At 69.5% G+C, this 56,074-nt stretch carries 52 protein-coding genes and 9 pseudogenes (1 of these 61 only partly in view); 21 read left to right on the top strand and 40 right to left on the bottom strand.

Going from position 1 to position 56,074, the window contains the following annotated elements; translation table 11 throughout:
* Positions 1–186: the beginning of a (2Fe-2S)-binding protein gene (locus tag FHS37_RS33500; RefSeq protein ID WP_184828206.1), read on the bottom strand. Its footprint begins 426 nt before the window's first position; 186 of the gene's 612 nt are visible here — the first part of the coding sequence; it begins with the start codon at positions 184–186; its stop codon lies beyond the left edge, outside the window.
* Positions 187–601: 415 nt separating this feature from the next.
* On the opposite strand from FHS37_RS33500, the gene FHS37_RS33495 reads away from it, so the two are divergent.
* A complete protein-coding gene (locus FHS37_RS33495) occupies positions 602–1,171 on the top strand; it encodes a TetR/AcrR family transcriptional regulator (protein WP_184828204.1) in 570 nt (189 codons plus the stop codon).
* An 828-nt stretch (positions 1,172–1,999) separates the two neighbouring features.
* Here FHS37_RS33495 and FHS37_RS40215 read toward each other — a convergent pair.
* The 3 genes from FHS37_RS40215 to FHS37_RS33480 all read right to left on the bottom strand — a co-directional run bounded on the left by FHS37_RS40215 (position 2,000) and on the right by FHS37_RS33480 (position 5,034).
* Complete coding sequence (locus FHS37_RS40215) at positions 2,000–2,359, bottom strand: helix-turn-helix domain-containing protein (RefSeq protein WP_311136974.1); 360 nt, start codon at positions 2,357–2,359, stop codon at positions 2,000–2,002.
* A gap of 135 nt (positions 2,360–2,494) precedes the next feature.
* A complete protein-coding gene (locus FHS37_RS40210) occupies positions 2,495–4,177 on the bottom strand; it encodes an SsgA family sporulation/cell division regulator (RefSeq protein ID WP_229890234.1) in 1,683 nt (560 codons plus the stop codon).
* Entirely contained in the window at positions 4,174–5,034 is an 861-nt protein-coding gene (locus FHS37_RS33480; RefSeq protein WP_229890235.1) for an RNA polymerase sigma factor, read from the bottom strand. The genes FHS37_RS40210 and FHS37_RS33480 overlap by 4 nt, the downstream gene beginning before the upstream one ends.
* A gap of 222 nt (positions 5,035–5,256) precedes the next feature.
* Here FHS37_RS33480 and FHS37_RS33475 point away from each other — a divergent pair, with 222 nt between their 5' ends.
* Complete coding sequence (locus tag FHS37_RS33475) at positions 5,257–5,445, top strand: hypothetical protein (RefSeq protein ID WP_229890236.1); 189 nt, start codon at positions 5,257–5,259, stop codon at positions 5,443–5,445.
* 494 nt (positions 5,446–5,939) lie between these two features.
* Positions 5,940–6,746, top strand: a complete 807-nt coding sequence (locus FHS37_RS33470; protein WP_184828202.1) for an IS5 family transposase — start codon at positions 5,940–5,942, stop codon at positions 6,744–6,746.
* Here FHS37_RS33470 and FHS37_RS33465 read toward each other — a convergent pair.
* The 3 genes from FHS37_RS33465 to FHS37_RS33455 all read right to left on the bottom strand — a co-directional run bounded on the left by FHS37_RS33465 (position 6,688) and on the right by FHS37_RS33455 (position 8,884).
* Entirely contained in the window at positions 6,688–7,188 is a 501-nt protein-coding gene (locus tag FHS37_RS33465; protein WP_184828200.1) for a hypothetical protein, read from the bottom strand. The genes FHS37_RS33470 and FHS37_RS33465 overlap by 59 nt on opposite strands.
* Before the next feature lie 386 nt (positions 7,189–7,574).
* A complete protein-coding gene (locus tag FHS37_RS33460; RefSeq protein ID WP_184828198.1) occupies positions 7,575–8,294 on the bottom strand; it encodes a cysteine hydrolase family protein in 720 nt (239 codons plus the stop codon).
* On the bottom strand, positions 8,294–8,884 hold the full coding sequence (locus FHS37_RS33455) for a cysteine hydrolase family protein (RefSeq protein ID WP_184828196.1): 591 nt from the start codon (positions 8,882–8,884) through the stop codon (positions 8,294–8,296). Before FHS37_RS33455 ends, FHS37_RS33460 begins: the two co-directional genes overlap by 1 nt.
* Before the next feature lie 158 nt (positions 8,885–9,042).
* On the opposite strand from FHS37_RS33455, the gene FHS37_RS33450 reads away from it, so the two are divergent.
* Positions 9,043–10,050 (top strand): GlxA family transcriptional regulator, encoded by a 1,008-nt coding sequence (locus FHS37_RS33450; RefSeq protein ID WP_184828194.1) that lies wholly within the window; start codon positions 9,043–9,045, stop codon positions 10,048–10,050.
* 142 nt (positions 10,051–10,192) lie between these two features.
* On the opposite strand, the gene FHS37_RS33445 is transcribed toward FHS37_RS33450, so the two are convergent.
* From FHS37_RS33445 to FHS37_RS33435, 3 genes are all read right to left on the bottom strand, one after another.
* Positions 10,193–10,339 carry a hypothetical protein gene (locus FHS37_RS33445; RefSeq protein WP_184828302.1) on the bottom strand — a complete coding sequence of 49 codons (147 nt, stop codon included), beginning with the start codon at positions 10,337–10,339 and terminating at the stop codon, positions 10,193–10,195.
* 232 nt (positions 10,340–10,571) lie between these two features.
* Entirely contained in the window at positions 10,572–11,183 is a 612-nt protein-coding gene (locus FHS37_RS33440; RefSeq protein ID WP_184828192.1) for a hypothetical protein, read from the bottom strand.
* A gap of 72 nt (positions 11,184–11,255) precedes the next feature.
* A complete protein-coding gene (locus tag FHS37_RS33435) occupies positions 11,256–12,176 on the bottom strand; it encodes a hypothetical protein (protein ID WP_184828190.1) in 921 nt (306 codons plus the stop codon).
* A 414-nt stretch (positions 12,177–12,590) separates the two neighbouring features.
* On the opposite strand from FHS37_RS33435, the pseudogene FHS37_RS33430 reads away from it, so the two are divergent.
* Positions 12,591–13,184: pseudogene (locus FHS37_RS33430) on the top strand (IS701 family transposase); the annotation flags it as partial.
* 201 nt (positions 13,185–13,385) lie between these two features.
* Here the strand turns inward: FHS37_RS33430 and FHS37_RS33425 are convergent.
* On the bottom strand, positions 13,386–13,727 hold the full coding sequence (locus tag FHS37_RS33425; protein WP_184828186.1) for a hypothetical protein: 342 nt from the start codon (positions 13,725–13,727) through the stop codon (positions 13,386–13,388).
* 743 nt (positions 13,728–14,470) lie between these two features.
* On the opposite strand from FHS37_RS33425, the gene FHS37_RS33420 reads away from it, so the two are divergent.
* A complete protein-coding gene (locus tag FHS37_RS33420; RefSeq protein ID WP_184828184.1) occupies positions 14,471–14,815 on the top strand; it encodes an ANTAR domain-containing protein in 345 nt (114 codons plus the stop codon).
* Between the two features lie 274 nt (positions 14,816–15,089).
* Here the strand turns inward: FHS37_RS33420 and FHS37_RS33415 are convergent, their stop codons facing one another.
* The 4 genes from FHS37_RS33415 to FHS37_RS33400 all read right to left on the bottom strand — a co-directional run bounded on the left by FHS37_RS33415 (position 15,090) and on the right by FHS37_RS33400 (position 19,523).
* Positions 15,090–15,293 (bottom strand): cold-shock protein, encoded by a 204-nt coding sequence (locus tag FHS37_RS33415; RefSeq protein WP_046583865.1) that lies wholly within the window; start codon positions 15,291–15,293, stop codon positions 15,090–15,092.
* Positions 15,294–16,498: 1,205 nt separating this feature from the next.
* Complete coding sequence (locus FHS37_RS41215; RefSeq protein WP_184828182.1) at positions 16,499–16,825, bottom strand: SPW repeat domain-containing protein; 327 nt, start codon at positions 16,823–16,825, stop codon at positions 16,499–16,501.
* A 308-nt stretch (positions 16,826–17,133) separates the two neighbouring features.
* On the bottom strand, positions 17,134–18,177 hold the full coding sequence (locus tag FHS37_RS33405; protein WP_184828180.1) for a cytochrome d ubiquinol oxidase subunit II: 1,044 nt from the start codon (positions 18,175–18,177) through the stop codon (positions 17,134–17,136).
* Positions 18,174–19,523 (bottom strand): cytochrome ubiquinol oxidase subunit I, encoded by a 1,350-nt coding sequence (locus FHS37_RS33400; RefSeq protein WP_230534912.1) that lies wholly within the window; start codon positions 19,521–19,523, stop codon positions 18,174–18,176. Before FHS37_RS33400 ends, FHS37_RS33405 begins: the two co-directional genes overlap by 4 nt.
* A 398-nt stretch (positions 19,524–19,921) precedes the next feature.
* Between FHS37_RS33400 and FHS37_RS33395 the strand changes: the two genes are divergently transcribed.
* Positions 19,922–20,317: an ANTAR domain-containing protein gene (locus FHS37_RS33395; protein ID WP_184828177.1), complete on the top strand. Its 396-nt coding sequence runs from the start codon at positions 19,922–19,924 to the stop codon at positions 20,315–20,317.
* On the opposite strand, the gene FHS37_RS33390 is transcribed toward FHS37_RS33395, so the two are convergent.
* Entirely contained in the window at positions 20,295–20,723 is a 429-nt protein-coding gene (locus FHS37_RS33390; protein ID WP_184828175.1) for an ATP-binding protein, read from the bottom strand. The two genes, FHS37_RS33395 and FHS37_RS33390, sit on opposite strands and share 23 nt — an antisense overlap.
* Positions 20,724–21,068: 345 nt before the next feature.
* Here FHS37_RS33390 and FHS37_RS40915 point away from each other — a divergent pair, with 345 nt between their 5' ends.
* Together FHS37_RS40915 and FHS37_RS33380 are read left to right on the top strand one after the other, a co-directional pair.
* A complete protein-coding gene (locus tag FHS37_RS40915) occupies positions 21,069–21,722 on the top strand; it encodes an STAS domain-containing protein (protein WP_311136975.1) in 654 nt (217 codons plus the stop codon).
* A gap of 115 nt (positions 21,723–21,837) precedes the next feature.
* On the top strand, positions 21,838–22,392 hold the full coding sequence (locus FHS37_RS33380; RefSeq protein ID WP_184828300.1) for a hypothetical protein: 555 nt from the start codon (positions 21,838–21,840) through the stop codon (positions 22,390–22,392).
* On the opposite strand, the gene FHS37_RS33375 is transcribed toward FHS37_RS33380, so the two are convergent.
* Positions 22,379–23,713, bottom strand: coding sequence for a TerD family protein (locus FHS37_RS33375; protein WP_184828173.1), 1,335 nt, complete (start codon positions 23,711–23,713; stop codon positions 22,379–22,381). The genes FHS37_RS33380 and FHS37_RS33375 overlap by 14 nt on opposite strands.
* A 369-nt stretch (positions 23,714–24,082) precedes the next feature.
* Positions 24,083–24,685, bottom strand: a complete 603-nt coding sequence (locus tag FHS37_RS33370; protein ID WP_184828171.1) for a DDE-type integrase/transposase/recombinase — start codon at positions 24,683–24,685, stop codon at positions 24,083–24,085.
* A gap of 287 nt (positions 24,686–24,972) precedes the next feature.
* On the opposite strand from FHS37_RS33370, the pseudogene FHS37_RS33365 reads away from it, so the two are divergent.
* Positions 24,973–25,696: pseudogene (locus FHS37_RS33365) on the top strand (transposase).
* A gap of 569 nt (positions 25,697–26,265) precedes the next feature.
* On the top strand, positions 26,266–27,150 hold the full coding sequence (locus tag FHS37_RS33360) for a glycosyl hydrolase (protein ID WP_245005736.1): 885 nt from the start codon (positions 26,266–26,268) through the stop codon (positions 27,148–27,150).
* 45 nt (positions 27,151–27,195) lie between these two features.
* On the opposite strand, the gene FHS37_RS33355 is transcribed toward FHS37_RS33360, so the two are convergent.
* The 8 genes from FHS37_RS33355 to FHS37_RS33320 form a co-directional block, all read right to left on the bottom strand.
* Positions 27,196–27,873, bottom strand: a complete 678-nt coding sequence (locus tag FHS37_RS33355; RefSeq protein ID WP_184828167.1) for an alpha/beta fold hydrolase — start codon at positions 27,871–27,873, stop codon at positions 27,196–27,198.
* Positions 27,870–29,066 (bottom strand): mannose-6-phosphate isomerase, class I, encoded by a 1,197-nt coding sequence (gene manA / locus FHS37_RS33350; RefSeq protein WP_184828165.1) that lies wholly within the window; start codon positions 29,064–29,066, stop codon positions 27,870–27,872. The genes FHS37_RS33355 and manA overlap by 4 nt, the downstream gene beginning before the upstream one ends.
* A 104-nt stretch (positions 29,067–29,170) precedes the next feature.
* Positions 29,171–31,672: a carbohydrate binding domain-containing protein gene (locus FHS37_RS33345; RefSeq protein WP_184828163.1), complete on the bottom strand. Its 2,502-nt coding sequence runs from the start codon at positions 31,670–31,672 to the stop codon at positions 29,171–29,173.
* A gap of 150 nt (positions 31,673–31,822) precedes the next feature.
* A complete protein-coding gene (locus FHS37_RS33340; protein WP_229890240.1) occupies positions 31,823–32,833 on the bottom strand; it encodes a LacI family DNA-binding transcriptional regulator in 1,011 nt (336 codons plus the stop codon).
* A 40-nt stretch (positions 32,834–32,873) separates the two neighbouring features.
* Positions 32,874–35,387, bottom strand: coding sequence for a glycoside hydrolase family 2 protein (locus tag FHS37_RS33335; RefSeq protein ID WP_184828159.1), 2,514 nt, complete (start codon positions 35,385–35,387; stop codon positions 32,874–32,876).
* A 44-nt stretch (positions 35,388–35,431) separates the two neighbouring features.
* On the bottom strand, positions 35,432–36,274 hold the full coding sequence (locus FHS37_RS33330; protein WP_221500627.1) for a carbohydrate ABC transporter permease: 843 nt from the start codon (positions 36,272–36,274) through the stop codon (positions 35,432–35,434).
* Positions 36,275–36,306: 32 nt separating this feature from the next.
* Positions 36,307–37,272, bottom strand: a complete 966-nt coding sequence (locus FHS37_RS33325) for a carbohydrate ABC transporter permease (RefSeq protein ID WP_184828155.1) — start codon at positions 37,270–37,272, stop codon at positions 36,307–36,309.
* Between the two features lie 133 nt (positions 37,273–37,405).
* On the bottom strand, positions 37,406–38,719 hold the full coding sequence (locus FHS37_RS33320) for an extracellular solute-binding protein (protein WP_184828153.1): 1,314 nt from the start codon (positions 38,717–38,719) through the stop codon (positions 37,406–37,408).
* Positions 38,720–39,075: 356 nt separating this feature from the next.
* Here FHS37_RS33320 and FHS37_RS33315 point away from each other — a divergent pair, with 356 nt between their 5' ends.
* The 3 genes and pseudogenes from FHS37_RS33315 to FHS37_RS33305 all read left to right on the top strand — a co-directional run.
* Complete coding sequence (locus tag FHS37_RS33315) at positions 39,076–40,029, top strand: ROK family protein (RefSeq protein ID WP_184828283.1); 954 nt, start codon at positions 39,076–39,078, stop codon at positions 40,027–40,029.
* A 197-nt stretch (positions 40,030–40,226) separates the two neighbouring features.
* A pseudogene (locus tag FHS37_RS33310) lies at positions 40,227–40,989 on the top strand (transposase family protein).
* A gap of 20 nt (positions 40,990–41,009) precedes the next feature.
* A pseudogene (locus FHS37_RS33305) lies at positions 41,010–41,594 on the top strand (helix-turn-helix domain-containing protein); the annotation flags it as partial.
* Between the two features lie 71 nt (positions 41,595–41,665).
* On the opposite strand, the gene FHS37_RS33300 reads toward FHS37_RS33305, so the two are convergent.
* The gene (locus FHS37_RS33300) at positions 41,666–42,517 is read right to left on the bottom strand and encodes a DUF1963 domain-containing protein (RefSeq protein WP_184828151.1); all 852 of its coding nucleotides are present in this window, start codon (positions 42,515–42,517) and stop codon (positions 41,666–41,668) included.
* 71 nt (positions 42,518–42,588) lie between these two features.
* Positions 42,589–44,127 (bottom strand): leucine-rich repeat domain-containing protein, encoded by a 1,539-nt coding sequence (locus FHS37_RS33295; protein ID WP_229890241.1) that lies wholly within the window; start codon positions 44,125–44,127, stop codon positions 42,589–42,591.
* A 177-nt stretch (positions 44,128–44,304) separates the two neighbouring features.
* Between FHS37_RS33295 and FHS37_RS33290 the strand changes: the two genes are divergently transcribed.
* Positions 44,305–44,556: a transposase gene (locus tag FHS37_RS33290; protein ID WP_184828149.1), complete on the top strand. Its 252-nt coding sequence runs from the start codon at positions 44,305–44,307 to the stop codon at positions 44,554–44,556.
* A gap of 387 nt (positions 44,557–44,943) precedes the next feature.
* Here FHS37_RS33290 and FHS37_RS33285 read toward each other — a convergent pair.
* A pseudogene (locus FHS37_RS33285) lies at positions 44,944–45,201 on the bottom strand (hypothetical protein); the annotation flags it as partial.
* Between the two features lie 91 nt (positions 45,202–45,292).
* Positions 45,293–45,823: a hypothetical protein gene (locus FHS37_RS33280; RefSeq protein ID WP_184828147.1), complete on the bottom strand. Its 531-nt coding sequence runs from the start codon at positions 45,821–45,823 to the stop codon at positions 45,293–45,295.
* A 197-nt stretch (positions 45,824–46,020) separates the two neighbouring features.
* Between FHS37_RS33280 and FHS37_RS38975 the strand changes: the two are divergent.
* The 3 genes and pseudogenes from FHS37_RS38975 to FHS37_RS41370 form a co-directional block, all read left to right on the top strand.
* Positions 46,021–46,357, top strand: a pseudogene (locus FHS37_RS38975) (response regulator transcription factor); the annotation flags it as partial.
* Between the two features lie 245 nt (positions 46,358–46,602).
* Positions 46,603–48,210 carry an alpha/beta hydrolase gene (locus tag FHS37_RS33270; protein ID WP_184828145.1) on the top strand — a complete coding sequence of 536 codons (1,608 nt, stop codon included), beginning with the start codon at positions 46,603–46,605 and terminating at the stop codon, positions 48,208–48,210.
* Positions 48,211–48,275: 65 nt separating this feature from the next.
* A pseudogene (locus tag FHS37_RS41370) lies at positions 48,276–48,434 on the top strand (transposase); the annotation flags it as partial.
* 14 nt (positions 48,435–48,448) lie between these two features.
* Here the strand turns inward: FHS37_RS41370 and FHS37_RS33265 are convergent.
* Positions 48,449–48,669 (bottom strand): annotated as a pseudogene (locus FHS37_RS33265) (IS5/IS1182 family transposase); the annotation flags it as partial.
* Between FHS37_RS33265 and FHS37_RS33260 the strand changes: the two are divergent.
* Positions 48,637–48,840 carry a hypothetical protein gene (locus tag FHS37_RS33260; protein ID WP_221500635.1) on the top strand — a complete coding sequence of 68 codons (204 nt, stop codon included), beginning with the start codon at positions 48,637–48,639 and terminating at the stop codon, positions 48,838–48,840. The pseudogene FHS37_RS33265 and the gene FHS37_RS33260 sit on opposite strands and share 33 nt — an antisense overlap.
* A gap of 175 nt (positions 48,841–49,015) precedes the next feature.
* On the opposite strand, the gene FHS37_RS33255 is transcribed toward FHS37_RS33260, so the two are convergent.
* The gene (locus FHS37_RS33255) at positions 49,016–49,330 is read right to left on the bottom strand and encodes a hypothetical protein (protein WP_184828143.1); all 315 of its coding nucleotides are present in this window, start codon (positions 49,328–49,330) and stop codon (positions 49,016–49,018) included.
* A gap of 638 nt (positions 49,331–49,968) precedes the next feature.
* Positions 49,969–50,526, bottom strand: coding sequence for a dihydrofolate reductase family protein (locus FHS37_RS33250; RefSeq protein WP_184828141.1), 558 nt, complete (start codon positions 50,524–50,526; stop codon positions 49,969–49,971).
* Between the two features lie 534 nt (positions 50,527–51,060).
* Here FHS37_RS33250 and FHS37_RS33245 point away from each other — a divergent pair.
* Positions 51,061–51,786, top strand: a complete 726-nt coding sequence (locus FHS37_RS33245; protein ID WP_311136973.1) for a transposase family protein — start codon at positions 51,061–51,063, stop codon at positions 51,784–51,786.
* Between the two features lie 55 nt (positions 51,787–51,841).
* Here the strand turns inward: FHS37_RS33245 and FHS37_RS33240 are convergent, their stop codons facing one another.
* The 6 genes from FHS37_RS33240 to FHS37_RS33215 all read right to left on the bottom strand — a co-directional run bounded on the left by FHS37_RS33240 (position 51,842) and on the right by FHS37_RS33215 (position 54,228).
* Entirely contained in the window at positions 51,842–52,027 is a 186-nt protein-coding gene (locus tag FHS37_RS33240) for a hypothetical protein (RefSeq protein WP_184828139.1), read from the bottom strand.
* 86 nt (positions 52,028–52,113) lie between these two features.
* The gene (locus FHS37_RS33235; protein ID WP_184828137.1) at positions 52,114–52,278 is read right to left on the bottom strand and encodes a hypothetical protein; all 165 of its coding nucleotides are present in this window, start codon (positions 52,276–52,278) and stop codon (positions 52,114–52,116) included.
* A gap of 10 nt (positions 52,279–52,288) precedes the next feature.
* On the bottom strand, positions 52,289–52,744 hold the full coding sequence (locus FHS37_RS33230) for a hypothetical protein (RefSeq protein ID WP_184828136.1): 456 nt from the start codon (positions 52,742–52,744) through the stop codon (positions 52,289–52,291).
* Between the two features lie 27 nt (positions 52,745–52,771).
* Complete coding sequence (locus FHS37_RS33225) at positions 52,772–53,005, bottom strand: hypothetical protein (protein WP_184828134.1); 234 nt, start codon at positions 53,003–53,005, stop codon at positions 52,772–52,774.
* The gene (locus FHS37_RS38970; protein WP_229890353.1) at positions 52,902–53,477 is read right to left on the bottom strand and encodes a DUF6420 family protein; all 576 of its coding nucleotides are present in this window, start codon (positions 53,475–53,477) and stop codon (positions 52,902–52,904) included. Before FHS37_RS38970 ends, FHS37_RS33225 begins: the two co-directional genes overlap by 104 nt.
* Positions 53,478–54,024: 547 nt before the next feature.
* Positions 54,025–54,228, bottom strand: a complete 204-nt coding sequence (locus tag FHS37_RS33215) for a cold-shock protein (RefSeq protein WP_184828130.1) — start codon at positions 54,226–54,228, stop codon at positions 54,025–54,027.
* A 549-nt stretch (positions 54,229–54,777) separates the two neighbouring features.
* Here FHS37_RS33215 and FHS37_RS33210 point away from each other — a divergent pair.
* Positions 54,778–55,053: pseudogene (locus FHS37_RS33210) on the top strand (helicase associated domain-containing protein); the annotation flags it as partial.
* Positions 55,054–55,675: 622 nt separating this feature from the next.
* Here the strand turns inward: FHS37_RS33210 and FHS37_RS33205 are convergent.
* Positions 55,676–56,074: SEL1-like repeat protein (locus FHS37_RS33205; protein ID WP_511256445.1), on the bottom strand; the 399-nt coding region annotated here is incomplete at its 5' end.

The following is a 56,074-nucleotide window of genomic DNA, read 5'->3' as shown; positions in this document are numbered from 1 at the left end:
ATGAGTTCTGCCGTTGACGTCGAGTGTCACCTCAGTGGCCGGGGCGGGCGGTGCAGCGCCCGCGCCCTCGCCGACGGCGGTGCCCAGCACACCGCCGGTGGCGACCAGCGTGGCGGCGAACCCACCCGTTTTGAGTACAGCCCGGCGGCTGTGCCCGCCTATGGGCGCTTCGTCGTTGTCGGACATCCTGCTGCATCTCCTCGGCTGATCGCGGATGGGTCGGGTCGTGCCGTGGCTGAGAGGGCCGGAAGAGGACTGCGTGACACAGGCCGCTGCGACACCAGCGTGAGAAACGGCCGGGCGCGTCACCTGGGTTACGGCATCACGACGTACAGGACACGACGGCTCTAAAGGGATCGGCCGCTCGCAGCCCGCACGGGAGCGCAACGCCGCAAACACTTCGGGAACGACCGGGGTCGGTCCCGCTCGGACAATAACGAGGCTTGCTGCTTCGAAACCCTAGCAGATTCGATGCACGGTGTCTCGATATGAAGGGGTGCCGGACCCATAGGACCGGGGACCTCACGTGCGTTGCACGCCGCACTCGCCCCGGGCTGCGGCCGGCGGGTAGCGGTATGCCATGTCCCGATACTCTGTCAGCATGACCGGCCCTGCCGCCCCCGGGCGCCCACGCAGTGAGGTCGCCCGCGTCGCCGTCCTGCGCGCCGTCGACGACCTGCTCGTCGAGATCGGCTACTCCGCGATGACCATGAAAGGCATCGCGGAGCGCGCCGGAGTGGGGCGGATGACCGTGTACCGGTGGTGGCCGACCAAGGCGCACATCCTGATCGAAGCCTGCGATGAGGACGCGCGCAGCGAGCTGGCCGTCACCGCACACGCCGACCCGGTCCGCACGATGACCGATTTCCTGGTCAGGCTGGCCACCTTCCTCACGACCTCACCCGCGGGAGCCGCCTACCGAGCGCTGCTCGGCGAAGCCCAGCACGACTCCGAGGTCGGCCGCCTCGTCGCCGACGCCGACCTGCTGGCCGCACCGGCCCGCGCTGTACTGGATCACGTCCGGACTAGGCTCGGCGCGGTACCGGAAGACCAATCAGCCGTCGCCGAACTGTGCGGACCGCTCACTCTGATGGTGATGACCGGCGCGCCCGCACCCTCGCGCCCGACCCTGCACGCGATGGCCCATCGGCTCGCCGCAGCCTGGGCCTGACCGGGCAAGATCCCTGCGCACCAGCCGAAGGCGGCGATGGGGGCGCCTGGTGCCGGGCTCCTCGAAGGGTGTACACATACCGGCGGCGTAAGCGCCTGGTGGGGGGTGCAGGTCTGCCCCGTATCCAGGGCTGAGCTCGGGCGTTGAGCCGGGATGTCGCGAGGCGGGTGGCCTGTTCGATCTCGGGTGGTCCGGCGAAGGACCGGCCGGCGAGGGCGGCCTTGCGGAAGATGCGCCACCAGCCTTCCTGGAGGCTGAGCCGGCAGGCGCCGACGGGGATGAAGACATGCCGGATTCCGGGTGGTCCTGAAGCCAGGTGCGGGTGGACAGGCTGCTGTGCGAGGACAGGTTGTCGGTGGCGACCACGATCTCGCCGGCCGGGTTGTCCTCCTCCGGACGCTGCAGGAACTGCTGGCGGTAGATGCTGTTGCGCCAGGACGCGGTCATGGTGACCTCGTGTCCGTCGCGGATCCGCGGTGCTCCGTAGCCCCAGGCCCTCTCCGGTCCGCGGCCGTGGTCGACCTCGGATCCGATCCGGTGCCCGCTCGGCGACCAGCCCGGCGCCGGCGGGAACGTACGCGGGATCACCGGTCCGAGCCCGTCGGCGCAGACGACCGTCGCGCCTTCGGGCGGGCAGGTGCAGAGCCCGATGACCCCGGTCCTTCTCCCTCGAAGTCCGCGTCCTTCGAGCGGGTCCAGGACCGGGTGCGGCGCCGGCGCACGCCCTCGGCGAGCAGGATCCGGCGGACCTGGCTGCGGCCGATGGCGATACCCAGCCCCCTGGCCTCGGCAGTCAGTGAGTCAAGGGCCCACTTTGGCGGCCCCGATTCATCCGCCGCGGCCAGCCCTCCCATCGGCCCGCACGGTCAGCCGGCCCGGCGGAGCCTGTCTGACCAGGCCGATGATCCTTGAACGTTCCGCCTCGGCGATCCGCCGCTCGCGGCCCTGACCGCCCAGGTCCTCCAGCCCGTCCAGGCCCGAGCGGTTGAAGCGGTGCAGCCGGCGGCGGACCGTCCTGGGACTGCACCTGAGCTCATCCGCAATGGCCGGCACCCTCTGCCCGGACCAGCTCGGCTCGACCGTCCGAGCCCGCACCACCAGATCACGCGGCGCCTTGCGCGCCCGCGACAGCCGACGTACGACCTGCTGCTCGTTCTCATCACGGCTCGGCCGTGCTCGTGACACCACCGTCCAGCACCCGCCCCCGAGTGACCGAACCACCCCGCCATCAGGACACATCCCCGGCGAAAGAGGAACCCGGCACTAAAGGGGTAGGCGCGGGTTGGTTGCGCAGGGTCTTGGCGTTGTACCTGACTGTGGAGGCTAGTCATTGAAACCCGGGCAGGTGAGCTCGCCCAGCTTCCTTTCGAGCCTGTCCAGTGCGCTGCCGAACCGCTCGCATTCGGTGCCGACCGCGACAAGAAGTAGTGTCTTGTCCAGGTACTTTTTCAGTTGGGTGCGCGAGGCAGAGAGCAGAGCCGTTCCCTCTGGGGAGCTCAGCCGGATGAGGGTACGCCGCTCCTCGTGTTTTCCCCGCAGGGCCGGAGGGCTCCACACCGTTACATCTCCTTCTCCCGCGTGGTATTCCAGGCCCTCGAGGAGCAAATCACGCGCGAAGCTCCATGTAATCTCGTTTCCTGGATCATCCGGGTGGAATACGGCTTCCACGGCGTAGGGATCGGCAGACCGGTAGGTGAGCCGGACCGGCACCTGAACTCCGCCACCGCTTTCCTGGTGCATTGTCATCTTCAGGACTGCGTGCTCGGTCGTCCCCTCTTCCCCGTGCTCGGTCCACATCCGCAGTGCGGGCCTTGCCACCGCATCGGGTTCGCACCGCTGTGGTGCAGGCCAGCCGCTCCCAAAGATGTAGCTCTCGAAAAGCAGCGACCCTGATACGGCAGGAATCCTGTGGACACTGTGGTCCTCTACCGGGCACCAGCGGGCATACAGGTGACTACTGAAAAACATGCCCTCGGTCGCCATCAGCCCACAGGCAGCCGACAAGGGCATCGGGCTGCACCAATGACTCAAGAGCCTGTCGGCATGGGACCGCAGCGATACCACAGGCTGCTTGTGGAGTGTACGAAGCTCCAGTGCTCCCGTAAGGACACCGGTGCATTGTGTGGCCAGCACAAGGCTCGATCGCGGCACGAACAAATGCCTGCACCATGGTCCTGTCCACATTAGCCGTCCCTGACTGTGGCGTGCCGGTCCCGGGCTGAAACCAGGCAGGGGCACCTTTGCCTGCCGGAGTCCTCGCCAGAATTCGGGCCTCGGCGAGGCAGCGCATCCAGGGATCGTTTCCCAGAGGGTCAGCAGTTCGGTCATTCGTGCAGGCCGGACGCTGCACTGCGGTGCAGGGACTTGGAGGAACGGCAAGTCGTCCAGCACGTACAGCGGCAGTTGTGCGCGGGGGGAAGTACTGATGCAGCTGGGGTGCGGAAGCGTGGTCGTCAGGTCGTCCTGGGGCATGCCGCGGCCCACGTACCAGGCAGCAGGCGCTCTGCCGCCCGTCACAGAGCTAGTCTGCGGCTCCCAGATGAAGTGGTCTCGCTTTGGCAGTGCCCGCTGCAGCAGTCTCTGCGGCTGTGTCGGTGCTTTCACAGACCATGCCGCACGGTCCTCATCGGCGAGGTTGCACAGCCAGTGCAGTGCGCTGGCGGTCTTGCCCGATCCCAGGGTGCACCACAGGACCAGCAGCGGGGGTTCCCGTCGCAGTCTGCTCAGGGCGTCGTCGAAGTGGGTCCGGGATGCATCGAGCTGGAGGAGCAGGCTGCTGCGGGAGGCACCCGGGGCGCAGTCGGTCTCCTTCTGTGCGGCCGGTTCCGTTTCGTGCCGGGCAGGGCGGGCCGCCGCCTGGGACAGGCGGCGGTGCATGTCGGCGGGGATGGGGGCGTCCTCGGCGAGAACGTGGGGGGCGCCCAGGCTGGAGGCGTTGAGCAGGGCGTCGAAGTCGTCGTCTTCGGTCTCAGCGAAGTTGTCCTCGGCTTCCTTTCGGACGATCATCGTGCTCCCCCTTCCCCGAGTTCGGGCTGACGCAGGTGGGTGTCGCGGATTCTTGCGCGGGCGCGGCTGGTGCGGCGTTCCAGGGCTTTGTCCGTCAGACCGACCCGCTGGGCGGCTTCGGCCTGGGTGTATCCCATGGCTCGCCAGCCCAGTGCTTCGCGCAGTTGCGGGTCGGTGATGTGGGGCAGGATTCGCGAGAGTTCGTCGTGGGTGGCTGCGGCGTAGTAGGGGTCGGTTACCCGCTGGTCGGGGATCTCGCGCTGCGGCTCGTCGTTGTTCCCGTAGCCGGGGCTTGTGTTCAGCTCAGCTTGCCCTGTCTGCTGGCTGCGGAACCATGCCATATAGGTCGGGCGGAAGGCGCGGATGGTGGCGCCGACGAAGTAGGTGGTGAGGCTGGCGCCGCCTTGAGGGCTCCACTTGCCTTGGACTAATCCGCGGTCGCGGAAGAGTTCCATGCCTTTGATGACGGAGTCGGTGGCTACCTGGTGGCGGTCGTCCCGGCTCCACGTGATGGTGATCTTGTCGGCGGGGACGGGGCGGCCTGCCAGGCGTGAGCGGCGGAAAATCTCCCCGGTGCCGGTCCACTTGACCATGGTGCGCCAGCCGTAGCTCCACCAGCCGGCGGCGGCCTTTTCGTAGCGGGGGCCCTTGAATCCGTCGCGGCGCAGGATCTCTATGAGCCGCTGGTCGGCTTCCAGTCGTGCCGCCTGAGCCCGGACGTTTTCCCGTACGCCCGCGCTCAGGGCCAGGTCGGCCTCCAGTCTCAGCAGGCTGCTGGGACTGAGCTCCGCCTGCTCCAGCTGGTCGGCATGTACCTGACCGTCGGGAGCGAACTCCTCCCTGAATTCGTCCGGCACATTCGCTCCCTCACATCTCTACGGCCCCTGCGGGCCCACGGACCTGACGCTTAGGTCCTAGACGGGCGCCGGACGCCTCCCCCCGGCTCCGGGTGAAGATTTTCCCTCCATCGCGCTGTGATCCATGTCACGCGGGGGGAAACGCGTGCGCGGCCGCTACAGCATCAACGACTGCGCCGCCCCTCGCATGGGCGGCTTCCTCTTCGCTTTCGGGAGCTGACGTTGAACAACCAGGGCCCTCAGCCGCTGCTCGGCCTGCGGACCGCGATCATCCTGCTGCTGGGCGTCCTCACCGCCCTGAGCGCAGGCACGCTGACCGTGCTGGCCGGCGGTGCCGTCGCCAGCGGCATCCTCGCCGGCGGCACTGCCTTCGCAGCCGCGGTGCTCTTCTTCCACACGATCATCGCCTGATTCCGGCAGGCGGTCAGAGCCGGTTCCAGCGCAGCGGCTCGCTGGTCCCCACGAGCACTGCTGCGACGAGTTCCGGCGCCTCATCGGAGGATGAGGTGATCCGGCCGGGTCCACGACAGATCCGGTTCGGCCCACCAGACATCGCCGCCGAGGACATCCTCCTCATGTCCCAGGTCGGTAGGGGCGGGCCGGAAAACAGGGGCAAGGTTGATGCCGAGTGCGGTAACTGGCTGTTCTCTATCCGTTCGCGGAGTCGATCAGGTTCGAACGGGGCCCTGGTTCGGGTGAGTCGGCCGGCGCGGGTGCATGGAAGAAGGGCCTCTTGGTAGCTCGCGGTTGTCGAGTCCAGCGAGAAGCAAGAGGCCCTGGTGTCGAAGTGTCGCGTGGTCGTGGTCGCCGGGTCCAGTCCGTCCACTCCTGGGTGTGACTGTCTCGCCCATCAGTTCGGAAACGCGGCCGACCGGCCGGAGCGCCGGCCCCGGTACGCCTCGGACATGAGCGATGCGGAGTGGGCCCTGGTGCGGGATCTGCTGCCGGTGCCGTCGTGGATGGCGGGCCGGGGCGGCCGGCCGGAGGGCTACTGCCACCGGCAGATGGTCGACGCGGTGCGCTCTCTCGTCGACAACGGCATCAAGTGGCGGGCGATGTCGTGCGACTTCCCGCCCTGGCCGCGGGTGTATGCCTTCTTCGCCCGCTGGCGGGACCTCGGTCTGGTGGCCGAGCTGCACGACCGGCTGCGCGGGGCCGTCCGCCGCTCGGAGGGCCGCAAGGAGGAACCGAGGGCGGGCGTGGTGGACCCGCAGTCGGTGAAGGCGGACGCCACCGTCGCCCACGCCTCGCGGGGGTTCGACGCCGGGAAGAGGATCAACGGGCGCAAGCGGCACCTGCTCACCGACGCCCTCGGCCTGCTGCTCGCGGGGCGGGTCACGCCGGCCTCCACGACCGACCGGGACGCCGCCCGCCTCCTGCTGCCTGCGGCGAAGAGCCACTTCCGGCGGCTGGCGCGGATCTGGGCCGACGGCGGCTACACCGGCCACCTCACCGACTGGACCGACCAGCACCTCGGGGTCGTGCTGGACATCGTCCGCCGCAGCGACGACGTCCGGGGTTTCCAGGTCCTGCCCCGCCGCTGGGTCGTGGAAAGATCCTTCGCCTGGCTCCTGCGCAGCCGGCGCCTGGTCCGTGACTACGAGCGGCGCACCGACACCAGCGAGGCCGTCGTCCTGTGGTCGATGACCATGCTCATGAGCCGCCGCCTGGCCGCCCGGCCCCAGGACCCTGTCCCGGTGCGGGCAGCGTGAACCTGCCCGGTTTCTCCTCGACCAGCCAGCCCCGCTCCACCAGCCGCTTCGGCCGTGCCCGTGCCCCTTCGACACGGGAGGCGGACGCGCTGTCCCAGCCCAGCACCACCGCCGCCCGCCGGGCGCCGAGCCCTCCGGGCCCCGCCTCCACGGCGGCAGCCATCAACGCCTGGTAGTCCACCGACAACACCTCGGCTCCGGGCGCGTCCTGGCGGTGGGGCACCGCCCGGCGCGGAACCACCGGCTTCCGCTGCGACACGACGGCCTCGGCGGGTGCATCCGCCTCGGCCAGCGCCTCCAGATACTGCTCCAGGCCGATCACCCGGCGCCTGAGCACCTCTTCCGCATCCGCCAGAGCCGCCCGCACCCGCTCCAGCTCGGCTTCGAGTTCCTCCGCCCGCACCGCCGCGGCCTTCCGCCGCGCTTCCAGAACCGCTCGCATCGACGGCATCGCCACCCCCACGACGTCTCGGCCAGCAACGGACCGAGACTTCCGCGACAGCCCTCAGCTCATGCCGGACCAGCGGAAACCGCACGTGAGGTTCGGAAAGAGAACGACCTCTTATCACGTCGCGGGCCGCCTTCTCGTCGGTCGCGGTGATTCCCGCGGTGGCCGCCGAGGCGGTGGAGGCCGATTGGCCGGTGAACAGCGTTGCCGCCCCGACGGCCGACGCGGTACCCAGAAATCCTCCACGTGTTGTCATGCCCCGCCTTTCCTGCTTCGTTGAGTGAAAGTGCCTTTTGGCGATGTGGGGGACAGCGTGGGGGGGCAGGGTGGGGGTGGGACAGAGCCTGAGGCCAGGCCAGGTCAGGCCAGGCCAGGCCAAATCAGGTCAGGGACTTCTGCGACGGCACGACGACTCCGTACAGGTCCTGGACCGTGGCGAGAGCCGCCTCGTGGACCTGCTGTGCCGGAATGCCGTTCGGGTTGCCCTTCAGGGGCAGCGGCCGGGTCGCGGAGGCGTCGGCGACCACGGTCGGCGCGTTGCCGTTGAGGAATGCTCCTTGGGTGGTGAACAGGGTGCACATGTTCGTCATGAAGCCGGCGATGATGACGTTCTTGTGGCCGGCCTTCTCGACCTGCTCGGCGAGGTCCGTGCCGTGGAATCCGTTGGGGACGCTCTTCTCGACGACGGGCTCGCCCTTGGCCGGCTTGAGCGCCGGGATGATCTGGCCCGCCTTCGACTTCAGGTCGTAGCCCTTGTCGACGATGTGGATGACCGGCGTGCCCGCCTCGCGGGCCCGCTTCAGCAGGGCCTCGGCGTTGTCCACCGCCGGCTTCCAGCCGTCGAGTTCCATCACGCCGGACGTGTAGGTGTTCTGGTAGTCGACGAGGATGAGCGTCGCGTCGGAGAGCGTCGCCGGGGTCTCGCCGAGGTCGTTCAGCTCGCGCAGGGTCGTCGTGTCCTTCGCGACGTTCGTCGCGGTGGTGGCGGCGGCCGACGGCTCGTCCTTGGCGGTGGCGGCCTCGGAGTCACCGCCGCACCCGGTGGCGGTGACCGAGAGGACGGCGGCGGTGAGCGCGACGGCCGGGCGGGACAGCTTCATCAGGAGATCTCCTTCTGCGACGGAACGACGACCCCGTACAGGTCGGCGATGGTGGCGAGGGCACCGCGGTGCACCTGGCCGGCGTCCAGCTCGGTGTCCGCGACCGGCAGCGCACGGGTGGCACAGGCGTCGGCCACGACGGTGGGGCGGTTGCCGCGCAGGAAGGCGCCCTGGGCGGTGAAGGCCACGCACATGTGCGTCATGAACCCGGCGATGACGAGGTCGCCGTTGCCCGCGGCGTCGACGTGCCGGTCGAGGTCCGTGTCGACGAACGCGTTCGGCGCCTTCTTGACGACGACGGGCTCACCGTCGAGCGGTGCAACGCTCGGGTGGATCGCGCCGATTTCGGCCCGGATGTCGTAGGGGGTGCCCTCGCCGCCGTCGTTGACTACGTGGATCACCTTCGCGCCCTCCTGACGGGCCCGCGCCAGGAGCCGGGCGCCGGCATCGAGCGCGTCCTGCCAGCCGTCCAGCTCCATGACGCCGGTCGTGTAGGTGTTCTGGTAGTCGATCAGGACCAGGGTCGAGTCGGCGAGCTTCGCGGGGGTGTCGTCGAGTCCGTTGAGCTGGCGCAAGGTCGTTCTGGGCATGGGAAACCGCCTCATGTGGCTTGCGGGTAAAAGCAGTTCACCGGCTCGGTGACCTGCGCCTACGACGCTACGGGCCACCTGTGGTGTCGGCAATGTCATCTAACATGCAGTTACCGACATGGGTGTCGGTGTGGGTGTTGCCTGGCGTGGGGGGTCCCGTGAGCACTGTCCGACGGCTGATCGTCATCGTCCTCTTCGAGGACGTCGACCTGCTCGACGTCACCGGGCCGCCGGAGGTGTTCTCCCTCGCGCGCCGGGAGACGGACGAGGCTGCGGGCTACGACGTGGTCCTCGCCGCGGAGACCATGGCCCCCGTCACCACCGGCGCCGGGGTCCGGGTCCTGCCCGACACCACCTTCGACGAACTGTCGGTGCGGAGCATCGACACCCTGATCGTGCCCGGCGCCGTCGAAGTGGACGAGCGGCGCCGCGTCCACCCGCTCACCGACCCCGCCGTGGTGGCGCGGGTGGGGCAACTCGCCCGCCGAACGCGCAGGGTGACGTCCGTCTGCGTCGGCGCGCACATCCTGGCCGCCGCCGGACTGCTCGACGGAAAGCGCGCCACCACGCACTGGTCGACGGCGCAGCAGCTCGCCGCCGATCACCCGGCGGTCGAGGTCGACGCCGATCCGATCTTCATCCGCGAGGGAGATGTCTGGACGGGCGCCGGCATCAGCGCCTGCCTCGACCTCTCCCTCGCCCTGATCGCCGACGACCTCGGCGAGGCCGTCGCCCTGCGTGTCGCCCGGCAACTGGTGATGTACCTGAAGCGGCCGAGCGGCCAGAGTCAGTTCAGCGTCCCCCTGGAGCAGGTCTCCACGACCCGCCGCGTCGAGGACCTCCGCCACCACATCATGCGCAACCTCGCCGAACCGCTCACCGTCGCCGACCTTGCCGTGCACGCCCACGTCAGCGACCGGCAGCTCACCCGGATCTTCAAGAACGAACTCGGCACGACCCCGCACGCCTACATCGAGTCGGTCCGCGTCGAGGCGGCGCGCCACCAGCTGGAGTCCACCGACGCCACCCTCGAACGGATCGCGTCCGCCTGCGGATTCGGCACCGTCGACACCCTGGTCAGAGCCTTCCGCCGCCGCCTCGACACGACCCCGACGGAATACCGGCGCCGCTTCCGAACCGGCACGGTCACCGGCACGCACGGCTGACGCGGACCCCGCGCGAGCGGGCCGTCACCGTCCCGCGACGATCCGGTGCCAGCGCCTTGTCCCAGGCATTCCGACTCCAGGACCTTCCGTAGGGTCGAGGACGAGGTCTGTCAAACGAGCGGTGTAACCAGGGTGGTTGGGGTTACTGACGGGCTGCGGAGAGTCGGCCGTCGAAGGTGATGTCGAGCAGCAGGCCATCCAGCGGGCAGCCGACCAGTTCGGCGTAGCGCCGGTCAGGCCGCGGGGCCAGCTGGTCGTGGTCGGCGCCGTAGACCCGGCGGCGCAGCAACTGCTCGTCATCGTTTCAACGGCTATGACTCCTCTTCCATGTCTTCGCTTAGATGGTTCATGGCGAAGGGGATCTCTTCGGGGTGAGTAGCTGTACGGGCTAGTGCCCAGGCGGTGCGTGCGTCCATGCCGGGTCCGTATGCGACTGCCAGACGTCGGGACGCCATGTGGTCAGCGGTGCCAGCAGCCATCGGTTCAGCGGGAATTTGACGCGCTGGTGTCCTGTGGAGGCTTCATGACCGGGATTCACCTGTGCCTCCGACAGCGCTGGTGTCCGGGAGGGAGCCGGCTGTTTCTTTGAGCGGGCAGTGGGGTTCGGAGCACTGGGTGTGGCTGCAGGCTCGCAGGTCGGCCAGGGCGAGGCGCGCTTCGATCAGGGCGTGGTCGTCTTGGTCCGGACTTCCGTACAGGAAGCGGGACATGGCGTCGAGGGGTGTGTGGGCGTTGCGTACGTCGGTGAGGATGCCGAAGGTGGCGGTGCGGTCCAGTCGGCCCTCGTGAGCGGCTCGGGCCCAGCCAAGGAGGACCTGGTGTGCGTCGTCGCGTACGTCTGGCTGTCGCAGTGTCTGCATCCAGCCGTTGATCAGGAAGTCACGGACGGCTGGGGCAGCTTGTGCTGCGCTCACCAAGGTGTCCAGGACGCCGTATGTGGGATCGGTGAGCGCTGAAAAGGCCCGAGGGCCGGCGAGGTGGGTCTGGTACTTCTCAAACCAGGTCTCGACCGTCTCAACGATTCGTTGGAACCCTTCGGTGCTCGCGGCCGCGTGGGCCGTCAGGGCGGTCGCTGCGATGCGAGTTGCTTCGTCGTCGACGGCCAGGATATGGCGTAGCCGGACGAGAGCCATGTGCGGCCATCGCATGCCGTACCGGCCGCTGCATGCCCAGGCGACAACCTTTCGCCGATGCGCGTCAGGCTTTTACGCCCAGTCCAGCAGTTGTTTGTGGGCATCCCGCGCGAGTTCTTCCGTCTCCGTAGCTTGGGTGATCAGTGCGGTGACGATACGGAGGTATTGCTCGTCGGGGGAGGTGGTGGCCCAGGTGTCGAGGAGGGTGAAGAAGGGAGATTCGACCTCTGTGATGGACAGCTCCAGCAGACGGGATCCGATCTGCTCCGTCCATGCTCTGGCGACGCCGTCGGGGGCGGTGATGCGGGTGAGCCACTCCGTGGTTGCGTCTCGTTCGTCGGCCCAGTGGTGCCAGTCCATGCGGATGGCGGAGCGGGCGAGGCCCGGGCGGCGGTGGAATGCGGCTGTGTCGCCGGAAGTGATGCCGACACCGACGTCTCTCAGCCGACGTCGAGGGCTGCGGCCTTCCCGGTACCGGCGTGCGCCTGCCTCGTCGCGGGCGCCGAACTCGGTGGCTGCCTTGATGCATCGTTCGATAGGGGCGCCCTCGAGGTAGGCGGCGGCGAGCAGCATCACTCGGTCCTGGCCGCGGGTGCCGGTGCCGGTGCCGGTGCCGGTGCCGGTGCCGGTGAGCGTCTGCTCCAGGAAGTTGGTCCATAGCAGGACCTCTTCCCGGATACGGCGAAGCTCGCTGATTCCCTGTTCGTGCTCCGGTGAAGAGGGTGTGTCTCTGCGTTCGACCGCTTTGGCCAGCCGTTCAGGATCGATGCCGCGCAGGCGTTTGGCGATTGCGACAGCATCATCCGGGCTGACACTGCGGGTGACGAGGTCAGACAGGACGCCGGCGGTCCGGTCGGGGGCTGTTTGACGGAGCAGCCCGCGTGTCCCAGTGCGCTGGGCATCCTGCTGCAGCCACCCGGCCTGCGCGTGGCTGCCCCAGCGCGCAAGGTGGTTCCGGGCGACCTGGACGGCGTCGGGGCGTACCGCCTCCATCTCGTAGCGGCTGTCACCCCGCCAATCCCGCTGGTTGCTGGTGATGACCAGGCAACTGCCCGCGTCGTGGAGCTCTTCTGCCCAAGTAATGAGGGCGTGGGCGGCGTTTTCGGGAAAAAGCGCGAGGTCGCGTCGATCAGGTAGCCGTGCCCGGTGATGGGCTCGGGTAGGACTTCCCGTTCCGGTGCTTCGTCCTCGTCCCAGTCGTCGCACAGGTGCGGGTGGGGCTCGCGTGGGGCGCCCCACCCGGCGGGCTCGATGGCCTTCCACCGTTCGTCGGTGAACCGGGTGCCGCAGCCGGCGCACACGGGACGGCTGGCCTCTCGCTCGGCCTTGTGCTGTGCGGCGATGCGGCGCAGTTCCTCCTGATGCTCCCGTTGGCGGGCGGCGTACTCGGCCTGCTGGCGGGCGTCGTGGGCTTCGCGGCGCGGGTTGCCGATCGCCTCGAGGAAGTCCCAGCCGGTGCCCCGCTTCGGCCGGATCGACCATCTCTTCAGCCAGGCACCGGATGAGGCACGGGAGCAGCGTTCGTGCGGCGACGGCGCCAAGGGCCCGCGCGTCTATGACTGGGCAGCCGACCAGCTCCCGGTGATCGAGGACTTCGACAGTGAGCGGCCCGCCCATCACCGCTGGGCGCTGGCCCGGCGCAGCATCAGCAGACCCGATCAGGTCGCCTACTCCCTCGCATACGCGCCGGTGGGAGCCGGTGTCGACCAGTTCGTGCGCGTTGCCGGGCGTCGGTGGGCGATCGAGGAATGCTTCCAGGCTGCGAAGAACGAGTGTGGCCTGGACCAGGACGAAGTCCGCCGCCATGTCGGATGGATGAGGCACATCACCCTGGCCATGCTCGCGCATGCCTTTCTCGCGGCCACGGCGGCCCGGGCGGCGGCAAAGGGGGACGCAGAAACGGTTCCGCCATGGTCCCGCTCACCGTGGCAGAAGTCCGTCGGCTGCTGGCGACTGACCCCGCCCACCGGCCCCGCTCGCCCCTTCGCATCCATGCGCTGAGTTGGTCGCGATGGCGGCGAAGGCGTCAGGCCGTGGCCCGGCACTGTCACTACCGACGACGATGTCATTCGTTGGAGAGGCGGTCCGGCAAGACCGCCCCTGACGTACCAGCAGCCAACTACACTCCCGACGATGCCTCTGACCAGGCCAGATAGCGAAACGCTGCTGGAGTACTAGGCGTGTGTCACGGTGAGCAGGCGATCACCCAGGGGACTGACCCGCCAGCAGAACACGGTCCTCGTCGTTGAAACGCTCGACGGCAAGAGCCTGGCCGTCCCAGCGTCCCCAGCGCAGCGGGGAGCCTTCTTGGCCCTCGCCGATGGTCAGCCCCATCTGGCCGGGGTCCGGGTGCGCGACATGGACGGAACCCGCAGCCGCCGTCCCCGTCCGGGCACGTGCAAGTACCGTGCCGTCCGCGTCATGGCTGACCAGCCACTCCTCCGCGCCGCGGCCGCGATCAGGCTCCCCGTGCGCCAGGGGACCGTGGAGGCGGGCCCACACGAAGGCCCCGTCCGCGGAGAAGGCGGCCGAGCCGCTGCTCACATACCGATGGTCATGGTCGCCGCCGTACTCGGCGCGCGAAGACGGCCAGATCACCGGCAGGCGAGACCGCGCACCGGCCCAACCGGCGTGGCCAGGATGCCGGGAAACGGACGGACGAGGTCACGGCCGGCGGCTCGAGCTCCTGCACGATCAGCTCCGTGTCCCCGCGCTGCACGAGCAGCCGCGTTGCGGGCCACCACTCCAGGTACGGGGCGTCGTCGGCTCTCGAGAAAGCAGAGGGGCGGCGATCGTGGTCACGAGTCGAGCAAGCTGCGGCACGAGAGCCCCGAAGGGCGAGGAAATTCTTGTCGGGACCCTATGCCAAGCCGCCGACAGTACCCGTTCGGTGAACGTTTCCTCAGCAACGATCACGGTGTGCGGACCTCGGTGACGGCATTACCGGAGGCAGGCACGTTCATTCATAACCCGTTGAGCACTTCCAGATGCACGCCGACAATGGCGGCCGCCACCGGCATGTCCCAGTCCGCGATCTCGCGAATCTGGCGGGCGGCGGCGCGCCGCGAACCACGGGAGGCAGTCTCAGGTGCGGGCGGTACCGGCATGCCGCGCCCGCCGTGGTGACCCGGACCAGTGGGGTTGGGAAGCGAGCCCCCGCGACATCTTCGGGAACTTCTCCCGGAGGATGTCACGTGGTGACGGGCAGGAATCGGACGGATACTGGCAAGTAGCCGGGGCAGTCGTGCCAGGGTGCCTCTGTCCGCCGCCTTTCCCGGGTGATCACCATGGCCTCCTCCACGCATCCCCACCCGCACCCGGCGCCGGCACCGGTCGCCGAGCCGGCGGCCGAGCTGGACCGGCTGCGCGCGGAGAACAGACAGCTCAGGCAGGCCCTCACCTCGCACGCCGTGGTCGACCAGGCCATCGGCGCGCTGACCGTTCTGGGCCGGGTAGAACCAGGTCAGGGGTTCACGATGCTGCGGGAGATCTCCCAGCACACCAACATCAAACTCTCTGTCGTCGCCGAGCAGATCCTCAAGCACGCCCGGGGCGCGGCACTGCCCGACCTCCTGCTGGGGGAACTGCGCGCGGCCCTGGCCCGTCAAGGCACCGGCCCGTATCCCGGCTGAGGCCGGGGCGGGTTCCCGATGGCTGTCTCTACAGCGGCTGTCGCCCGATGAGGGCGCCGCCGGGGTCGTCGATCAGGGGCGATGCGGGCGGTGATGCGCTTGCCGACCGGCTCGCGCTGGACTTCGAAGCCCTGAGCGACGGCCATTCCGGGCGGGGTGGGCCGGCCCTCGCCTCGCGCGGCGCTGTGCTCGGTGGGGCCGGCCGTGTGCGCACCGCCCAAAGCCGACGGAGGCGGTGGCCGCGGGCCGGAAACGATGCCGGCCCGCGGGGTGGTCAGCCGCGGACGATGTTCTCCGCCTGGGGGCCCTTTTGGCCCTGGGTGACATCGAAGGTGACCGGCTCGCCCTCGATCAGCTCGCGGTAGCCGTTGCCGGAGATGTTGGAGTAGTGGGCGAAGACGTCCGGTCCGCCGCCGTCCTGGGCGATGAAGCCGAAGCCCTTTTCGGAGTTGAACCACTTGACGGTTCCGCTGGCCATGCTGGTACCTCTCGGTCGCTGTCCGGAACCGCACCGCGCGGCCCCGGGAGGTGATCGCCCCGGTCCGGCACAGCAAGAACGCCCACGCGAAAGGGCGCGGGCGGGTACGGCGAACCACGACATCCGCCAGCGACGCTACACGGCGGAACCGGACCGCACCAGAGAGCCACAGCCGCAGGTTGACACTCGGCCTTCCTCGTCAGCGTGTCCGCGAGCTGCTCTCCGGGGCTGAGCGCGTTCCCCGCTGCGGCGGCCGCCTGCTGGGCATCGTCGCTGACCGAGTGTGCGGCCGGCGTGTCCAGGGCGCCACCTTCACCGGTCACGCCCGCCGGCCCAAGGTGCGGGTTTGTGCTTGGCGGGGCGCGTGGCGGGCGGGGTCAGGACGTTCTGACGCAGCAAGCAGCCCCGCCCCGGCCAGGTGGCCGGGGCGGGGCTGTTCAGCATGGTGTGGTCGCGAAGGGCGGTCGCCTACGCGGCGAAAGGCTCTGCAGGGCTTCAGCCGAACGATCGTCCCTGCAGGCAATAGGTGAGGCCCGGGGACACTGTCCCCTCCACGACCACGCCCTCTCCAACCACACCCGCCCGCAGATTGTTCCCCCACCCCCTTTCCTCCACCGCGCCGGAGGAAGTGCGCGCCCGACGGGCACCCTGCGTCCCCTGGCTCGAGGGACCCGGTACGTCACTTGCGGCGGCCACGCCTCCCTGCTGCCCTGGCTGTCCGTGATGGCCGCCTGTCTCACCTTCAGTAGCCGATCCGACGCGATCGGCGTGCTGCCCAGGCGTCTGCGCTCCCTGGCAGCGGCCCCCTTCGTCCCGCTCGCCCGCGCGGTGCTCGGGCGAGCCACCTGGGACACCATCCGAAAGGACACCGGTGGACCTCGGTGACCTGCTGAACCTCGCTCGCGACGCCGCTCGGGCCGGCGCCCGCACCGCCGCCTCATGGCCGGGCCCACCATCAGCGCTCTCCTGCCCCAGGTGCGCGATCTGCGCCGCGGGAATCCTTCCGGTCCAGCAGGCCGGCGGAACAGCCGGTGACCTGACCGGCCCCGTCCCCGGCAACTGGCCCCGAAGCGGCGACGTCCTGGCCGCCCCAGCCGGCCTGTGGAAAACCCTCCAAGCCCTCCTCGCCCCGGTCCTCCTCTCAGACGGCGGCACCTAAAACGAAGCCGGCACCGGCTGTGCGACGGGACCTGAAACCCCACCGCTCACCCCGACGGGCCGGAGCGCCGCAGGGTCGGCATCTGCGCCTCCGCACAGCTTCGCGCCAGTGGTTCTGCGTGACCTGGCCGGGCGGGGGCGGGCTGGACGTGTGGATGGCGGGTCGAGCGAAAACCCGTCCGGTGCCGGGACTGCACCGGCCCCGTTTGATCCGACAGATCCGGCCACTTGCCGGGATAGCGCACGAACCGGGCAAGGGCGGTGAAGCACACGATCATCCCGACGCCCAGTTCGTTGGGGTGTGCGTCCTCGGCAGTGTTCGGGTAGCCCACGATCCACGGGGCAACGAACAGCATCACTGCGCTGAGAAGCATTAGCAGCTCGATGATCTGCTGCCTTTACCCCCGCATCACAGACTGATCGGCAGGATTCCTCTTGGACCGGGCCGTTCCCGGCTTGTGCACTATTGCCGTGTCCCACCTCCGCTATTCGCGGCCGGGTGCCCACCGCCCCGGGCCCAGCGGCATGCCTCTCGGCGCAGTCATGCGAAAGGGCCCTCGGCTATCTCCGGGAAGCTCGGCGCCTCCCGGGCCGCCTGCCCGTGCCCCGAGGCTGGGCGTTTCCCTGGTGCAGTCACAGCTGTCGAAGCGATCCTGCGCTGTACCAGAAGGCGACGTGAGCGTCACTGTCGTTCTGCGGTCCGGGGGCTGGACCGGTTTGGGTGTTCGAGGCCGTGAGGGGGGCGCTGGAACAGCGTGTAGAGGAAGACCAGGGCCGGGATGAGCACGACTGTCCCCACGCACAGGGCGACCAGCAGGGCCAGCAGGGTGGAGTGGCCGGTGGCCGCCTGTTCGACGGTCAGCGACGGCAGGAGGAGGTACGGGTACTGGCCCGCTGCCCAGCCCACCAGGATCGCTGTGACGGCGAGCGCGGAGGTCAGGCGCGCGGCGATGTAGCGGCGGGTCAGCAGCAGCCCCAGCGCGGCCAGCCCGGCGACGACCGACAGCAGCACCGCCGGCAGGCCGCGGCCGGTCAGCCCGTCGAACAGCATGGGGGCGTCCGCCCGCAGCACCGCGATGCCGGCCAGACCCAGCACGCCCGTGACCACGGCGGTCACCAGGGCGCGGCGGCGGAACGCCTCGGCCAGCTCGTGCTCGCCATCGCGCCGGGCGTCGCCGCACAGGAACACCGCGGCCAGGTAGGCGCAGACCAGTACGGCGAGGGTGCCGCCCAGCATTGAGGTCGGGTTGGCCCAGCTGGTCACCACGTCACCGCCGGCGATGCGGGGCGGTACCCGGCCGGAGGCCACTCCGCCGACGACCGCCCCGAAGAAGAAGGGGGTCAGCAGGGAGGAGAGCGCGAACGCCGCCCCGAAGAAGCGGCGCATCTGCAGGGATCCGACGCTCTTGCGGTAGGCGAAGGCCGTGCCGCGGGCGATGATCCCGAAAGCGGCGAGGGTGAGCGGGATGTAGAGGGTGGTGACGGCGGCCGCGAAGCCCTCGGAGAAGCCCGTCCACAGGATCACCAGTACGAAGATCAGCCAGACGTGGTTGGCCTCCCACACCGGTCCGATCGAGTTCTCGACCCGCTCGCGCACGGCACGGCCGCGTTCGGTGCCACCGGCCAGCAGGTCCCAGATGCCTCCGCCGAAGTCGGCACCGCCGAACAGGGCGTAGGCGATCAGGCCGACGAAGGCCACGCCCAGCACTGCGTACGCGAGCGTCATCGCCTGGCTCCTTCTTCCTGCGGCGCGAAGGTGTCACGGCCGCGTGCCAGCCTGCGCAGGACGACCACTGTGAAGAAGGTCAGCAGGCTGTACACGGCGATCACCGCCGCCAGGCCCCAGGCCAGGCCGCCTGCCGGGCTGACAGCCTCCTCGGTGCGCATGAGGCCGTAGACGATCCACGGTTGCCTGCCGACCTCGGTGGTGACCCACCCGGCTTCCATGGCCACGACGGCTGCAGTCCCGGAGACGCCCACGGCACGCAGGAACCAGGCCGTATGGGGGAGCCGTCGTCGCCGCCACCACACCAGGCCGAACCAGACGGCCAGCCCCAGCAGCGCGGTGCCGATGGCGACCATGGCGTTGTACGCGATGTGGACGACATTGACCGGGGGCCTCTGGTCCGATGGCACCTCCTCCAGGCCGGGCACCACGCCGTCGGGATCGTGGTGGATCAGCAGCGACAGTCCGTTGGGGATCTCCAGGGCGTAGCGCAGTTCTTCGTCGACGTAGACTCCGCCGAGCGACAGGTCGGCCCCCGCAGTGGTCTTGTACTGGCCCTCCATCGCGGCCAGCTTGGCGGGCTGATTGTCGGCGACGGTGTTGGCGATCCAGTCCCCCACACCGATCTGGACGGGCGTGATGATCGCGGCGACGGTGAGCGGGATGAGGAGCCCCATCCGGTGGTGGCGGTCGCGCCGGCCGCGGAGCATTCCGACGGCGTACACCGAGGCGATCAGGAAGCCGGTGACCATGAACGCGGCCAGCCACATGTGGGTGAACTGCGGCCATGTGGAGGGTCCGAACATCGCTGCCCAGGGCCTGGCGTCGATCACGTCCCCGTCGGCGTTCAGTCGGAATCCCCTCGGGTTGTTCATCCAGGCGTTCGCCGAGACCACGAAGAACGCGCCCGCGATGCCTGCGACGACCATCGGCAGTGCGCTGAGCATGTGCGCCCGCGGCGACAGGCGGTTCCACCCGAACAAGTACACCCCGACGAAGATCGCCTCAACGAAGAAGGCGAAGCCCTCCAGCACGAACGGAAAGCCGAAGACTTCGCCGAAGCGGTCCATCAGGCCCGGCCACAGGATGCCCATCTCGAACGACAACAGCGTTCCCGACACCGCGCCCGCCGCGAACAGCACGCCCATCGCCTTGGCCCAGGTGTGCGCAAGTCCCGTCAGTGCCGCGTCGCCCCGCCTGTGGCCCAGCCACTCGGTGAACACCACGATCGCGGGGAACGCGATGCCGAAACAGGCGAAGATGATGTGCCAGCCCAAGGTCAGGGCCATCTGGTGGCGCGCGTAGGGCAGATTTCCCACGCCGTCCGCCACCATGAGCTCGAACACGCCTACAGCCCTCCCCACTCAAAGGCATCAACCGCCCGGCAGGTGTCCGCTGAGACGGACATCAACCCATTTTGGCCGCAAACGCCGAGAAACAAACGTCGGCAGCCGTCTGCGGACCGCCTCTCGCGCCTCCACTGACAGCGGTCCACCGGGCGAGCGTCCGCGTAGGTCTGCGAGCACGCCGATCGATTGGCGGCCGGTGCGATCTTCGCGCCGGGCACCGCGCTCTGGTCACTCCAGAAGCTTCCGCCGCCGGCCGGGCCCACACCCGTTCCAGCACACTGCGCTCAGCCTCGCCCTGTGCGCTGTGGCTGCGGGTGTGCTCCTAACCGAGCCGTGCATGCCGGGGCAGTCGTGCCGGGGGGCCTCTGTCCGCCGCCTTTCCCCGGGTGATCGCCATGGCCTCCTCCACGCATCCCCACCCGCACCCGCATCCGGCGCCGGTCGCCGAGCCGGCGGCCGAGACGGAGCGGCTGCGCGCGGAGAAAAGACAGCTCAGGCAGGCCCTCGCCTCGCACGCCGTGGTCGACCAGGCCATCGGCGTTTTGACCGTTCGGGGCCGGATAGAGCCGTACCGGGGGTTCACGGCGCTGCGGGAGATCTCCCAGCACACCAACATCAAACTCCCTGTCGTCGCCGAGCAGATCCTCAAGCACGCCCGGGGCGCGGCACTGCCCGGCCTCCTGCTGAGGGAACTGCACGCGGCCCTGCCCGCCACACCGCCGACCCGCACTCCGACTGACATCAGGGCGGGTGCTCGGTCGGTCGTTTCTACAGCAGCCGTCGCCCGGTGACGGCGCCGCCGGGGTCGTCGATCAGGGCGATGCGGGCGGTGATGCGCTTGTCGGCCGGCTCGCACCGGACTTCGAAATCCTGGGCGACGGCCATGACGATCTCCAGGCCGTGCCGGCCGATCCTGCCCGGGTCGACCGGCACGGCCTGGGGAAGCGTGGGATCGCTGTCCCGCACGCTCACCTCCACGCTGTCGGCGGTGACGCGCAGTTCCATCCGCACCGGGTCGGGGGCGTACTTGCGGGCGTTGGTAACCAGTTCGCTGGCCATCAGCTGGGTAAGGCCCTGTGCGCGGACGGACACGGGCAGCCTGTGGTCGGCGCGGGCCTTCTCGAGGAAGGTGGCGGCATGGTGACGGGCGTCGGCGATGCAGCCGTCGTCCGCGTCCAGCGGATAGCCGACGCGCATCACATGTTCATGCGGCGGCCTGCAGCCGCCCCCGTCCGTTTGGGATCCCACCGGCATCGCCGCTCTCCTCCACCCATCGCCCTGGTGCGGGTATCCCGCGCCGTGGCTGTGCACGCCACAAGGCCCTGGGGTTCGGCACGGCCACTGCAGTACCCCCTCGCTGCACTCAAGGGACAGACTCGTGCACGTACGGCCCCACCCCCCGGGGCGGGCCCGAGTGCACTGGAGGGGGGTGAGGAATCGAGGAGACGGTGGCCGACGCAGCACGCACACACCGGCCGGAGCGGCTCTCCACCGCGCACCGTGAGGCCGACGGCATCCGTGTCGTGACACGTACACGGCGAGATCGACCACAACGTCCAGGGAGCCTTCGGCCAGGCGCTGGCCTTCAACGACACGACGGCGCCGCCGCGGACCGTGGTGGACCTCAGCGGCGTGCCCTTCATGGACTCCAGCGGCGTCAACGTCCTGCTCACCTTCTACCGGGCCACCCACGGCACCCAGGGCTGGCTGCGCATCGCCGGCGCCCGGCCGCCGGTCCTGCGCCTGCTGCAGGTCCTCGGCATCGACGCCGTCATCGCCTGCCGCCCCACCCTCGAGCAGGCCCTGACCAGCTATAACCCCGCACCCCGCACCCCTGCGACACAAGACCACCACTTCTTGCCCGCCCGCCCTCCGGTTACGAGCCGTAAGCGGTGGCTACCTGCCCGGAGCGGGGTCGGGAAGCAGCCCCGCCGGGTCCTCCGAGCACACACCCTCGGAGGACTCGCCACCAGACGGCCACGCCTCCGCACAGACCTGGGCCAGCGCGACCGAGGACACGGCCGGCGCCCCACACACAGGCTGCTCAAGACGAGGCCACAGCTACCCCTTCTGCGCACCGCCCCCGGCCTCGTCACACCGATGACCGGCCTGCTCCAGCACGGCCCCGCCGTACCCGAACACGACGGACCGTTCGACGGCGTGCCCGAGCACCTGCTCGCGCCGCTCCAAGGGTGAGTCAATGATGCACTCCACCACCGGGGCAATGCGCAGAAGGACGCTGCCCGTACCATCTGCCTGCGGCTGCGCATCCCTCCAGTCAGGGACCCGCGCTATCACGAGACGCAGGTACGTGTTGCCGCTCACGCAAGCGCCCGGCACCCAGCTGCTGGACGTGGTGGACGAGGTTCTCCTCGCCGGGGCTCCGGACGAGTGGGAGATCGAGGTTCTCGGCCGGATGCTCGACGACGCCGGGTCGGCCTGTCAGATTGATGAGGCCGGGGACGGGCTGGAGGAGCGGGTGACCCCGGCCGTACGCGGCGCGGTCCGTCAGACGATCGCCGATGCGGCGGCCGGGACCGTCGCCGGATCGGCCGCCGCCCCCTCGCCGCAGCGTGGCAGGGCCTACGGACGCGGCCCGGACCCGATGCGCGCGCACAGCGAGGCCATCAAGGCGGTGGAGTGCGCGGCGCTCGGACGGCAGCGGGATCACCTTCTTCGCCCGCATGTCGTAGGCCCGGTACTTCGACAGGTCGGTGCAGAGCGATGCCGTCCAGGCCGTCGTCGGCCCGCTGTCTCATCAGCAGACCGCGGATCTGGCATCGGCACAGCAGCTGTGGACGCCGAGCCCGCCACCCTCCTCGGCGTCTCCTTGCCTACCGTGCACGAGCTCATTAGCGGCGTTTGAACTCCACCGGCCCCGCGTTCATTTCGATGGTGCCGTCCGCGTGCAGGACCGGACGGCGTTCGGTCATGCGGGCGCTGTAGGCCTCGACGTGGCGGATGGATGCTCCGTCGGCGGCAGTGAAGTCGACGAGTGCGATTGCCACCCAGTAACGGGTCTTGGTGTTCTCGTAGAGCGGGACGGTGACGGTCGAGCCGCGGCCGTCGTCGATGACGACCTTGGCCCCGAAACTACGGAAGGAGCCGAAGCCGTTGCTGAGCGCTGAATACGCGCACAGCAGGACATAGCCCTGTTCGTCGGGGCGCACAATCTGCACAGCCTCACGGCCGGGGACGCGGGAGTCGCCATCGAGGCGGATGTAGGGACGGCTGGTGAGCGAGCCCAGCCGCCGGTAGTAGACGACGTCGGCCTTCTTGCCCTCCTTCGGAGCCGCCGGTATGGCAGAGGTCACCGTGCCGCCGGCCCGCAGCGGCTCACCCTGAGGCACGTGACCGGACTTGACCAGGGCACCGGGGGGCACTGTGCCGCGCAGAGCCTTGCTGGCAGGAATGAACAGGGCGTACAGGTCCAGGTCGGCGCCTCGCCTGCGGCGCTGCTCGCTGCCGCCGTCCCACTCCAGCGCCGCTGTGACGACCAGCTCGCGGTCGGCCTTGTCCAGGCTGAGGGAGACCTGGCTGCCCTTGTCGAGGCTGACACGCCCCAGAGGCGGCTTGAGGAGCCTCGCAGAAGGCGTGGGCAAGGCTGCAGTCGGGACGGGGTCGGGAACGGCGAGAGCCGTGGGATGTTCCGTCGGCGGCTCGAGTGCTTCGTCCTCGGCGACCTCGATGCCGAAGTCGGTGGCGAGGCCGGCCAGCCCGTTGGCGTAGCCCTGGCCGATGGCTCGCAACTTCCAGACGGTGCCGCGGCGGTAGAGCTCCGTCAGGAGAACCGCGCGTTCACCGTCGGTGAGGACCGGCAGGCGGAAGAGGACCGTGTCACCGCTGACCCGGGCGCTGACATGGACATTCTTTACGTCTCGGAAGGTGCGGGACGTGTCGTCGGGATCGCAGCTGGCTACCAGTACGACACGGTCCACGTCCGCGGGCAGGGCGGCCGTGTCCACCTCGATACGCTCGAGGCTGCCGACGTCGGCGGCAAGGTGGCGCACGGCCCCGGACTCGGCGGAGGGCTGGTTGTAGAAGACGAGGTCGTCGTCGGACCTGACCTTGCCATTCGCGGTGACCAAAAGAGCACTGAGATCGACTGTGTCACCCTCGACGGAAAGCTCCACGGTCACCGGCCCGGGCCCTACCGTAGTGTTCCCACCTTTGGCCAGCTCCAGCATGTTGCCCACCCTCGTACGAACTCCCCGCCATTATCCCGCCACTGTGTCATACCGAGGGCTGGTCCGACTGGTTGCGACCTCTCAGCCTTTGCTTGGAACCTGAATCCGGCGGCGTATTGCAGTCATCGAACGGATTATCGACATGGGGATGGACTGTGAGAGCGAGAGGGGCATGACTGTGACGCTGCCGGAGCCTACCGGGCGCCCTCTGGGGGTGCTGACGGCTCGTCGGGACCGGTGTGGCAGCTGTCGGAGCCGGCGAAGATCGAGCGCTTCAGCATGCGGTCGATGGGGGAGGCAGCAGAGGCTGCCGGATGTACCGGTGGCACGGGGAGATGTACGAATGCCGGAGAAGAGCGTATGAGGCGATTACGCGGAGAGCAGGGCGGACAGGGCGTCCGAGCGTGAGGGTGAGGAGAAGCAGTGAGGTTTCCCCGTGATGTTGGACACTCGATGCTTACGCCGCGAGGGCGTGTCCTTGCTCGTGTCGTTGCCGGATCTCCAGCGGGGTGAGATAGCCCCAGACCGGATGCTTCCGCAGTCGCCGGCGGTTGTAGAAGGTCTCGATGAAGGCGTAGATCCCCGTTCGGGACTCGTCCGGTCCGGCCAGCAGCGGTGCCGATTTCTTCCTTCAGCAGCGCGAAGAACGCTCGGCGGCGGCGTTGTCAAGCACGAGCCGGTGCGGCCCATGCTCTGCCGCAGCCCCAACCGGCGTATCTCGCGGCGGAGTTCGTCGGAGGTGTATTCGCTACCGCGGTCCGGATGCGCGATGCAGCCGGGCTGGAGCCGGCTGCGTCCGGCAGCCATGACCAGCGCGTCGACGACCAGCGAGGCGCGGTGGTGGTCGACCATGGAGTAGCCGACGATCTCGCGGGTCGCCAGATCGAGCCAGGTCGCCAGATCGAGCCAGGTCGCCAGGTAAAGCCAGCCCTCGTCGGTGGCGATGAAGGTGGTGTCGCCGACGAGCTTCATCCCGGGGACCGGGACGGTGAAGTCCCGCCCGAGCAGGTCCGCCGCGGGCACGGCCCCGCTCACGCATGATGCGCTCGATGCGCTTGCGGTTGATCCGGTGCCCGAGCCGGCGCAGCTCAGCATGGACCCGCGGCACCCCGTAGGCGCCGCGGGAGGCGAGGTGCAGCACAGTGAGCTTCTTCGAGGTGGCCACCGATCGGGTGACAGTCTGCGAGCCGCAACGAGCGAGGCCCCCGGGCTGTTGATCGAGATGTCTGACGTCTCAATCACGTTGCTCGGGGACCTCGTTGGTCATCCATCCTGCCGCACTCGACCTGCCGCATGCGCTCGCCGAGTGGGTCACCATGCTGATCGTCACCCGTGAGGGCGACCGGCGCTGCAAGCTCCGCCCGTCTCAACGCACGATGGTGGCACTGGTGTACCTGCGCGAACACACCACCCTGGCGAAGACCGCTGCCGGATTCGGGATCAGCGAGTCCACCGCCCACACCTACACCAGCACGGTCGTCGACCTGCTCGCCGACCGTGCACCGGGCCTGCTGAAGACGCCACGCGAGCATGATCCTGACCTCGTCCTCCTCGACGGGACTCTCGCCGAGTGCGACCGGGTCGGCGACGGCCGGGCCGACTACCCCCACAAACACCGACGCCACGGCGTGAACGTGCAGGTTGTCACCGGTCCCGACGGCCGGCTGCTGTGGCTCGCCCGCCCTGCCGGGCCGCACCCACCGGACCATCCGCATCTGCGAGCGGCAGGGTGTTCCCATCGTCGCCGATCTCGCCTACCGGAGCGGCGACCCTTGGCTGACCACGGGCATCAAACGCAGGCCCCTGCAGGAACTCGGCCTCACCGAGAAGACCCGCAACCGTGCCCTGGCCGCGACACGGGCACCCGTCGAACGCGGCGTCGCCCGCCTGAAGTCCTGGCGGATCTTCCGCAGATCCCGATGCGGTCCAAACCGCACGACGTCAATCGCCAAAGCCGTTCTCACCCTGGAGTTGCAACGCTGAAGAAGCTCACTGCATGACAACCGGTCTCCACGATCAAGGTGGAAGCCCCCGTGCAGGTCGTCAATCGATGCGGACACCCGGCTGGTGATCGCGGCGGCCCGGCCGGCGCCGGGAAACCGGAAGCCCGGGGAGCGGCCGCTGGTCCGCCGCGATTTCGACCCGTCTCGCCGTGAGGCCACCGTCGCCGCGCCCTCCGGTGAGCCGTTCCGACGCGTCGTGCTCCACGACGAATGGGGCAAGGGAATTCTGGAGAACTGGTCGGGCTCAGTAGCTTGAATACGTACATGCGGGACATGCAGGCAGGTGCCCGTTAGCGTTCAGGAAACGTTAAGTAAAAAGAATGCGGACAGCCCGCAGATTACCCCACGGACTATTGACGGGCATCGATGCCGCCGTCACCTTCGTAGGGTCACGTATTCCGTTCGAGTACGAGAGCTGGGATGCTCATGAGAAACATCCGGCAACGCGTCACCTGGATCCTGGCCGTCACGGCGGTTGCCGTGTCGATCTCCGTATGGCCTTCTACGGAACCCGCGCAGGCATTTCCCCCCACTCCCAAGCAGAATGTACTGAACTACCTTCGCGCTATTTCCGGGAACCAGATCGTTTCCGGTCAGCACAACAAGGAACCCGCTTCCGCACCCGGGCAGTACACGCAGCAGGTCAAGGACGTGACCGGGCAGTACCCCGGCCTGTGGGGCGGAGACCTGATGTTCCACGCCACCGATGTGGCCAACCGCCAGCGCGTGGTCGACCAGGCGAAGACCGAGTGGACGAACGGCTCGCTGGTCACCCTCACCTGGCACGTCTGTCCCCCGACCGGGGGTAGCACCTGCGCGTTCGAGGGCGGTGTGAAGTCGAACATATCCAGCGCTCAGTTCTCGCAGATCATCACCGAGGGAAGCGCCCTGAACAACGCCTGGAAGCGGCGCCTCGACGAGGCCGTCCCTTACCTCCAGCAGCTGAAGAACGCGGGCGTTCCGGTCCTCTTCCGGCCGCTGCACGAAATGAACGAATCGTGGAACTGGTGGGGAAACCGTCCCGGCGCGAACGGCAGCGCTCGCCTCTACCAGATCACCCGTGACTATCTCGCCGGGACGAAAGGGCTGGACAATCTGATCTGGGTATGGAACGTGCAGGACAATCCGGCGGGCGGCTGGAGCAACTACTACCCGGGCAACCAGTACGTGGATGTCGTCTCGCTGGACGTCTGGTACAAGAGCCACCCCAGTTCCGCCGACTACCAGCAGATGCGCGGCATCGCGGGCACGAAGCCGATGGCCATCGCGGAGATCGGCAAGATGCCGACCGCTGCCCTGCTGGACAGCCAGACCCAGTGGGCATGGTTCATGATGTGGTCCGAGCATCTGCGCGGGAACAACACAAACGCCGAGATCCAGGCGGCGTACTTCCACCCCCGTGTGCTGAACCAGGGTGAGGTCGTGCTGCCCTAACGCCCGACGCGAGCGCTGCGCGGCTGAGTCTGCCGGCGGTACCGGTCAGAGCCAGCCACGCAGCGCCCCGAGGAACCCGGCCGGATCATCACGGTGGACGGTGTGCCCAGCACCGTCCACCGTGTGTACGTGCCAGCCTCGGCGGCTCAGCACCGTGGCGTGTGCCGGCGAGATCCGCTCACTGGGACCGGCGAGCAGGACGAGCGAGGGGACCGTAGGGACGCCCGGCAGGCCGGGCAGGTGCTGGAGCGCGGTGACGGACGCGGGGTCCCAGGTGGCGAGCGCCTGCCGCTCGGCGGCGATGTCGTCGTCGTGCCAGCGGGGATGGGCGGCACGCAGCTCCCGCCAGGTGGCGTGTTTGCCGGCACGCAGGGCGTCCAGGTCCCGGTTCCGGGGCACCCAGGCGGGGTCGCAGTGGACGGCGCGGGCGCAGCGCAGTCGCGGTACGGCGAGCAGCAGCACGGCCGAGCCCAGTGAGTGGCCGATGGCGAGGTCGGGCGCCGCGGGCAGGGTATCGAGCAGGTCGGCGGCGAGTGCGGTGGGTGTGTACACCGGGGCGGGCCCACTGGCTCCGTGGCCTGGCAGATCCACGGCGACGACCCTGTAACCGTGCTCGGCGATCGCCGGAGCGACTCGGCTCCAGCCGCGCGAGTCCGACATGATGCCGTGCACCAGTACGGCTGTGCGGGGGCCGTCGCCCCAGATACGGGTCGCGAGCCTCACGAGACGCCGACCAGGGGCACCCGAGCCCGGTAGAGCACCGTTCCCTCACCGGAGACCGCACAGGGCGAGCCGGCCGGGACGAATGCGGCAGCACCTGCGGCAAGAGCCGGTCCTGCTTCCAGCAGCGCTTCGCCGGTGAGGCAGAGCAGCACCTGGGGTCCGGCGTCGGTCAGGCATACGGCCTCGGCGCCCACCTCGATGCGGGACAGCGCGAACTCCGTCGCCGGGGAGGCATAGTGTGTCTCACCCCTCACCCCCGTGGGTGAGGGCTGTATGACCGATGGTCGTGTCGCGGTCAGGTCGACGATCTCACTCAGGAGTGCGGTGTCGACGTGTTTGTCGGTCAGGCCGCAGCGGAGCACGTTGTCGGAGTTGGCCATGATCTCCACGCCTGTCCCCCGCAGATAGGCGTGCGGCACTCCCGCCGCCAGGTACAGGGCTTCCCCTGCGTCGAGAGTGACATGGTCGAGCAGCAGCGCCGCGAGCAGGCCGGGGTCGTCGGGAAAGTCGTCGGCCACGGTGGCGTACGCGGCGGCGACCGAGTTCCACGGGCCGGGCGACGCGGCAAGCGGGGGCAGGGCGTCGGCGACGGCGCGCACCAGACGTGAGGGCGCGGTCAGGGCCGCCTGAAGTGTGTACCCGAGGGAGTCCCGCTGCGGGCGGGAGCGCAGCGCAGCCGCCCACCCTTCGAGTCCGGGCACGGAAAGGGCGTCGAGCAGATCGGCTGTACGGGCCGGCTCGCGGAAGCCGCAGAGTGCCTCGAAAGGCCCCAGCGCGCACAGCAGTTCCGGCTTGTGGTTGCGGTCCTTGAAGGTGCGGTGAGGGGCGTCGACCGGTATTCCGGCCGCGTCCTCGCGGTCGTGGCCGGCCCGTGCCTGCTCGCGCGTGGGGTGTACCTGGACCGAGAGTGCCCGGGCGGCTGCCAGCAGTTTGAGCAGGAAGGGCAGGTGCGGCCCGTGGGCCGCGAGGCTCGCCTCGCCCAGTTCGCCGACGGGGTCGGCGGCGATCGCGGCCGCCAGATTCGGGGTTCCGGGCCTGCTTGCGAGCGGTGACGGAACGGCGTGGTGCGCGCCGAACCACAGCTCGGCTTGGGGTTCCCCGTCGGGCTGCTGTCCGAGCAGGGCGGGGAGCGCGGTGCGTGACCCCCAGGAGTAGGTGCGTACGACGGGGGTCAGCTTGGCGATCGCGGTCATGGGTCTCTCCTTCAGACGTGGAAAGGGCCGCCCTCGGCGACCGAGGGCGGCGGGCCTGTGCCGGGCAGGGCTCAGGAGAGCCGTGCCCGGCAGGACGGGTGGGATCAGTCCGTGGCGGTGATCGAGTCGATCCAGGCCGTGCCGGCCTTGCCGTTGAAGTAGAAGGACATCTGTGTGACGTGGGTGAGGTCGAGCGGACCCTTCGTCGCCCACGGCGGGTTGGTGAAGTCCGCGAGCGGGAGGGTGAGCATCGCGCCGTCGGTGTTGGTGAGCGGTACCGTCTTCTCCCAGTAGATGCCGGCGGCGACGAACTGGACCGTCAGGCTCTGGTTCTCGGTGCCGTCCGAGCGGGCCCACAGGCGCAGGTTCCGGGCACCGCCCCAGTCCTGGGGGGTGGGCAGGGAGCGGATGACCCCCGCGTAGCCGGGGGTTCCGGGGTCGTAGGCGGCGCGCAGGGCGCGGCCTTCGCCGTCGGCGTGTTCGCCGTCGAGGGAGACGGTCACCGGGCCGCCGCCCGTGTTGCGGACGTACGCGGCGGTCAGCGCCGCGCCGTCCGGGTGGTTTTCGAAGTCGTCGACGGTCAGGGCTCCGGTGGTGAAGCGGGTGGGGGCGCCGTCGGCGGTGCGGGTCCCGGCGCCGTTCACGGCGGTGACCCGCAGGTGGTAGGTGGTGTTGGGCCGGAGGTTGACGGGCGGGGCGTAGCTGGTGGTCCGCAGCCCGGTGACGTCGATGACGGGGTCGGACAGGTCCGCGTGCGTCGAAAGGGTCACCGAGTAGTGCGCGGCGTTCTCGGAGGCCGTCCAGGTCAGCGGTGCGGTGACGGACACCCCGGTCGCGCCGTCCTTCGGGTTCTGCCGGAATGTACCGGGTGCCGTGGCCGCAGTGGATGCCGCGTCCTCGGTGAGGGTGACGCCGGTCAGCGGTGCCGGACGAGACGAGGCGGCCCAGACCAGCCGGACGCCGACTGCCTCACGCGGGGGCTCGATGCGCAGCAGGGTGCCGCCACGGGTCGTGGACACGGCGGGCTCCACCGGTTTCCAGGTGGTTCCGTCCCGGGTGATCTGTGCGGTGGGCGGACCGCTGCGCCCACGTGTGTCGAACTGGGCCGTGATCTCCTGCGGACGCTGGGTCTTCCACGCGATCTGCCCCTCGTGGCGGGGCCGGGGAGCGACCTGGACGCCGTCACCGTCGGGGGTGCAGGTCAGACTGTCGCTGTGCGCGGAGGTGTGCGCCCAGCTCTGCAGCGGGTCGATCCGGACGTCCTGGTCGGGACCGGCGTTCAGGGCGGTGGAGGTGGCGAGGGCGCGTCCGGCCCGGTCGAGCGCCGTCACCCGGTACCAGGCGCGCTTCTTGGGGGTGGTGGCGTCCAGCCACGGCGCGTCGTTGTCGGTGAGCGGGGTCGTGGTGAGCGCCGTCCACGGTCCGCGTGCGCCCTCCACTGATCGCTGGACGCGGTAGGTGTGGGCGCCGGCGGTGCCGCGCCAGGCGATCTCGTTGATGCCGGCCCGTTTGGTGACGGCGGTGATCAGGGGCGGGGTGACGGGTACGGCGGGCAGTTGCCTCTCCCCCGCGATGACCTTTGCCAGCGCCGCGTTCGCGAGGACGTCGGTGCGCATCGCGGCCGTGTCACCGGGATGGTGCAGGGTGAAGCCGTCGTCGTGCTGGACGTATCCGTGGTCGTCGGCGTGGCCGAACAGGGACCAGGAGAGCACTCCGGTGACGTCGGGATCGTCGGCGAGGGTGAGCGCGTCGGCCGCGGTGAGGCTGTCAGAGCCGTGTTCGCCGGCGATGTAGACCTTGCCCCGGTCGGTGACGCGTGCCGCGTCCGCGGTCATGGCGCCGGCCGACGACGGGTAGTAGTGCACGTCGACAATGTCGACCTCGTCGGATGCGAGGGCGGCAGCGTCGACTCCCTGCTGGCGGCCGGCGGAGATGAGGTGGCGGGGCGCGAGCTTGCCGACGTAGGCGCCCATCTCGTCGACCCAGTCGCGGGTCATGTCGTTCAGTTCGTTGCCCAGCTCCCAGGACATGATCGTGGGGTCGTCCTTGTAGGCGAGACCGGTGTACGGGTTGACGTGGTCGAGCACGTGCCGGACGTAGTCCTTGTAGGCGGCCTTGGCCCGGGGATCGGTGTAGAAGTCCTTCGGTTCCTTCAGACCGAGCCACTTCGCCATCGTGGGGTAGCCGCCGTGGTAGTAGTCCCACTGGTCGGTGAGCGGGACGATCAGCCTCAGGCCGTAGGCGCGGGCCCGGGCGATGGCGTAGTCGATGGGCGCGAACGCGTTCTCGTTGAACTCGCCCGCCTCCGGCTGGATGCACTGCGGGCAGCCCAGGGAGGTGCCGAGCGTGTGGGAGCGGACGACGGTGGCGTTCATCGCGCGGGCCGTCTTCAGTGCGTCGTTGATCCGGAAGTAGGTGGGGTGGTCGACGCCGCCCACGTTCTCGTCCAGGCCGAGCCAGTACAGGTTGGTGCCGGCGAAGCGGAATGGCTTGCCCTGGAGTGTCAGCGTGCTCCCGTCGCGCTGGACGAACGCGTCGGTGGTCCGGCCGCCCGGTTCGGCGGTGGCGGGGACCGAGGCGGTGGCTGCGACGACGAGGGCGCTCACCGCGAGGAGGGAAGCGAGGGTTCTTCGGCGGTTTCGGGGCACGGCGGACCTGCCTTTCGGCTCAAGGGAAGCAGTGGGCGGGAAGCGGAGCGGGGAGGTGGCCCGGGCGGGGTGTCCACGGGCCCGGGCCACCGGTCTGGTGGCTTTCCGTCAGTCGGTGGTGTCGTGCGGGGGTGCGCTGCTGCCGCGGGGCAGCAAAACGGGTGTCGCGGCGGGGCTCGACGCGGGGTTGCGGCGGTGGACGACGTCGAACAGCCGGCGGGTGACGTCGGCGCCGAATCCGAAGACGTCGTGACTCATGGCGGACAGGTTCGGATGCGTGAGCCGGCACAGCTGGGAGTCGTCCCAGGCGATCAGGCTGACGTCCCTGGGCACGCTCAGGCCCATCTCGGCGGCCACAGACAGTCCCGCGACCGCCATGATGTCGTTGTCGTAGATGATCGCCGTGGGCCGCTCCGGGGATGCGAGCAGTGAGCGGGTGGCACGGGCACCCTGCTCACCGGAGTAGTCGGTGGTGAGGCTGCGGGCCGGTTCCAGTCCGAGTTCCGCCACGATGGCGTTCAGCGCGGCGGTGCGGATCATGGTGTGGCCGAGAGCCGGATGCCCGCCCACCCGTGCGATGCGCCTGTGGCCGAGGGCGGCGAGGTAGCGCACCGCCTCGTGCACGGCGGCTTCGTCGTCGGTCCACACCGAGGTGAAGTCGCCGGCCAGGGACGGATGGCCGACCACCACGGCGGGCAGACCGATCGCCGCCAGCTCGGTGATCCGGGGGTCGTTCTGCTGGATGTCGACCAGGATGGAGCCGGCGATCCGGCGGGACTGCCACCACTGACGGTGAACGGCGATCTCCTGGTCGGTGTCCCGTACGAGGTGGAGCAGCAGCGAGCAGCCGTGCTCCTCCAGGACGGACTCGGCACCAGAAATGAACTCCATGTAGAAGGGCTCGAGCCCGAGCTGCCGGGCGGGACGGGCGATGACCAGGCCGACGGTGTCCGCCGCGCCGGTCGCTGAACCGGACAGCTTGATCGCGGCCTGGTTCGGCACCCAGCCCAGCTCGGCGACGGCGGCCATGATGCGTTCACGCGTGGCCTCCGACACTCCTGGCCGGTTGTTGAAGGCCAGGGACACCGCGCCGCGGGACACACCGGCCCGGGCCGCCACGTCAGTGATCGTGACGCGCCCCGACCGGCGTGCCCTTGCCTCATTCACGGACTTCTCCGCCTTCGTTGACGCTGTACAGCGCCGCGCGGGCGGCCTCCGCATCGGGCTGCGGCCAGCCGGTGACCCGCCACGTCATGCTCTCGCCGGGCAGGAGCGTCACCCGCCCATGGTCGGTGCGGGCGTGCGCGTTCAGGCGGTCGGCCTGGAGCAGCAGGTCCCGCACGAGCCCGTCGGCCGTGGCCGTGACCAGCACGCCGTTGTCGCCGTCATCACTCACCCGCACGTCGTAGGAGGCGGCGGGGTAGGCGAACTCGCGGTCTGCGCAGGCGAAGTGCACCGCACGCAGGCCTCCCCCACCAGCGGCTCCGCTCGAGCGGGGGGACCCCCACGTATCGGCGACGAGGAACTCCTCACGTACGTCACCGAACCGTGTGACCGACTCCGGCAGCCGCTCCAGCGCCACGCTCCGTGCCGCCGCCTTCAGCACGACCTCGGCCCGTGCCAGCACCGTGCCGTCCGCCGCGACCCGGCGGACGGTGGCGGTGGCGTCCCAGGTCGCCGCACTCTGGTTGCAGCCGGCGAGCAGCAGGTCGCCGTCGCGGTCCTGGATCGTCAGCAGCCGGTCGGCGTAGAGCCGGCGCATCTCGAAGTAGAGGGGCTTGAGCCGCCCGTCGCCGTCGATCGCCGCCCAGGAGGTGACCGGCCAGCAGTCGTTGAGCTGCCACAGGACCGTGCCCGCGCAGCGCGGCCAGTGGGAGCGCCAGTGCTCGACGCCCGTGGCGACGGCCCGTGCCTGGTTGAGCTGGGTCAGGTAGTGCCAGGTGTCGAAGTCGGCGGGCTCCGTGAAGTGCGGGGCGAGGCCCCGGTTCAGCTTGCCGTTGCCGTCCTCCGCCTTCTGGTGGTGCAGCATGCCGGGGGAGTCGGCGGTCAGCGGGCGCTCGGACAGGGCTCGTTGCAGCGTGGCGAGTGCGGGCGGCGCCTGCCAGCCGAACTCGGCGACGAAGCGCGGCACGGTGGTGAGGTAGTCGCTGTAGTCGCGGCGGTTCCACACCTCCCACGAGTGCGCGGTGCCGTGGTCGGGGTCGTTGGGCGTGTGATTCCAGGATCCTGACCAGGGGCTGCCCGCCCAGTACGGGCGGGTCGGGTCCGTCTGCGCGACGATGCGCGGCAGCAGGCCGAGGTAGTAGCCCTCGCCCCAGGAGTCGCCGGCGAGGGTCTGCTCCCAGTCCCAGTCGGCGAAGCCCCAGAGGTTCTCGTTGTTGCCGTTCCACAGGACCAGCGACGGGTGGGGCATCAGCCGGGCCACGTTCTCCCGGGCCTCGGCCTCGATCTCGGAGCGCAGCGGCTGCTCCTCCGGGTAGGCGGCGCAGGCGAACAAAAAGTCCTGCCAGACCATCAGGCCCAGTTCGTCGCACACGTCGTAGAAGGCCCGGTCCTCGTAGATCCCGCCGCCCCACACCCGCACCAGGTCCACGCCCGCCTCGGCGGCCTGGGTGAGGCGGGTGCGGTAGCGGTCGGGCGTGACGCGGGCGGGGAAGGCGTCGTCGGGGATCCAGTTCACGCCCCGGGCGAAGACGGAAGTGCCGTTGACGATCAGGGTGAAGGCGCTTCCGTGCTCGTCCACGGACGTGTCGAGCCCGATCGTGCGGAAGCCGATGCGGCGCTCCCACGTGTCCAGGGCCCGGTCGCCGTCGGGATCGCTGAGAACGACGGTGCAGCCGTACAGCGGCTGGTCACCGTAGCCGCGCGGCCACCACAGTGCCGCGTCCGGGACCCGTACCGTCACCGTGGCGGTGTTCTCCCCCGGGGCGACGGTGATCTCCGCGGACGCGTCCCCGACCGCGGCAACCAGCCGCAGGGCCCTGTCCCGTCCGGTCGCCGTGCGCTCCAGGTCGACGACGATCTCGGCGACGCCGGTGCCGTCCCCGGCGACGGTGACCTGGGGGCGGACCGCGGCCAGCCGGGCCGTGGACCACTGCTCGATCCGCGCCTGGCGCCACACCCCGGCCGTCACCAGCGTGGGGCCCCAGTCCCAGCCGAACGAGCACGCCATCTTGCGGATGTAGTTGAACGGCTCGGGGTAGGAGTTGGGCCGCTCCCCCAGCGCTGTTCGCACCTCCTCCGCTTCGGTGTAGGCGGAGGTGAAGGCGACTTCGAGCGGCGCGGGTCCGTCGGCCAGCAGTTCGGTGACGTCGAACCGGTAGGAGCGGTGCATGTTGCGGGTGCGGCCCAGCAGCCGGCCGTCGACGTGGACGGCTGCGACCGTGTCCAGACCGTCGAAGACCAGGTCGGCGCGTTCGAAGGCGGTGTCCCGCCGGGGCAGTTCGGTCGCGTACGTCCAGTCGGCGCGGCCCACCCACGCGACCTCGTCCTCGTTGCGGTCGAGGTACGGATCGGCCAGCAGGCCCGCCGCCATCAGGTCGGTGTGGACGCAGCCGGGCACCTGCGCCGGCACAGCGGTCCCGGCCAGCCCCGGGGGCGCTTGCTCGGGGGTGTGGCGGTCGGTGTTCAGGCTCAGCGTCCAACCCTGGGAGAGCGGGGTGCGGACCTTCATGCGGACTCCTTGAGACGTGGTGCGGGGCGCGGCGGGCGGGCGGGTCACTTGTTGGCACCGGCCGCGAAGCCGCTGTAGATGAAGCGCTGCAGCGCCAGGAAGACGATCAGGGTGGGCACGATCACCAGGATCGCGCCGGCGGAGATGGTCTCCCACTGGGCGTCGAAGGGGCCCTTGAACCGGAAGAGGGCGGTGGAGATGGTGCCGAGTTCGGGGTCGGGCATGTAGAGGAAGGGCACGTAGAAGTCGTTGTAGACGGCGATGCCCTTGACGATGACGACGGTGGCGATGGCCGGTCGCAGCATCGGAAAGATGATCTTCCGGTAGATCGTCCAGGAGTTGGCGCCGTCGATGCGCGCGGCCTCGTCCACCGAGGTGGGGATCGACCGGATGAACTGCAGGAAGATGTAGATCGAGACGATGTCGGTGCCTGTGTAGAGCAGGATGGGTGCCCAGCGGGTGTTGAAGGCGCCCAGATCGTCGATCACCTGGAAGGTGGCGACCTGTGTCGTCACGCTGGGGACCAGCGCGGCCAGCAGGAAGAGGCCCATCACCAGATTCTTGAGACGGAACCGGAAACGGTCGATGGCGTAGGCGGTCATCGAGCCGATCAGTACGGTCCCGGCGGTGGAGACCACGAGGATCAGCGCCGTGTTGCCGAACGCTGCCAGCATCGCGCCCTGTTCGAAGGCGGTGGCGTAGTTGGCGAAGTTGAACCAGTCGCCGGGCGGTGACAGCGGGCCGTCGTTCACTATCTCCGACCGCGTCTTCAGCGAGGTCAGCACAACGACGCCGAGAGGCACGAGGACCACGGCCGACGCCAGCAACAGGGACAGGTACTTCAGGGCGACGGCGGTCCGGGACAGGGCGCCGCGGTCGCGCCCCAGACGCCGGGCGGCGGGGACGGTGGTGCCGGTGGTCACGAGAGTTCCACCCTCTCCTCGGGGATCAGCCGGCGCTGGACCCAGGTGATCAGCAGGATGAGGATCAGCAGGACGACGGCCGAGGCCGAGGCCAGGCCGACCTTGTCGAACTGGAAGGCGAGTTTGACCGTCTGGATGACGAACGTCTCCGTGCCGTTGGCGCCGCCGGTCATGATGTAGGGGATCTCGAAGACGGCCAGTGAGCCGGACACGGCGAGGATGAAGCTCAGGCTGATGATGGGCTTGATGCTGGGCGCGATGATGTGCCGGAACTGCTGCCAGCGGTTGGCTCCGTCCAGCTGCGCCGCCTCGTACAGGTGCGGCGGGATCGACTGGATGGCGCCGAGGAACAGGACCATGTTCAGCCCCATGAAACGCCACACCGACACCCCGGCGAGTGAGGGGTTGGCCAGGTCCGGGTCGCCCAGCCACAGGTGCTTGCCGTCCACGCCGATCAGGCGCAGCAGTGTGTCGAGGGTGCCGTCGGGCTGGAAGAAGTACAGGAACACGAATCCGACGGCCACCCCGTTGATCAGGTAGGGGAAGAACAGCAGGCCCTTGAACAGGTTGCGGAACCGGGTGTCGAAGCTGAGGACCGTCGCGAAGTACAGGGCGAGAGCGATCTGCACGACGGAGGCCGCCAGGTAGAAGCCGCTGACGAGGAACACCTCGAACCGGGCGGGCTGCGTGACCAGGTCGGTGTAGTTCTCCGCACCCACGTAGGAGCGTGTGGGGCTGACGCCGTCCCAGTCGGTGAAGCTGTAGCCGATCATGTCGGCCACCGGGAGATAGGTGAACGTCACCAGCAGCGTCAGGGGCGCGGCCAGGAAGAGCCAGGGGGTCAGGACGGCGACACGGCGGCGCCTGCCGGTGCGTGGCCGGCCGGTGCCGGACTCGGGAGGCGGAGCGTTTCGCCGGCCGACGGCGTGCGCCGAGGCTCGGGTCTTCTGGACAGCGGTCATCTCGTGGTTCCTCGTGGTGGGTTCCCGGTCATGCGTACTGAGCGGCGACGGCACGGCGAGCGACGGGGCGCGTGGAGTCCCGGTACGCGCGGGGCGGATGCTTGCCGAGCGTTCTCGCCGTGCCGTGGTGCGGTCAGCCGCCGAGGGTCTGCTGGGCCTCGGACCATTTCCCGTTCAGCTCGTCGAAGTAGCTGTCCATGTCCCCGTCGGCCGCACCGCGGGCGATGTCGACCAGCTTCTGCCGGTAGTCCTGGGCGGTGATCCCGATCTCCGACGCCTTGTCGATCTCGTTGACCTCGGCACGGTTCTTCTGGTGCTGCGGAATCGTGGTGACATCGTTGTCGGAGAACGCCTTCAGCGTGTCGGGCAACGGGGCGCCCTTCACGGAAGAGATGGAACCTTCGGCTGCGGCCTGGCCGGACTTGGTGATGTACCAGTCGATCCACGCGCGGGCGGCGGCCTTCTTGTCGGAGTGGACGTTGACCGCGTACTGGTAGTCGGGGCGCAGGACGGAGCAGAACTTTCCGCCCTTCTGTGCGGGGAACGGCATGAAGCCGATGTCGTCGGGGTCCTCGCCGGCCGCCTCCGCCGCGGCGCGCATCTGGGAGATCGCCCAGGAACCGAGCCACATCGAGGCGACCTTGCCGGTCCCGATACGCGCCTTGGAGTCCTCCCAGTTGGTCGTGGTGGGGTCGGGTTCGGCCAGCTTCTTGTCGACGATCGTGTAGAGCAGCTTGTCGATCGTGTACAGGTCCGACCCCTCGGTCCAGGGCTTCCCGGTCTTCGCCAGCGCGTCGTAGGCGCCGGGGTCGCACTCGGGAGAACCGATGGCGTTCGTCCAGTTGGTCAGCGGCCAGCCGTCCTTGTAGTTCGTGTAGTACGGGACGGCGCCGGTCCTCGCCTTGATCGTCTCGAGGTCCGCGACGAACTCCTCCGGCGTGGCGGGCCAGTCGGTGATGCCGGCCTTCGCCCAGACCGCCTTGTTGTAGACGAATCCGTTGGCCACGCCGATGTTGGCCAGGCCGTAGACCTTGCCGTCCACAGTGGCGTGGTCGGTGTAGTCGAACTTCGCCGACAGTTCGCCGGCCTTGCCCAGCGGGGCGAAGAAGGTGGGGTACTGCTCGAGGGAGAGGGAGTTGGGGATCAGCAGGACGTCACCGTAGTTCTCGGTGTTCATCCGGATCTTGGTCTCGCCCTCGTAGTCGGTCAGACCCTCGAACTTGACCTTCACGCCCGGGTACACCTTGCGGAACTCCGCGGCGTACTTCTCCAGCGTGCCGTCGGATATCTGGTCCGTCCTGTTGGTCAGCACCGTGATCTCGCCCGACACCTTCGCCGGGTCACTCGGCGGAGCGGCGATTTCGCCACGCCCGTCACCCCCCTGTCCGCTACAGGCTGTCACCGCCACCGTGGTTGCAGCCACAAGAAGCACCCATTTTCTCCGCATCCCCGCCACCTCTCATCGCGAACTGCCGACACCAGACCGAGGGAAACGCCGTATCGGCTCTCGGGACCCCGGCCCGATGAGCGCTCAACGTAGACGTAGCTTCGCGGCAATGTCCATAGACCGGTCTAGATCGATTCTGTTGACTTCCAGAGCTCTGAACTGCATCTTTACTAAACCATGACTAAATGTGGCCCGACCTGAAGACCTCCCTCAGAAGAGATGCGCACAGCTGTAGACATCGTTGTCATACGCGTGCTCCTATGTGACGGTGTCCTGACCCGGCTGTACGCACCCCCCTTCGGAGAGTCATCACCGTGAGTAGTCAGCAATTCGCCGTCCCGGCCCGGGGCGATGTCCTGATAGCTGCCCTCGACATAGGGGGGACCAAGATCGCGGGTGCGCTCGTCACTTCGGCCGGCGCCCTCGTCCACCACGTGCGCCGCGCCACCCCGGCGCAGGAATCCGCGGACACGCTCCTCGACGCCGTGTACCAGGTGGTGAACGCCCTGGCCGCCGCCCCGTTGTGGGAAGACGTCCGCGCACTGGGCATCGGCAGCGCCGGCCCGGTCGACCTGGCACACGGATCCGTCAGCCCCGTCAACATCCCCGCCTGGCGAGACTTTCCGCTCGTCGAATCCGTCAGCGCGCATCCGGCGCTGGCGCACAGACCCGTCGTGCTGGCGGGCGACGCGGTGGCGATGGCCGCGGCCGAGCACCGCCACGGTGCCGCACGCGGCCACGGGGACGCACTGTGCCTGGTCGTGTCCACGGGCGTGGGCGCCGGTCTGATCCTCGACGGCCGAGTGCGCCACGGCCTCACCGGCAACGCCGGTCACCTCGGCCACATCAGTGTCGACTTCGACGGCGAACCCTGCCCCTGCGGTGCGAATGGCTGCCTGGAAGGCATCGCCAGTGGTACGGCCATCACCCGGCACGCTCTTTCCCTCGGCTGGCGGCCGCCCGCGACGGCGGACACACCGGCGGTCGCGGCAGCAGCCCGAGCCGGTGACACGGCCGCCGTCGCCGCGTTCGACCGTGCGGCCCGCGCCCTGGCGGCCGGTATCGCCGCCACGGCCGCACTGGTCGAGATCGACATCGCCGTGGTCGGCGGTGGCGTCGCCCAAGCAGGCGATGTGCTCTTCTCTCCGCTCAACCATCACCTGCGACGCTACGCGGCGATGCCGTTCCTGCGTCATCTGCATGCCGTCCCGGCCGAATTGGGTCCCGATTCCGGCCTGGTCGGCGCAGCGACCCTGGCGGAATCCGCAGCACCGGCTGCTGCGAACCTGCTCATCGATGGCCGCCGGTGAGGAATCAACTCTGAGCGGTACCGAAGATACGGCTCCGCTTTCTGTTATCCCCGGCGTGCCTGGAGCCCCACCTACACCATGAACGACTGAGCTCTTTCCAACCTGCCGGGTCGATCGGCCAGTTGGGCTGACGGACAGGTGAAGCCCCTGGTAGATGGGTTTTCGACCAGGAAATCCGTCCCCACCAGAGGCTTCGTGTGCTTGTCTACCCGTCCGGCATCGACGTGTCCAGCTCTGCCCCGCGCTTCCTGTCCGCCAAGCTCCGCGAACACCGCCGGGACCTCGGTACCCGCTGGCGGCGCCTGAGCCCGGGCAGGCAGGCCCTGCTCGCCCTCGCCCACCTTCGCAACGGCCACCCGTATGCCCAGCTCGCGGCCGGGCTCGGCATCGGGACCGCCACCGCCTGCCGGTACACCACCGAGGCCGTGGAGCTCCTGGCCGCTCCCGCCCCACTCCTCGTGGAAGCGGTCCGGACGGCATCGACGCAGGCGTCCGTGCTGCCGGACGGGACCCTGCTGCCGATCGACCGGATCGCCGCGCACCGTCCCTTCTGCTCCGGCAAGCACAGGAAGCACGGGATGAACGTGCAGGTCCTGGCCGATCCGTCCGGTCGACTGCCGTGGGCCTCGCCGACTCTGCCCGGTGCCGTCCACGACGTCCGGGCCGCACGTGAGCACGCCGTCGTCGCCGCTCTCGCGGACGCCGGCATCACTGCTGGGCGGACAAAGCTCATCGAGGCGCCGGGGGCACGGTCCGGGTTCCGTACCGGGGACGCTGGGAGACTCTCTCCACAGGCCAGAAGGCCGTCAACCGTTCCCACGCGAAGATCCGGGCCCTCGTCGAGCAGGCCGTCGCCATCCTCAAGTCCTGGCGACTCCTCCGCAAGATCCGCTGCTCCACCACCCGCATCACCCGCCTCGTCCAAGCCGTCCTCTCCTGCATTTGGCCAGCTCAGACTGAGGATGGAAAACGCTCACTGGCTCGACTGCAGCCGCATGCATCCGCTCACGGCAGAGATGCCTGAGGCCGTCCACCTTCCCAGCCGGGTGGGCAGCCACCTCGAACTCCGTGCCGCCATCGACCTGCTCGCCGGTGAGCTGGATGAGATGCGACCCGGCTCCTGCGTGGCGCTCCCGAGTCTGCTCGACCTCCTCCTCGTCTACATCATCCGTGCCTGGATGACCGAGGCCCCCAGCGGGGCTTGGCCCCGCGTACTGGGCGATCCAGTGGCGGCCGCCGCCCTGCGGGCACTGCATTCGGACCCGGCCGCGCCGTGGAGCAATGACCGTCTGGCGGCGGAGGCGGGCGTCTCCCGTCCCACCCTGGCGCGCCGGTTCACCACCCTGGTCGGCCGTCCTCCGATGGCGTACCTCACCTGGTGGCGTGTGATCCGCGCCGCCGCCCTGCTTCGCGACACCCCGGACACCCGGGCCACCATCGCCGGCCGAGTCGGCTACGGCAGCCCGTACGCGCTCTCACACGCCTTCCAACGGGAGTTCGGCACCACACCGGGACGGTATCGAGCCCAGGCCGCGAAACGATCCGCTGACGTCGAAACAGACTGACAGCAGGAACCCGGAACGGTTCGAATCCCGCCTTGGCGGCGGTGACATCTCGGGTCAGCGTCCTGCGGGTGTCACGGGTTCCAGGTCATGGTGGCGTAGACCCGGTCGAAGCGTCCCGCGACCAGGTCCTGTCGGGAGATCGACCAGGAGTAGAGGGCCATCTCCAAACCGTCGAGCCCATGCATCCACTGGGCGAGGCATACCCAGTCCTCGGGACGTACGTTCGTGTCGGGCGCGGGCAGTTCGCCTCGGGCCACCGCTCGTGCCGCTTCGCGCCCGGCTGCCACGCTGGGGTCTTCCGCCCAGTGCTCGTCCTCGGCGTATCCACCCAGCTGAAGCCCGCGGCCGATGCCCTCGCCCGGCATCTCCGTCCATACCTCGATCAGTTCGTTCGCATGGGGATGGTCCGGGTGACCCGCGCAGTCCAAGGGCTGCCCGGGAGCGTAGACCGAGGTGTAGTACGGCAGAGAGACATCGGTACTCAGGCGGAGCAGCCCTTCCGGGAGATCCGTTTCGTGGGGGTAGTTCTTCCATTCCGGGTCGAGGTCCACAGGGCGTTCCTCGACGGGTGTGCCGGCGGGAATGTGGAGTGCACTGCCCAGGTTTCCTTCCCCGATCCGGTCGGGGTCGGGATCGGCGAACAGCAGGAGGTGACCGTCGGCGGGCAGGTCGAGGTCGGTCACTCCTGAGGGCAGCGCTGCGAGGTCGATGGTGGCGGCGAGTTTGCACCACGGGTCGGGGGCGTCCGCGGGAAGCATGAGGGGCCCGCCGAGCCGGCCCACCACCGGCCCGTCCCCCCTGGTGCCCAGAAAGGCGCAGGGTCGGGCGGTGGCCACCCACCGCGCGATGTCGTCCGGGGAGATGCCCTCTGCGAGGGCCCTCTCACGGAACTCATTCAGTGTGTCCAGGTTTTCGGGGGACATGAGAAGTCTCCTTGCGGCCAGGTCGGTTCGACGGGAGGCGTCGTGCCGGGTGAGCGGCGGATCGTGAACGGTCAGCGGTGCAGCGTGACGGTCACGCCTCGTGCCCTGAGTTCGGTCACCACGGGGTGGGGGACGCCCGACGGCGAGGTCGCAATCCGTTCGGCCAGGTGGACATGTGCCAGCGCCGGCATGTCGAGCAGAGGCCCGAGATCCTGCAGGGACGGGCATCCACGCAGGTCGAGTTCCGCGAGGTGGGGCGAAGCGGTGAACAAGGTGATGTCCTGCAGTGCGGCCCAGCGCGGGCCGGCCACACTGAGTGAGCTGAGCCGTTCCACGGGTATGCCCTCGACCGAGGGGCAGTCGTTCAGGGAGCGGAGGGTCAGTTCGCGCAAGCCGGAGCAGTCCCGGAGGGCCCTGAGCGATTCCAGGTTCTCCATGTACAGCAGGGTCAGTGTGGTCAGCGGAGATCCGGACAGGTCACCGAGGTCGCGGACGGCGGAGCCGTTGATCATCAGCGTGCGCAGCGCGGGCAGGCGGTCGAGGCCCTTGAGGTCGGCCAGCGCGGAGCAACTGGTGAAAGTCAACTCCCGCAACGCCGGCAGCTCGCCCAGCCCTTCGGTGGTGCGCAGTGCCGCACTGCCGTGGATCCCGAGCTTCGTCAGCCGGGGGTGGCCGTCCAGCCCTTCGAGCGTCGTCAGCTCGTCGCATCTGTCGAGTTCGAGGGACTGGAGTCGAGGGAGAGCCGCGAACGGCGAGAGGTCGTGGAGCTGCTCGCCGCTCAGCTGGAGGTGGGCGAGGTTCGGCAGCCCGGCGAGTCCCTCCAGGTCCGTGAGGGACCCGCAGGAGCGGAGACTCAGGGATTCCAGAGCGCCGAGCGCCCCGCCGAACACACGGAGGGAGCGCACCTTGGTCCAACTCAACCTCAGCTGACGCAGACCGCTGAGGTTCAGCAAGGGCTCGAAATCCTCGACGGCGCCGCACCGGCTCAGGTCGAGGCGGGTGAGCCGGGAAAGACGGCCGATCGGGGTGAGGTCCTCCACGCTCGTGCAGCCACCGAGATCAAGGTCCGTGAGGCCGGTGAGTTCACCGACCTCGGTGAGGTCGGTGAGCCCGTCACACTGGTAGAAGTCGAGCTTCTCGAGCATCGTGAGATGCCGCAGACCGCGCAGGGAAGAGGCGTACGGCAGCCTCAGCTCCGTCCTGCCCTCCTGGCGGAACGCCGGAGCCAGCAGGTGCTCGGCGAAACTGTCCGGGTCACGGTCCGTCCTCCACAGACGGATGAGGAACTTGGACGCGTACGGGTCCAGAGGGGTGAACCGGGCAGCCAGTTTCAGGGCATGCCCGCCGTCACCCGGCACGGACAGGGAAACCAGTTTCCTGACGGCCTTGCGCGCGCGGTACGCCGGGGCCTCCAGGTCCTCGCAGAAACCGAACGGATCTCCGTCGGCGATCGCCCACAACCGGAGCAGTTCCTCGGTGGAGCAGTCGGACATGCCGCTGTACCGCACGGCCAGCTCCAACGCCGCGTCGCCGCCGCCGGACGCTGCCAGCAGCATGAGCTCTCTGACCGCCTCACCCGCCTCGGCGGGACTCGCGGTTTCCAGAAGCACCCTTAACTGCCTTGTTCGCGCTGCTGTGTTGTCGTCCTGTGTGTCATCGGTGGGCACACCGGGGGAAGTTGGTTGTGTCATGGGAGGACTCTAGGGGTCAGGTGTGACATGAAGCTTCCTCTTGATCGTGGACACCTGGAAACTGAGATCCTGAGGTTCCAGAGGAAGTAGCACCAGGTGGGAAACAAGTACACGAAGCGGTACACCGAGGAGTTCAAGCGGGACGCGATCGCGCTCGTCGGTTCCTCGGGCAAGACGGTCACCGCCGTCGCCCGGGAACCCGGCATCAGCTTCGAGTCCCTGCACGGCTGGTACCGGCGGGTGAACCGTAAACACGTCGCCCGCGCGATGCGTGAGCGCGGCGTCACCCGGCGCAGGCGGTGTCCGCTGACCCGGTCCGTACGACGACCAGGCCCGCCCCGGACCTGATCGGCCGCGACCTCCATGCCGAGCGCCTCGGGACCGAGCCGGTCTGCGGCATCGCCTATCTGCCCACCGCAGAGGCCGGTTCTCCCTCGCCTGCCGACCGGACCTGGCCACCCACGAGGTCGTCGGCTACGCCATGACCGACCACCGCCGAGCCGAACTCGTCGTCGACACTCTCGACATGGCCCACGGCCGGGACGGTCTGGAGCCCGGCTGCGCTGCTGCCCGGACCTGCGGCAGCGGGCCGTCCCCGGCCTGACCCGGGCCGCTGTTCGTCGATGCCGCCTCTTCCCCGTGCCTGGCGGGAGGGGTGACGTCACGGTGTGTGGTCAGCCACGGCGGCCGAACAGGGCACGGCGGAGCCTGGACGGCTCCTGGCCGTGGCTGTTTTCCGGAGCCGGCTGTGCGGGGCTCGCCGAGGTACGGGTCATACAGGGCGCGGCCGCCGGACCACCGGGAGAGCTCGATGGTCAGGGCGACGCCGTCGTCGACCTCCTCGGTCCGCCACCCGTGGATGTCCAGAAGCAGGCCGTCCAGCGGCCCGCCGACCAGTTCGGCGTAGGTGCGGTGCGAGAGCGGGCCGGAGTGGGGGCCGTCGTGCTCCGCGCCGTAGACGCGGCCGTTCAGCAGCTGCTCGTCGCCGTTCATCCGGTCAGCTTTCCAGCCGTCACCGATAACCGGGCAGGGCCGGCGGGCCCGGCCTGGGCGGAGGCCGAGCCCGCCGCCGGGCTGCGCGAGCTCAGGACTTGATCTGGCTGGGCAGTCCCGAACGGGGGGTCGGCTTCCCCGTCCCGAGGAGGTCCGAGAGGGTGCGGGTGCCCAGATGCCCCGCCTGGCGAGGCAGCGGGTAGCGGGTAGCGGGTAGCGGGTAGCGCCAGATCTTCGCGCGCGGCCCGTGATGATCGAGCTCGGCGAGGGTGGTTGCGGCGACGGTGAGCTTGCCGGTGTGGACGGAGGCCGGTTGGTGCGCCGCGGTGAGCAGGACGGCGATGCGGTTGTCGAACGCGGTGGTGCCGGCTCCGTCACACACGAGGAGCACGGGCGGGAAGATTTCTTCGGTGCGCGGGCAGCGGGTCAGCCACGCTTGCTTGCCGGTGCTCTTCCACACGTTGGTGCGGTACTCGTCGTGGGCGGTCAGCTTGGCGAAGACCATCGACGCGCGGTCCACCTCTGCGAACACGTGCGGCAGGTTGGTGTAGGGCAGGTGGACCAGGGCGTCGGCCACGAGGCTCTGGTGGCGGGGCAGGGGGTGGGGGTGGGCGACTTCCACTTCCCGGTCCCCCAGCGTGCCGACGCCGCGCCGGTAGAAGGCGATGGCGCGCTGTGTGACGGCCAGGGCGTGCCAGGCCGCGAGCGAGGAGGCGGCCTTCTCTCCGGTGACCGGCGTCCACGGTCGAACGCGAAGTCGAGGGAGAGCGCCATCTCGGGTCCGGGTTGGGCCAGGAACCAGCGGGACTTCATCCAGCCCTTATCAACGCGGTACGCGTCGTCGCCCGCGGCGAGTCCCTCCTGGCCCCCGCCGTCACCCGCACCCTGATCGGCCGCTTCTCCGAACGCGTACGCCCCTCCGCCGCCACCGAGCGCGAGCGCATCAAGGTTCTCCCCCCTCGCGAGCGCGAGATCCTCCTCCTCATCAACGAGGGCCTGTAGAACGCGGAAATCGCCCACCGAACTGGTCATCAGCCACGAGACCGTGAAGACCTACGTCTCCCGCATTCCCACCCAACTGGATCTCCGCGACCGCGTCCAGGCGGTGGTCCTGGCCTATCGGGCGGGGTGGGCTGGGGACGGCAACCGAGCCTGACGGCCCTGTGATGCCGTGCGGCGCGGCAAGCTGGCAGCAGCCGCTCGTTCCCGCCCACAGCTCATCCGATACACCCCGCGGCGGCCGCTCCGTTCTCAGGGTCGGCCCAGGATCCCCCGGGCGAGCTACCTGCTTTGTCCTCTCCGGGGTGACGCGCGCCACCGGTGGTCCCTTGTTGAGTTGACTCGAATCGTCAACACAACGGCCGGGCAAGGCCGACCAGCCCAGTAGCCAAGGACAACACCATGACCACGACACTCAGTTCCGCGCAGCACGGTTTCCCCAAAGGCCGCCGAATCGCCGCAGCTCTGCTGGTTTCCACGCTGGCGGGAACCCCCCTGGTCGGGTGTGGTGCCGACGCCAAGGGCCCGCAACCGGCCAAGGTCTCCGGCAAGAGCGTCGACGAGACCGCGGGCGACTCCAAGATCACCTGGGGCAGGTGCCCGGCCCTGGCCGAGGGACAAACCCGTGACCCCCACCTGGCCTGTGGAACGTTGGAGGTACCACTCGACTACCGGAACCCGGGCGGCATGAAGATCGATGTGGCGGTCTCCCGGCTGTCCACCGCACAGCCCGGGAAGCGACATGGCGTTCTGCTGCTGAACCCCGGCGGGCCGGCCCTGGGCGGTCTCGGCATGCCCGAAACCATGGCGTCCACACTGCCGAAGTCCGTGCTGGACCGCTACGACCTGATCGGTTTCGACCCGCGCGGCGTCGAACACAGCACCCCGCAGAGTTGCGGTCTGCACGACCCCAGCGTGTCCGGGCTCTTCCCCTATCCTGCCGCGGACGGCTCGATCACCAAGAACGTGGCCCTCGCCAAAGCCGACGCCGAGCAGTGCGCCGACACGGTGGGCAAGAACCTGCGGTACTACAACACCACCAACACCGCCCGCGACATGGACCGCATCCGCCAGGCGCTCGGTGAGAAGAAGATCTCCTACTGGGGCCAGTCCTACGGCACCTACCTCGGCGCCGTCTACCGCTCCCTCTTCCAGGACCACACCGACCGGATGATCCTGGAAGGCAACGTCGACCCCACCAAGGTATGGGCCGACCAGGTGGCGGACACCTGGGGCAAGGGCATGGCCGATCGGTTCCCCGATGCCGCCCGTGTCGCCGCGGCGCAGGCCGGCACCCTCAAGCTGGGCACGAACGTCGCGCAGGTGACCCGCACCTACCTCACCCTCGCCGACCGGCTCGACCGCACGCCCGCAGCGATTCCCGGCGCATCGGTGTCGCTGGACGGGGCGCTGCTGCGGAACACGACCTACGCCCTGCTTCTGCAGAACAACACCCTTCCCGTGCTCGCCAAGTTCTGGAAGGCCGCCGACAACCTGGCCCACGGCAGCACCACGGCCGCCGACACCGCAGTTCTCAAGGAGGTATTCGCCGACACACCGACGTCCCCGGGCATCCCCGCGGACAACCAGGCCACCATGTTCATGGCTCTCACCTGTGGCGACGCCGAATGGACGCGCGACGTCGACGGCTACGCCGCCCGCACCACCGCCGACCGCGAGAAGTGGCCGCTCACCGCGGGCATGCCCGCCAACATCTGGGCATGCGCCTACTGGGACAAGCCGGTCGAGGCGACCGCCAAGGTCGTGAAGGGCGGCCCGCGCAACACCCTGATCCTGCAGAACCGCCGGGACAATGCCACCCCGTGGGAAAGCGGCGTCGGGCTGCACAAGTCTTTCGGCGACGGCTCTGCCTTCGTCGGCGTCGACAACGGCGGGCACCACGTCTACGGCGAAGGTTCCGCATGCACCGACAAGGCCACCGTCGACTTCCTGACCACCGGCCGCCTGCCGGACAGGAACGTCTACTGCACCGACGTCACCCAGAAGTAAACCGCCGGAACGCAGTGCTTCCCTGTCCGGCCGGGACTGCAAGACGCTCGGTGTGACTCCCGGTCATGGAAGATGCATCGATAACCAGCAACAACACGGCCGAGGCCGGGTCCGTCGAGTCGTCTGAAGCGACGCCGGCAAAGTCTGTGGACGACCAGCTGATCCACGAGCTGGTTGGCCGGGCTCAGGCCGAGGGCCCTCAGCTGACCGGTGAGGGCGGGCTGCCCCCGGAGGGCAAAATCGCGCCGTCGGCACCCCGGTAGCCCTTGCGGCCCGGCACGTGATGTCGGCCTCGGCGAGGACGTCGATGATGCCGTGTTCGCGAGCCGCGCGGACGGCCTGGACAGCTTCGGGCAAGGCCGGTGAGGCCCACAGCAGCCGGCCGAAGGGACCGGCGAGGACCTGCACGTTCATCCCGCGCCTCTTGTGCTTCCCCGAATAGCAGGGCCACTCGGCGGCGGTCTCCCCCAGCTCGTCGTCGCGGTGCTGGCCGCCACCGGGGCGGGCAAGCTCGCCCGCCTGAGCGGTGCCACCCGCCCCGCCGCCCTCACCCGCGCCGCCACCGCCTTCACCGCGGTCCTCACCCTCACCGCCACGATGGCCGGTGCCCTCACCGTCTTCCTCACCTGACCCAGCCCACCGGCCACGGGTCGACACCGGTGTCGGGGCCCTGGTTCCCTTCCCGAACCGTCACTGCGGCGGCGTCGTAACGACTAGAAGTGCTCTCCGCGGCGCGGATGCACGTCCACCCCGATGCCGGGCACCCACAGGTCGCCGTTATCGCCGACGCTGATGTCCCAGGCGGTCACCTCGTCCGGGCACACGGTGCCGCGGGCTGGACCAGGACGTGGTCCGGCGGTGGTGTTCGGGTGCGGCGGACGGCCATGTCGTCATCTTCGAGTGGGCGGGTGGGTAGAGGGGCTGCGGTGGGGTTGGTGCAGTCGTCGTGCGGGTCGGTGAGGGCCGAGAGGACGACCTGAAGCATCTCGGCGAAGCAGGGGCCGGGAGCGGGGATTTCGACATCGGGGTGTCGGCGGTATCCGTCGCTGACGGCTGCGGTGGTGTAGGACATGACAGCGAGGGTGGTGTCGCTGTAGGTGCGGTCGCTGTCGGCGGTCATCTGCACGACCATGCGCAGGACGCGAGCTCGGTCCGGCGCTGCTCGGCCGTCTTGCTCAGAGGATCGAAGACGCCGATACCGAAGGAGTTGAGCCGCGGATGCTGCTGCATCACCTCAGCCGAGTCAGCGATCTGTCGGCGGGCAACCAGACACGCCGTTCCAGTGCGGATCGGCCGTGCGTCATGGCCGTCGGCCAGTGGTCGCTTGAAGGGGAAAGGAAAGGGAGCGGCGGGTAGAGGCGGGGCCGGCACCGTCTCCGGCGCCGTTGTGTCGAAGAGCGGTACCACGGCGGCCGGCCCGGGACCCGGCCGCCCCGTCCAGGCGGTGCTCGTCCAGTACGGCGGTGTCGAGCGCCTCCCGGCCGGGGCGGTGCTCTGGAAGACGGCGCTGTCCTCCTCGACGCCCGGCCGGTGGATCGCCCGGCTCTGCGCAACATGCTCCGGCCGCATCGGCGCAATGCGCGCGCAGGCGCGGCGCCCCTACACACACGTCGCCTCGATGCCGAGTCCGGTGAGCAGACCGCACACGCGCCGCTCGATCTCGTCGCGGATCGGCCCGGCCACTGCGACGCCCTGCTCCTCCCCGCGGCCCGGGTCTCACCTGGCCCGGCCGCCGGCCGCGTCACCGACCGGTGCGGCTCAGCGGGTCCGGTAGCGCGCGTAGATCAGTCCGCTGTCGAAGGCACGCTCCTCGACCAGCTCGAGATCGAGGCGCACGCCGTCGGGGAAGAACCGCTTGCCGCCGCCGACCACGCTCGTGGTGATGAACAGGTGGTACTCGTCCACCAGGCCGGCCGCGATCGCCTGGGCCGCGAGGTTCGGACCGTCGACGGTGAGGTCGTGATCAGCCTCGGCCTTGAGCCTGCGCACCGCGTCCGGGTCGAAGGTCCGCTCGATCCTGGTCTTCGCGCTGGACACCGACTCGAGCGTCGTGGAGTACACGATCTTCTCCGCGGCCTGCCAGTCATGGGCGTACTGCAGGACGTGCGGCGGCTGGTCGGGTTCGGTGTGCGCGGTCTCCCAGTAGACCATCGTCTCGTACATCCGCCGGCCGTAGAGGTACGTGCCGACGGGGCGGAAGAGGTCACCGATGAAGGTGTGCACCTCCTGGTCCTCGGCCCCGGTGCCGAGGTCGCCCTCCGCCGCCTCGGCGTAGCCGTCGAGCGAGGTGACCATCGAGTAGATGAGCTTGGCCATGCGTCTCCTTCGGGTACGAGCGCGTCCGCCTGCCGGCGGTCCCGCAGACTGTGACCTCCACACGAACCGGAACTCATCGATCGGCCGGCCGGTTCCTCCGCCAACCGTCACATCCCGAACGAAGCACACCTCGTCAACGGGTTGCCCACACCGTTCCACGCCCCGGCCACCCCCTACGCGAAGCGAGTGGCCCACCACCGGCCGGAGGACATCATCACGAGCACCCGTGTCATAACTGCGCACCCACTCCCACAACAGCCCCTGACGAGCTCGTGCACGATAGGTGGTGAGGCGTCGAGCTCCTGATCGTCGATCATGGTCGTGTGGTGGGGAACGCGTCCCGTGCGGCGATCGTCAGCGACCGGAGGATCACCGGCCTGTCGGCCGACCTGATTGCTGGACTCGTCGCAGAGCTGGATCCGTTGTGGCACGAACGGCACCAGGCCAGACTTGCGTCCCGGCCGCGGAAGCGGGCTGTGGGCGCGGGTGCGAAGCACCGGCTGGTCCTCGTCGACCGGCGCCCCGCCCCCCCTCGTGCACCTCCGGCACGCGACCACGCACGACGTGCCGGCCTGCTGGTTCGATGTGGACCGCTCCACCGTCACCCGCGCCATCGGCGAGGCGCGACCGCTGCTCGCCGAGCGAGGACGCACGGTGAGCCCCGGCCTTCGACCACGGACTCCGGCCGAGGTGATTGATCACCTCGGTGCCGACGGGAAGACCGGGACCATCGACAGCACCGAGATCCGGGTCCGGCGGCCGGCCGCCGGGCGCAGGGACCGGGATCGATCCATCTCCGGCAAGAACAAGCAGAACGCGGTCAGGACCATGGTCGTCACGGACGGCGACGGCCGGGTGCTGTTCTGCAGGCCGACCAGCCCCGGAAGCTGCGCGGACATCACCCACGCCCGCCGGCTCGGGCTGGTCGAGCTCCTGGCCGACGGACCTGCGATGGCGATCCTCGCCGACGCCGGTTACCAGGGGCTGGGCGCCCAGACCGGTGGACGGATGATCACACCACCGCACCGCAAGTTCAAGAAGAACGCTCCCGACCGGTACGAGGAGATGTACGAGCGCCGGCGCAAAGCCCACTCCTCGAGGCGGATCCGTGTCGAGCACGGCATCGCCCACCTGGAGAACTGGCGTGCTCTGACCCGCCACCTCGGCCGCCGCGAGCACATGAGCCACACCGTCCAGGCCGTCGCCGGTCCGCTGTCCCACCAGCAGACCGCGGACCTGGCATCAGCACGACCGATGTGAACGCCGAACCCCGCCGCGATTCTCGACGCCTCACCGCCTCACGTGCACGAACTCGTTACAGAGCGGTGGGAGGGATCTTCGGGTCGAAGACGTTCCGCGGCGCGCTCGGCTGGGAGGCGGACGTCCGGCGCAGTACCTGGGCGAGGTCGCGGTGTATGCGGTCGGCTTCCCCGCGGACCTGGACGGGGACGTCGCCGCGTTCGGCGACGAGGCGGTCGTAGACGGGGGTCTGCTGGAACACGGTGGGGTTTCCCTTCAATGGGCGGTTCGCCGGGCCGGCGCAGCATACGGACCCGGGGATCACTCCCCCTCGCCCGGGCAGCGCATTCAGGCCAGGACGGCGGGGACGGCGTCCTCGGTCGTCCGGTCGCCGTCGAAGAACACGGCAACCCGGCGGGCATGGTCGTCGGGGAGCCGGCGGGTGCGGTGTTTGGTGCGGACTGTCGGTCTGTGCAGGTGGGCGGCCTGCTTCGTCTGGTCCGTCAGGCGCACGGTGCAGGCTTCAGGCCCTGGCTCGTTCCGCGTGAAACCGGCCCTGTCGTCGTTGTCGGGGCTCGAGGAAGCGGGCGTTGTCCGGGAGCTGCTCGCTGAACCGGTCGGGAATCGTACCCATCAGCCATAGCCAGCGCGCGTTGCGTACGGTCTCGCCCTCCAGCAGGACGTACGGACGGTCGGCACGGCTGGTGTATCCGGTCTCGGGCGGGCGGCCCTGCTCCTGGGTCCATGTCATGTGGTGGCGTCCGTCGACGCGCAGCACGCGCCGGCCGTCGGGATCCTGGTCGCCGAGCTGTCGGTAGCCGATGCAGGTCAGCCAGAAGTCGCACGAGCGGCACACCCGCCACCGTGCCATGCGTTCGCCCACGCCTGCGATCTCCGCCGTCGATCCCTTGCCGGGGCACAGCTTGCGGTCGAAGACCTCGTGCCGCGTGTGCGGGCACGCACCTGCCTGCCGAACCACGACTCACCTTTCCTCGGTGCCCGGCCGTCAGCGCCCGCGACGCGGCGGCCGGCTCGGCGTGGGCACCGTGACCGGCTCGATCGCCCGGAGCGGCGTCGTCCATTCGGTGCCGCCACCCTCAGGGATCAGCCAGGCCACCGGTTTCGGCGTGTCGCCGTCAGTGGCGACGGCCCGCGGCACACCGGTCCGCCCGGACACCGTGCCGCGGACCAAGCGGCCGATGAGCCGGTGCCTGTCGTGCAGCATGCTCATCGCGGTCATCCCAGCATCCCCGTTCGCAAGAGCGGCACCAGGAACAGCGCACGCTCACACCCTGCTTGTGCAGCTCGATGATCTCGCAGTGTCGCAGCTCATGGGACCAGTTCGGGGCGATGGCCGTCGGCCACCGCACGATGGCCATGTCCATCGCGCCCCACTTGACCGGTTCCCGCACCCGCCTGCAGCCTTTCCTGGGCAGCGGGTCGGGCTGCCCGCAGGGGTCGGTGACCGTCTCGGTGATCGTGATGTTCCGCGCGGCAGCAGCGGGCTCGATGCTGCCTGCCGAGAACTCGAAGTGGCGGAAGACGCCGTCATGGTCGGCGGCGCGGTGCTGGCAACCCTGCCGCACGCAGTGCCCCTCGGCGGCCAGGGCCAGGCGCTGGAAGGCCGCGTTCCTCTCCATGGTCGCCTGAGCGGAACAGCCGAGGTGCTCCAGCGTGATCCGGTGATGGGTGGCGGCCCGCTGCGTGGTCAGCCGCCCGCCGCCATGGGTGCAGCGGCCGCCGTCGCGGAAGTACGCATCGCCCAGATCTTCGGAGGCGAGGTCGCAGGCGCTGCTTGTCGGGGTCAGCAGCCTGGGCAGCGAAGAGCGGCCACGACGTGCTGCGGGGGCAGGACGGGGGTGAGGGAGCGCGGGCCGCTGCCGTCGGTGTCAGCCGTATCCGGCAGCCGGGCGCGGTGGGTCTGGTCATGCCTGGACGATGTGGCCGGGCTCTTGGGCGCGTGTGTGGATCATTGGTTCATGTCCGTGCACGCGGCGCACGGGCACGGTGTGGCTGCACCGGTGGAGCGGTGCAGGTGGGCGGGCGGTCCCGCAGGCTGCGCAAGGCGTGCGGGGTGCGCAGGCGCCGTCGGGGGTTCGGCCCCGTCGCTCCGCCCGCCCGGGTGATCATTGTGCGGCTTGTCCGGTTGCCGGCCGGCCACGGCGCACCAGCAGCGCACCGCCAGTTCCCCGAACAGCTCATAGACGCTCACCCAGGTCAGCCACAGACCGGAGGCCGGGCACCAGTCGGTGTCATCGCTCAGGCCGGGGTGACGTTCTCGGCCTGCGGCCCCTTCGGTCCCTGGGTGATGTCGAAGCGGACCTTCTGGCCCTCTTGCAGTTCCCGGTAGCCGCCGCCGGCAATGGCCGAGTAGTGGACGAACACATCAGGCCCGCCGCCGTCCTGCTCGATGAAGCCGAAGCCTTTTTCCGCGTTGAACCACTTCACCGTGCCGGTGGCCATGTCGGTCTCCCTCGTCAACGATCGGGCGGCGCAGCACCGTGCCACGCGGCCACAGACTGGATCATCACGGATCAAGCGGGCGCTGGAAAGGAGAAACGCCCTGGAGTCACACTCGGCGACAGCAGACCGGCCCTGGTGCAGCCATGAACGAGGTGGGCTGCACGTGGTCGAGCGGCCCGTGCGGCGTCGATGTCAGCATCGTACCGGTCCCGGTCAGGCGCGGCACGCTCGCCAGATGATGTTGAAGGCCGGTGACCAGGAGTCGGCCGTCCTCGGCCAGAAGGCGGCGGCTCAGGCCGAGCGGGGGGAGCCGGCCCTGCCGGGCCCTCGTGACTCCGGTGCCGAGGAAAGATCACCCGCACCCGATACTCCGAGGCGTTCTCACATGCGCCCGCCCGCTTCCCTGGGGGCTGCGGCCCGCTCGGTGCCGGGCGATGGGGCGCGGGGCGGGCAGGCGACGGGGGATGCCTGCCCGCCCCGCGCGCGACGGCCCGCACGGAGGACGCGGGCCTCGCGGAGCCGTGGGTGCGGCCCACCGGTTGCAGCGCACCGGCCCCGACCCCGGCGGCCGGGCGCGCAACGAAGGGCCTGAGCAAGGCGCAGCAGGCGTTTCAGCGCGGTCTGGCAGCCCTCGCCCAGTGGGGCGAGCGGGAAGGTCATCGGCCTGTCCCGCGCGGCCACGGCGAGGAGATCACGGTGGATGGTGCGGCGGAGCCGGTGGCCGTGAAGCTGGGCGTATGGGTCTCGAACACCAAGTTCAGGCGCGACAAGCTCACCTCGGAGCAGTTGGTCGCGCTGCGGGAGCTGGGCATGGAATGGGCATAGGGCCGAGATATGGGGGTGTGTGGCTCATTGCCAGGGTGGTGTGGGTGTACCGTCCGAGTCCAGGCCGTTGGGCCATCGCTCTGCGTCGTGGAGGTAGTCGGCGGCGGCGTCGGTGAGGAAGGCCTGTGGCAGGTGCAGGCCGACACCGAGGCGGCGGGCGTCCATCGCCGCCTCCAGCAGTGCTCGGGCGGCCGGACTGCCGTGCAGGACGGCCGGCCATCGACGGTGAGGACGAGGCGGTAGCGGCCCGGGGTCATGCGCGTCGGACCCCGCGGTGTCGGCCGGACGCGCGCATGACGGCGGCCTCGGCCTGCGGTTGGACGAGCTGGTAGTGGACGGGGGGTCTGCTGTTCATGCAGATAATGTGCTCGACTTCGGCGGCCCGGCTGGAAGCCCGCATCGCAGTCCGCAAGGCGGTGCGCGGGGCGTGGAGCACCGAACACACGGTGCGCTGTCCGCCCCACCGGAGCAGGCCTCGCCGCCATGCGGATTCCGCGGCCGCCGGACAGGAACCGGCCCCCGCCGCAGAGCGGTTGTCGGTCCGGAGTCGGGCATCCCGCAAGCAGATCACGGCCGCCAGACTCAAGATCAGTTGCCTGAGCGTCGGCAAGGAGCGCGTGGATCACCGCCAACGAGGCGTCGGCGTACCGTCCGGATCCAAACCGTACGGCCACAGCCCTTTGAGCACCCTCTGGACGATGTAGAGGGCGAAGGGGTTGCCGTAGTCAACGACCTGTCGGGCCAAGGCCTCGGCACCTGCCCGGTCCCCGGCCTTCTCCCGCATCACGGCCAGGCGAGCCAGGGCGCTGGGGTCGCCGTGGCCGGCGGTCTGCTGGGCCAGGGTCTCGGCGCCCTCCCGGTCCCCGGCCCTCTCCCGCATCACGGCCAGGTCGGCCAGGGCATAGGCGTCGCCGTGGCCGGCGGCCTGCTGGGCCAGGGTCTCGGCGCCCTCCCGGTCCCCGGCCCTCTCCCGCATCACGGCCAGGTCGGCCAGGGCATAGGCGTCGCCGTGGCCGGCGGC

Origin of the sequence: Streptomyces griseomycini (genome assembly GCF_014203535.1) — a bacterium.
Lineage (GTDB): Bacteria > Actinomycetota > Actinomycetes > Streptomycetales > Streptomycetaceae > Streptomyces > Streptomyces griseomycini.
This window is presented reverse-complemented; position numbering and strand designations above follow the sequence as displayed.

Excerpts from the sequence above, each read along its gene's own strand:
- FHS37_RS33495 (WP_184828204.1), top strand. The coding sequence starts at position 602 with ATGACCGGCCCTGCCGCCCCCGGGCGCCCACGCAGTGAGGTCGCCCGC.
- FHS37_RS40210 (WP_229890234.1), bottom strand. The coding sequence starts at position 4,177 with ATGATCGTCCGAAAGGAAGCCGAGGACAACTTCGCTGAGACCGAAGAC.
- FHS37_RS33470 (WP_184828202.1), top strand. The coding sequence starts at position 5,940 with ATGAGCGATGCGGAGTGGGCCCTGGTGCGGGATCTGCTGCCGGTGCCG.
- FHS37_RS33465 (WP_184828200.1), bottom strand. The coding sequence starts at position 7,188 with ATGCGAGCGGTTCTGGAAGCGCGGCGGAAGGCCGCGGCGGTGCGGGCG.
- FHS37_RS33460 (WP_184828198.1), bottom strand. The coding sequence starts at position 8,294 with ATGAAGCTGTCCCGCCCGGCCGTCGCGCTCACCGCCGCCGTCCTCTCG.
- FHS37_RS33455 (WP_184828196.1), bottom strand. The coding sequence starts at position 8,884 with ATGCCCAGAACGACCTTGCGCCAGCTCAACGGACTCGACGACACCCCC.
- FHS37_RS33440 (WP_184828192.1), bottom strand. The coding sequence starts at position 11,183 with ATGGCTCTCGTCCGGCTACGCCATATCCTGGCCGTCGACGACGAAGCA.
- FHS37_RS33435 (WP_184828190.1), bottom strand. The coding sequence starts at position 12,176 with ATGGAGGCGGTACGCCCCGACGCCGTCCAGGTCGCCCGGAACCACCTT.
- FHS37_RS33420 (WP_184828184.1), top strand. The coding sequence starts at position 14,471 with ATGGCCTCCTCCACGCATCCCCACCCGCACCCGGCGCCGGCACCGGTC.
- FHS37_RS33415 (WP_046583865.1), bottom strand. The coding sequence starts at position 15,293 with ATGGCCAGCGGAACCGTCAAGTGGTTCAACTCCGAAAAGGGCTTCGGC.
- FHS37_RS41215 (WP_184828182.1), bottom strand. The coding sequence starts at position 16,825 with ATGCTTCTCAGCGCAGTGATGCTGTTCGTTGCCCCGTGGATCGTGGGC.
- FHS37_RS33405 (WP_184828180.1), bottom strand. The coding sequence starts at position 18,177 with ATGACGCTCGCGTACGCAGTGCTGGGCGTGGCCTTCGTCGGCCTGATC.
- FHS37_RS33395 (WP_184828177.1), top strand. The coding sequence starts at position 19,922 with ATGGCCTCCTCCACGCATCCCCACCCGCACCCGCATCCGGCGCCGGTC.
- FHS37_RS33390 (WP_184828175.1), bottom strand. The coding sequence starts at position 20,723 with ATGCGCGTCGGCTATCCGCTGGACGCGGACGACGGCTGCATCGCCGAC.
- FHS37_RS33375 (WP_184828173.1), bottom strand. The coding sequence starts at position 23,713 with ATGCTGGAGCTGGCCAAAGGTGGGAACACTACGGTAGGGCCCGGGCCG.
- FHS37_RS33370 (WP_184828171.1), bottom strand. The coding sequence starts at position 24,685 with ATGAAGCTCGTCGGCGACACCACCTTCATCGCCACCGACGAGGGCTGG.
- manA (WP_184828165.1), bottom strand. The coding sequence starts at position 29,066 with ATGACCGCGATCGCCAAGCTGACCCCCGTCGTACGCACCTACTCCTGG.
- FHS37_RS33335 (WP_184828159.1), bottom strand. The coding sequence starts at position 35,387 with ATGAAGGTCCGCACCCCGCTCTCCCAGGGTTGGACGCTGAGCCTGAAC.
- FHS37_RS33325 (WP_184828155.1), bottom strand. The coding sequence starts at position 37,272 with ATGACCGCTGTCCAGAAGACCCGAGCCTCGGCGCACGCCGTCGGCCGG.
- FHS37_RS33320 (WP_184828153.1), bottom strand. The coding sequence starts at position 38,719 with ATGCGGAGAAAATGGGTGCTTCTTGTGGCTGCAACCACGGTGGCGGTG.
- FHS37_RS33300 (WP_184828151.1), bottom strand. The coding sequence starts at position 42,517 with ATGTCCCCCGAAAACCTGGACACACTGAATGAGTTCCGTGAGAGGGCC.
- FHS37_RS33270 (WP_184828145.1), top strand. The coding sequence starts at position 46,603 with ATGACCACGACACTCAGTTCCGCGCAGCACGGTTTCCCCAAAGGCCGC.
- FHS37_RS33255 (WP_184828143.1), bottom strand. The coding sequence starts at position 49,330 with ATGACCGCCGACAGCGACCGCACCTACAGCGACACCACCCTCGCTGTC.
- FHS37_RS33250 (WP_184828141.1), bottom strand. The coding sequence starts at position 50,526 with ATGGCCAAGCTCATCTACTCGATGGTCACCTCGCTCGACGGCTACGCC.
- FHS37_RS33225 (WP_184828134.1), bottom strand. The coding sequence starts at position 53,005 with ATGACCGCGATGAGCATGCTGCACGACAGGCACCGGCTCATCGGCCGC.
- FHS37_RS33215 (WP_184828130.1), bottom strand. The coding sequence starts at position 54,228 with ATGGCCACCGGCACGGTGAAGTGGTTCAACGCGGAAAAAGGCTTCGGC.